We start from the raw sequence: 40,947 nt of genomic DNA, 5'->3' as shown, positions 1-40,947 counted from the left end.
ATCTTGTCCATGTAAATCTTTTAGAAGATTCTGAGAATATAAACATGCCAAGATTTAAAGATTAAAGAAAGAATTTTGTGGGAGGATGATTATTGGTTAATAGTTGTTGTATATGCGCCTGAAGCAGATGGAGAAATAAGAATAATACCAAAACGTCATGTGGCGTCTTTATATGAGCTAAATGACTCTGAAATTGATTCTCTAGCAGCAGCATTAATTTTTAGTAATACAATACAAACAAAGTTTATTAAGAAATGGGGAAAAGAATATTTTCTCCATTTAGATAGAAATATCCTTTTTCGTCAGCTACCTTGGCAAACAAACAATGATTTTCATTTCTTTATTGATATTGTACCAATTCAACAGATCGGAGGTGCAGAAAGATCAGATGATCATAAAATATCTCAAGTCACCCCTGAGGAAATTACTGCAAAAATGAGGTCTTTTATTAACTGATTTGAAATATTAACTTCAGCTTATCACTCAAGATTAAATCTTCTAATATTTAAAGAAAAAGAGAAAAAAAACACCTGTAGAAAGGCTTAAAAACTGATACCCATATTAAATATATGGGTTTATCTAATCTTTAGATAATTTGTTTTAAGAACAAAGAAATCGATTTACTCTAGTTAAAGAAAAAAAGTTGACACAAACGATAATATCCTTTCATGTTTCCCTTTAAAAAGAAAAAAGAAGTGAGAATAGTGATTCATATGCAATTAAATAATGATCAACAACGAATTTTAAGCGCTCTTGATAAGCCATCTCAATTTATTGCTGGTAATGACAATGGTATACCAGGTATTCCTTATAACAAAATTATGAAAGATGCTGATATGAGCTTAGAGAAAACTCTGTTATCGCTTGGTTATTTAGAATCACTTGGACTAGTCAAGCATGAATGCGCTATTGTAAGAGAAAAAATCGATTATCTTGGACAGACAGAAGTAGAGATTGCAGGGCAAAAGCTGATTCGTATGTTTTCACTCACCCCTGAAGGCCAAATAGTTCTTAAAAAGTTATAAAACTTTTATTTTAATTCAATCTTGCTTATATCATAAATTTTAATATTTCATTACATGATAATTCATTTTCTATCCTTCTCTCTTCTTCAAAGGATTCTCTAAGAATAGATTCTACTATTTAAATAAAACCCGTATGAAAAACCCATACCAATATTTTTTTAATTGTAAGCAATTATAATTCTTAGAAATAATTAATCAATTTACAGAAAAAAGAACTGTTATGAATCTTAAATTCTATTATTAATTATGAAGAGTTGGTGAAATAATGAACAAACTCAATCGTGATCAACAACGAGTTATTTTAGCACTTGGTAATCCTAAAGAATTTTTCAAGGGTCATCATTCAGTAGAGGCTATTAGAGGAGTTCCTTATGAAAAGATCATGGAAAAATCAGATTTGTCTCTTGAAAAAACCTTGCTAAGTTTAGGTTGGTTGGAAGCATGTGGATTGGTTGCACATGATATGGCTGTTGTTCGGAGATCATTGGATTATTTGGGACAAACTAATATTGAGATTGCTGGTCAATCAATAGTTCGAATGTTTTATTTAACCGAAGAAGGAGAAAAAGCATTTAGGGAGTTATCAAAAGGAGAAGAAAAATGATGACCAAAAATGCAAAAATTGGTATCATTGGATATGGAATTATAGGTAAAAGAGTGGCAGATGCCGTAGCTGCTCAATCTGATATGAAGCTCATTGGAGTTGCAGATATAATTTCAGATGTTCGATTACAAATTGCTCAGAAACGCAATTATCCTATTTATTGTAGTGTTCCTGATTTTGAACCCCGGATGAGAGAAGCAGGATTTGAAGTAGTTGGCTATCTCGATGACTTATTAGAAGAAGTTGATCTTGTAGTTGACTGTACTCCTTCTGGTGTCCCTGCAAAAAATCTTCCAGTGTATAATAAAGCAAAAGTAAAATGTATAGTTCAAGGTGGGGAAAAACATTCTCTTACTGGAAGGAGTTTTAGCACTTTTGGAAACTACAAATCACATTTAGGAGTTAATCTGACACGTTTAGTTTCTTGTAATACTACTGCTTTAACACGAATCATTTCCACTTTAGAACAGGCTTATGGGGTATTAGATTCGTTTGTGGCTTTAGCTAGAAGAGCGGGAGATCCTTCTAGAACAAACCGTGGGCCCATAAATGCGATAACACCCGTACTTGGAGTATCTCATCACGGCCCTGATCTTATTACTGTCATGCCGAAAATGAACGACCGTATTCACTCGCTCGCAATTGCAGGTAGTTGGACTTTGTCTCATGTTCATATGCTGAAGGTAACTCTTGAAAATGAGGCATCAAGGGAAGATATTATAAATTTATTTAAAAAAACACCCCGAATTTTAATTGAAGAAGGTAAAAACGGATTATTTGATTCTGCTCAACTTGTGGAGTATTTTAGAGACTTGGGTCGTCCAAGATATGATCGACCAGAGGTTTTTATCTGGGAAGAAACTTTAACAATGGATTCTCATAATAATGTGTATATGATATATGATGTCCATATGGAGAGTATTCCTATTCCTGAAAACGTTGATTGTATCCGAGCGATGTTAGAGATGGAAACTAATGCCATGAAATGTGTAGAAACTACCGATAAAGCTTTAAAAATATATAAAGAAGGATCATATTCTGGAACTCTATATGGTGGAGAGGATTATGGAGATCCAGTCCCAATAATTGAAGAAGGAGACAATTAAACCTAGTTCTTCATTCTAACTTCCTTCTATTCTTTATCTTTGACTTTTACCTTTAATATCTGAATTTTAATTTTCTTTTTCTCTGATTTTAGAAATATTAAACTTATTTTATTTCGTCATCTTTTAATAGCTTTTAAGTATAGTTTTACATATTTATAGCAAATATTTGACAGGTTGAGTTTTTATTGAGAGATATTCCTGAAGTAAAAAAATTAATTTCAGAACTCCTAGAAGATGAAAGTATAGCTCAAAGTATAGTTTCTACAATAGATGGATCACCTATTTATGGCTTAAAAAGAGGGGGAAAAGAGATTAAAGAAGAATTACATATAATTCCAGCTGCTATAACCAGTGCTCTTGCTATATCACATAACTTTCTAGAAACAACTCTCAATGACAAAGTAAAAGAATATGTTGTTTTTCAAAAAGATTGTATTATTGTAGCTACTAAAGCTTCTGATGTAGTTCTAATAACAACCATCAATCCGCCCCGATCTTCCTTTGAAAAACGGCCTACTATTGATATTATAATTGAAAGACTAAGAGAAATAACTGCAAAGCTCGATGCTATTGTTAAGACCCTTGATATTGAAGATACAATGATAGAAAAGATTCAACGAGCAATCCCAGAAGCTACCTCAATTCTTCTTTTATCAACGGCAGGAGTCCCTTTAAGCTCTTTATCGAGCTTGGATATTGACTCAGCACAGCTAGCAGCTGTTTCTTCAGCCATCAGTTTACCAACACGTATGTTAGGCCAAGAAGCACAAAGCATAGCAGTAACAGGTAAGAACCACTTGATGTTATTGTACTGTTTGGATAATGAAAGAATTTTAATGGTTTCTTTAACTCCAAAACTGAGTATTGAGTCCTATCTTACCACAATTGCACGTTTAGTTGAGCGTAAGGAATAACAAGAGCTGTTTTCTTCAACGAAGTATATTTAGATATTTAGAATTTATTGACTGTAATTATCAAATTAGATGATATTCTATATCTCCAAGACTTATTTATCTTCTTAGTTTGATTAAAAACAATGAGGAATAGAAATGGATATCGCTCATGCATTAAAGGAAGCAAAAACATTAATAGTAGAAAAAAAAGTTGAACGAGCAACAGATATACTTAATAATGCATTAAATGCACTTAAAACACAACCCCCTTCTGATTTATCACAAAATGAACTGCTATTAATTGAGGGCGAGATACAAGAGGCTTTAGGAGATACAAAATCCGCAATGGGAAAAGATCAAGAAGCTCTGAGTCATCTATTAATGGCTATGACCCAATTAGAAACTTATGAATCTCAAGCAGGTATTGCTCCTAATGAACAACTCTTTAGAGTATTCAGAAAATTATCTGATGCCTTTAATCGTATTGGGCAACAATTTGAAGCTGAAAAATATCTGAGAAAAGCTGGAGAAACAAAATCAGGAATTTTGAAGACCGAAATAGCTAAACGATTGAGACAAGCAGGTTATAAAATTGCAGAAAATATCAAAGCAGTTGAAACAGAGGCCTCTCCTGTTGATATTATGGCAGAAAAAGGTGGCTTGTTAAAAAAGAATCGAATTGCTATTTGGTTTGCAATGGATGAATCTGAAGTTGACACAATCGCTTTTATTACAAAAGGTTATGCAAAATATGCTAAAGATCGGTATATCCTCCTTTTAATGGGACAAGCAACATTCCCGACTTTAGAAGGTGCTCGGATTGTTCACTCAATTGATGATATCAAATTTTAAAATATTAAAAAAGAATTCTTTATTCATTCAAGAGAATAAAGAATAAAGAGAAAAAGAATATTAGCGTGCTTGTTGAGCTTCAACATAGTCTAAATAAACATTTCCAAGCATATCAAAGGCTGCTGACACATTTAATCCAGTTTTTGCTGAAGTAGGCATATATCGAACGGGAAAACCCTGGGCTTCTGTCTTATTTGACAAGTTGGCGGCAAATTCCTCTGCCTGACTATCAGTGACATGATTTGGGAATTGTTCACGCAGATCAACCTTATTACCAAGCAGAACGACTGGTATCAACCCTTTTCCATTATGTTTGAAGATTTCATCAAGCCAATTTTCTAAATTGGTAAATGTATCAGGGCGAGTGACGTCAAAGATTAATAAAGCACCCAAACATCCGTAATAATAAACACTCCTAACAGTACCAAATCGTGGTTGACCTGCCAGATCCCAGATTTGAAATTTAATGTTTTTTTCTCTAATTTGAGCTTCTTTCAAGGCGAAATCAGCGCCTATGGTCATCATGTAGTTACTACTGAATCCTTTGCCCAAATAACGTTCTCGTAATGCTGTTTTACCTACTGCCCCATCGCCTGCAAGGACAATTTTCATAAGGAAACTCATGATACAACCTCATTGTCTTTTCATATGATTTTGGTATTATTCCTTTATATATTAGAATTTCGGTCGTTCTTGCCGTATTATTTACTGATAATGAATTAGTACTAATAAATGTTATTAATCTTTATTGTAAGAATTATGTCTAATAAATGTTTACCATCCATTACTGAAGGAATGACTTTATCTAATTTAAATTTATCAAATATTCCATTAATATTCTCATTGTAAACTATCCTTTGGGTTGACTTTCTTCTCAGAGATTAGATTTGTTTGTGTACAAAAAGTGGATCCTCTTCCCATAATTCTAATGAAAGCTGAGTCCATCGAGTTTGAATCTTTCCCTGTTTCCGTGCAATCTCTGCTCCCATCCATATCCATTTTTTAGTAAGCAAGATAATTCGTGCTACACCCATGAATTCTAAAGGAGGAAGTGAAAGCAACTCGTTTAACAGAGAATTAATAACTCGTTCATCAATTCGTTCTTCTTGAACAATAAACCAGACTAATTCCCCTGTTTTTTCATCAATTCCTATAAGATCAATGGTCCCTGCAATAGGTGAAGGAATGATAGTGCTTAAAAAAGTGCATCCAAAAGCTTCATGATCAATGAGAGCCCTAAGTATAAGATCAACTCTTCTATTCTCTGCTCGTGTTATTAGGGAATTATGGATTGACCTAATTATAGCAGGTTTTCGTGCAAAAAGATCCCATAATAAACGCTTTTTATCAATTATTGCAACTGAAGGTCGATAAACGACATCTGCATGATACAAAAGGTCTACCAACTTCATTACAGTCAATTCTTCTAATTCGATGAGATCATTCACAAAATCTTTTTTTAAAATAACTTCTCCTATTGAATAAAACCATGTTCTTTTGATTTGCTCGACTGGTCTCTTATCAACAGATGTTCGACTTAATTGATAACCAAAAGCCAGTCCTAATTGATTTGCTCGTTCGACAGTCATCTCTGATATAACAGAACCGCATGAAGGACAGGAATATTCACCCTTAATACGTCCAAGTACGTCGTTACATAGATATTTTTGTTGACAAGTCCTACAATAGTATATAATATCTAATGCTTGAGTTAATACGTTTTTCTCACGGATTTTGCTCTTACATAAATGACATGGACCATCACAAACCACTCGAACGCCCCTTTGTGTCGTAATACTCATATGAAATCCCTAGGAGTTTTTACTTTGATTACTATATCTGAGTGAAACCAAACCGAATTTTATATTTAAGAAAATATCCTATTTGAAAAATTTAATGGTTCAAAAGAAAAAAGTTTAGAGTTAATTTTGGATATATTTTCACTGAAATCAAAAATTTTAGGGTGCTTAAAAATAAGAGTGTGAGAGGGATGAATGAAATTGAGATATTGAAGGAATGAAGATGAAGGACAAACAGGATTCAATTCAAGAATTTTTAGATTTAAATCATAAAATATGGATTGTGGAGTTTGATTCAACAGATTTTATCTCATCCCTCCCCCAAATATTGGAAATTCCAAGTAAAATATTCCGACAAAAAGCTATTGAATATTTATGGACATTCTTACAAAAATTCTTACAAAATTCAACAATTGCTTTCATTTTACGTTCGGATGATTCAACAAAGGACAATTTAGCTTCCCAAGTTGACCTAGCTCTAATTGGATATTGGAATAATAAATATTATGGCATCCCATTATGGATTATGCAGGATCTTCTTTTAGGGTTTGAAATTATTGAAGAAGAGAAATTTATTATATTGGATAAGGAATCTTTATTCTTTATTGATTCATCAAACGACTATAAAACTTCTTTTAATGATAATGAAACACTTATTATAGTTGAAGAAAATATCTTTAAGAAGCAAAAAATGTTTCTGGAAATAAATAATAAAAATATCTTAATCACAGAATATTTTAACGAAATAGATTTCTTTGAACGAATTGCTAGTACTGTGATTCCTGAAATCGATAATGATTTAGACCTGTGAGAATTGTTATTAAAAAGTAATTTTAAAATCCTGATATTCCCTTTTACTAATAGTATTCCCCCAAATTTCTTCTGTTCCTGTGATTTGAGAAGCAGGTGATCCTTCCTCCTTTGCCCAACGAGCTAATTTTAAAAGTGATTCTTCAGGTCCTTCAGCAAAAATTTCAACACGACCGTCCCGTCGATTTTTTACATATCCTGTTAAATCAGAAAGTTTTTGAGCATACTCACGGGTATAAACCCTAAAAAACACCCCATGCACACGACCTGAAACTAAAATCTTGACCGTTTTCATTGACTATAGCTCCAAATACAATTGTAGATTTTCAGTTAATCAGCTCTGTCCCCAGAGATAAATTCTTCGAATCTTTTAACAGCTTCTTGCTCACCAATATATACAGGGGGGTATTTAAATCCATAAGCAGAAACAGATAGTAATGGGCCGTCAATTCCACGATTTAATGCAATTTTTGTGGCTCGAATTACATTTACTAGCGTCCCTGCAGCATTAGGTCCATCAGTTGTTTTAATAGTTATATCAATTTTAAAGGGATGACCCAAAAAATAGCTACCATAAATCCAAAAATATCCTGTCCTTTCATTTTTAAGAAAATCAAGATAATCGGTAGTACCTGATGCAATATCATTATCTGTTAAATAAGGTAGTGTTCTTTTTATGCTATCTGTTTTGATTCGTCGTTTTTCCATTCTACGATCGTCGTGAAGTGTATTCATTCCTTCACTTCCACCCGAAACATCCAGTTGATATGTATTGCGAATTTTTGCCCCAAATGAATTTAGCATTTCCAATAGTCCTTTGTGAATTCGTGTACCACCAAGTTGAGACTGTAAATCATCCCCTACTACTGGCAAATTTGCTTTCTTAAATTTTCTTACCCATTGATCATCAGAACAAATTCTAGTTGGTGCAGCTTCAATAAAGGCTAGATCAGATTTAATGGCAGCATTAGCATATGCAAATGTTGCTTCATTTGCTCCTGAAGGTAACAATGATACCATCATATCTGCATCAATTTCTTTAATTTCTTTTACGAGGTTTGAGTCAGGAATCGAAGAAATTTGAACAGTTTCAGCTAATAGATTTGAAATTCCATCAAGAACAGGTCCTTTTAGTACTTTAACACCTAGTTTCTTCTTAAAATCTACCAGACGAGGAGCTACATTAGGTTCAGCGAAAACTGCTTCTGAAAGGTCCTTCCCTACTTTCCCTTCAACTACATCAAATGCACCAACAACTTCAATGTCATTAATTCTCATTCCACCGACTTGTTCATATTTTAAACCAGTTGTCTCATGTTCAGAGTAATATTTCAATGACTGAACAAAGGAAGAAGCGGCATTTCCGATACCAACTAATATAACTCTTGCTTTCGTCATGTTTTTTGCATCCAAATAATATAATAAAATTCACTACAGAAAAAAGCGAATTAAGAAGTGATTAAGAACTTTTTTAGTTTACTTTTTAATCCTGCTTAATGAACATAAAAAATAATATTGTTAAAAATGATTAATTCTAAATGATTATAGCTATTTTATCAACGAAAATAAAAGCAAAACATTTATTTTAAAGATAAATTAATACTAATTAGAAAGAAAAGAATATATCAGGAATTGGGTTCTATTTTTAGCAAGTTTTTAAATTATATTCGGAGTATTTTGTTAGAATAGTTTAATAATATTGGAAGCAAAACTTCAAGTAGAAGCTGGTTCATGGTACATTAAACACAATGAGGAAGGACAACTCAAGTGGTCAGACTTTTCAAAAAGAAAACAGATGAAACAACACGTTCTTTCAAGTTTGAAGCTTCACTAAAACTTAAAGATTTATCTATGGAAGAATATGCTCACATCACTTATGCTTTTCAAGTTGCTATGCTCCGTTTTGAGAGAATGTTAAAAGAATCTCTCCTAGAAAGTTATATAACTTCAACAACATTGGAAAAAATATCCCAAGGCTTAAATTTGAATGAGATTAGAGAACTTAAAGTACCAGAAACTCCTACAATTGAGAAGGTATTCGGAGAAATCTCAGCTGCTAAACTCGCTCGTCATACTGAGCCTGTTCCTAAAGTAGTAACTAAAAAACTAGAAGAAGAAATTCCAGACATTCCAAAGGAGAAACCTCAGGTACATGTTTCTAAATCAGCACCAGTCATTTCAAGTCAAAGTCCTGAACTCAGCACTCCTCCAAAGATAAGCTTCTCTTTTCCCACAGTACCTGATAAATCCGAACCTGCCAACCTTCCTCAATCTGAGCCTGCTTCACTATCTCCCATAAAACCGGAGATCCCTTCAATTCCAAAAATTTCTTTTCCTAGTACAAGTAGTGGGAAACCAACCTCAAATCCCCTTGGAACAGTAGGACGACGTGAAGAAGATAGAGCCACAGGAATAGCAATCTTAAGAAAACAAATGTTAACCGAACTAAAGAAAATACGTTCCGTTGTATCTGAGACAGAGCAGCATTGATTGCTTAGTTCAAATCACAAGATTTAATTTAAACCATCAGTTATTTTCATTCTCTTAAATTCGTTAATATCATGATCTAAAATCAGATTACATATTTAAATCGATTTCTAATAATCTAATGTCTTTTTTATACGAAGTATACAAAAAAATTAATCCTATTTTAATAATCAATTATCCTTTTTTTATTGAGTACAAATATATTCATATCGTTAATTATTCTACTTAGTGTAAATTATACTAATTCTTTCTTAAATAGCCTAAAATTTGTTCCAATCTTAAAAAATATACCAGAGCTTTCTTTAATTTCCTAAAAATATAAAAAAAATATTATTTAATTCTTTTAAATCAGGGTAATTAAATTTAAATTATTTATTCAGCTTGAATTTTTTTAGATTCACCTTATATAAAATAAAACCCTAAAGTTTGTTTAATGCCGTATAAAGAAAGAAAATTGAAATTTGAGGTTAATTTTAGAATCAATACCTACGAAATTACCATATAAATCTGAAGGATTCAAATAAACATCATTTTGATCTTGGAAAAAAAAGAGTGAGAAATTCAGATATTAAAAATTTCATTTTTCAGCTATTTCTAACTTAAACGAGAAAATGGATTTACTTCCCAACCCCGAGAATAGTACTCCAAATTTTTAATATTTCTTATTTTTCTGAATGATTAACGAGACAGAAACTGCAATAATAGCTGAGATGGCTAATAATATCAATATTGAAAAAGTAGGGATGTAAAGATCCTTCAATTCAAGATATCTAGTAATCTCATCACTTACGAATACATTTCCGCTATTATCTATTAATTCAATGTATATCTCACTTTTTCCTTCATTTAGAGAGTAAATGATAGATTTCCATTTATTATTTTGGAAATTACATTCAGAAACAGTCCATTTATCTTGTTTAATAAAGACACGAGCACTTGAAATACCCCAATTGTCGAATGCTTTAATCGAAATGGAAAGTATAGGAATATTCTCTTTTAATTCCTCAGAAATTATTATATCTTCAAGAGTTGGATTTTGGAGATCTTTTTGAATGTCTCCAGTAGTTGGATCCAATTTTAGACGAGTGTCTCCTAAAATTGTGGGAGTACTCAAGACTTCCCAGCTGTCATACATGCTAGAAAGACGAGCAGGTTTAACTAATGACTGTCTAACATTGTATGCCACAATTCCATATTGAACTACTGTCTTTCCTTTATTTAATTCTGGAAAGAAGAATACTACACCAAACGAAGTTTGTTTGAATATTCCTTGGCTGGATTGAACAGTTGTAGGTTCAACTTGGAATCCAGATGGGAGAAAGTCTTCGAGCATAAGGTAATTCTGCGTATCCTGAGTATTTTCAATTGTTAAAGTGACCACTACCATATCACCCTTTTGGTAGGACGATATTTGAGAGTAATCTCTCTCTATAGACAATCCATTAGTATCATTAACTGTTTTTGAACTGAAAAAAACTTGGGGAATTTCTTTTGGTATTGAACCTTTATTTAATGATAACACACCTTCAGTAAACTCTTTGACATCTAGTAAAACTGGCCCATATCTTCGGGAGATTATTGCAGGGGAAAATATTTCCTGATCCTGATTAGATAATCTATATGAGATATCAAATCCAGGTATAAAGTATAACCCTGGAATAGAAGGAGCATTATAATTAAAGTTAATAGTGGTTGAATGAGCAAGGAATGAAATCGTTTGTGGTAGATTAGGAACAGGAACTATATCCCCAGCTATAGGTACAAGCTTTAGATCTACAGAATATATCTTTTCAGAGCTTGGAATAAGAGAAATTGGAATTACAACATCCTGACCTGATTGGGCTGTTATTGTTTCAGGTATTGTAATAATAGGTAACTTTCGAAGAATTTGTACACCTTGGAAATAATATGTAACATTTCCAATTCCACTCTTTAATAATTGGATAGTATTATTACCATTCTGGAATAAATCATCAAGTCGAAGGTAATAATTCGGTTGATTTCCAATCGAAAGGTCAATATTTTGAATTTCATTGCCATTTATAACTAAAGTAACTGTGACATCTTCATTGGAGCTTATACTACTCGATGTGATTGAGAGGATGCTTGAAATTGCTGCTGAAGTATCAGCTGTGTTTCCCCATCCATACCAATTTTGGTACTGAAGAATCCAACCTAATGCACCACGGATAATTGAAACTGATGCAGATAGATCCAATTTAACTAGAGCTTCGAGGGCTAGTGAAGTTACTTCAACATCACCACCCAAAGATCTCCACCAATAATTTTCTTCTGTAGCATAGGTCCAATAATAACCTTCGTTCGAGATTTTTACATTGTTTTTTAAGAAAGTAATTAACTGAGTCTCAAATCCTGTTGTACTATAACCTGTGGACGCTATATTTGTTAAATAAAGGCCTGCCAAGTAATTTGATTGCATTTGTCCTTGATTCCATGTATTTTGGATAAAACTAACCCCATTTTCGATGGTAGTAGAATAATCAGCAATTGAATCCCAATAAACAAAGGCACGAAGAACGAAAGCTGTATAAGATGCCTTGTCAATATTTCTCCAAGAATCTACAGTCCAGCTTCCATCATAATTTTGATGAATTTTTAGAAATTCCAGTGCTGCTTTAATAACAGTTAAGTCCAAATGAAAATCTGAATTATTTACAACTCCTAATCCATAAAGAACGATACTGGTCATATAAATTCGTGAAGTATCATCATGCCACCAACCCCATCCACCATCAGAATGCTGCTGGCTATAGAGACGAGAAATTCCAGATAAAATCATATCATTAATAAGCTCTTCAGTATCATTTGTTAATGATCCAGCTTCTCTTAAATATTGTAATATAAGTGCATTAGGAATTAATCGTGAGATCGTTTGTTCCGTACATCCATATGGGTATCCAATTAACCTCTCCCATGAAGAGAGAGCAATGGAACCAAGTCCAAGATCAAGTTGAAGGAATTCTTTTGAGGAAATTGTTTCTTCATATTTTGAATAAAAAAAGACAGGAGAAGAAGAAATGAATCCACTTTGTTGTACAATTTCTTGAACTCCATTTGGTGTTACTTCATGAGACTTTCGTATAGCATCAAAATGCAAAATGCCATCCAAAGTCGTTGTTTCAGCTGATATAGTGACATTATGATAACCTGGTTCATTTGCAAGACAAGCCCATCCAATAGATCCAAGAAAACCCCCAGGAAGCCTTAAAAGTTGTCTATCCTTACTTAAAACAATTATTCCTTCTCCCACCTCTATTTTGAGATTAATATCAAGGAGCTCATCTAGATAATTATAGACTATACCTCTAATAACGAAAATATCATCCTGAAGGACATATGGGTCTTTATCAATTTCAACGAAAAATGGCAAAAATGTGTTAAATGTATATTTCGCTAATTGACCGTTTCCAGATTGAGTTGTAGCTATGACTCGGACAGTCCATTCTCCAATATTATCAGGGAGAGTAATTGTTTCCGACCATTGACCACTAATTAAAACTATCTGAGGTTTCCAGTAAGCATTTTCTGGTAGATTATCACGAATTTCTTTTCGTGTTTTTGGAGTTTCTTGATCCTGAGTTTTTTCATCAGAACTAGTTGGTGGCATCATATAATCAATATCTGTATATTCAGGACCACCATACCAATATCCACCTCGAATTCCAAGAATATTATAATCCTCATACCACCAGAACCACCAATTTTGCTGGAGATTTTTCCAAGAGACAACAGTCCAAACAGCAGGCCAATATTCTTCTTGCTCAAAATGTGTAAGTTCACTTTCTGGATCTGCCTCTACACCATATACAGAACTATCTACAAAAGATACTGCAAGTATACTTGTTATCGGATTCCCTACAGAGTCTTTCACTGAAATAGTAATTTGAGCAGAGTCCCCAGGCTCATAAATTTGTTTTGAAGAATTTATATCTACAATTAGATTTGAATCAACCTTCACCTCTATATTAGAGGTTATAAGTAATCCATTTGAACTAACCCCGAATGCATCTACCCAAAATTTCGGAGCAAGTGGACCAAGATCAGATATATAAATATTAAATGTCAGAGCTCCATTTAATGAGATGAAATAAGTATTGACAATACCCCGTTTAACAAATTGAATCATTAATGGGGTTGAAAGAGATTGACTCAATTCTCCAGTTAAAGTCATTTTATCCCCTAAGGAATAATTTGATTTATCTGTTGTGAGATTTAAACTGTAAATGGAACCTACTGTAAATTCCACTGTTTTTACATAACGATAATATTGCCAAAAGCCCCAATATGTATCAAATTTTGTTTCTAGATAAATACGAATGTTGTATTTTCCTGTTGGAGCATATGAGGATAATTTAATGTTGATTGTTTCTCCACTCTTTGAAATTAACCTTGTTGTCATACCAATTAATTCATAATCTGCATCGTATATCCTAATTTTGACATTTCCACTAATCGCTCCTTGATCAACTCCATTAATCACTTTAAGAGATAACTCAACAACTTCTCCTGGATCAAAATTATTAGAATTTAATGAAGTGGCCACAATATTACGATCAAGTGTGAAATAAATAGTCGTCGTTCCCTTTCGTCCATCTTCAGCATCAACTTCGATTAATCCCACATAACGTGTAAAGAATTTAGTTATACTTTGTGGAATTTGGAAAGTAATTATTCCTTGTCCTGAACTATCAGTACGACCTGTTAAAGTCATCACTGAAGCATTTTGATTGTCTGATAAAATCCCAAAAAGTATCATTTTAATGGAAGCATCAGCAAGTGGAGTCCAGCTAGCCCAGTAAAAATCATGTGAAGTAAATTGGTAGGCTCCTAGATAAACACTTATGTTCTCATTAATTCTTGGGAACCAAGGATTAACATAAGCCCATGTATACACCTGGTTGGTAACAATTATCGTTGCAGTTCCTGACACTTTCCTCCCTACTGTATCTGTAACAGTAACATTGATAGGAATTGAATCTAATTCAGAACTTAAGGTTTTTGGGAGCGTATACTTAAATTTCCAATATCCTTCTATATCTGTTGTGCCTTGTAATGTTCCTAAGTTTCCAATTATAAGATTAATTGTTCCACCTGATACGGGACGCCCGAAATAGTACTGAGCAGAAATATTCCCTGTAATAGTCTGACCTGGAACTACATATTCTTTATCCAGTCCTATTAAAACTCTAAAAGCAGGTTTTTCATATTTATCAACACGAATTTGTAAAGAACCTATTGCATTATCTTTTTTAGCAATTAAGGTGTATAGTCCTAGTTCACTCTCAACATCAAGCGCAAATGATAGTGTAGTTATACCATATTTATTTGAGGAAACTTTTTTATGGAGCAAAATATGTTGACTAGGTGAAGTAATCTCAATTTCAAATTCAGTTTCAAGAGGATCTTTAGTAACTTTGTAATAATCATTTTTCCAGATTAAAAATCTAACTTTAATGGATTCACCAGGGAAATAAATAGGCTTATCTGTAGTTATTACAAACTCATAGGGTTGATACTCCCAATAACCATCCCATGTCCACATATAACCTCCTCGATAAATATCACGAGAGATGAAAGTTGTTTCCCCTTGATAGCTTGCAGAAAAGTTCAACATCATCCAATAATTCTGAGATAGGAATGTTGAAGGAACAAATTTAGGTTCTATAATCCCACGAACATCTGTAATCCCAGAAAAAACTTTTTCTTCTACATATTCATACTTTGAAGTGTTTGGATTATAGAAATATCGATTACCTGTTAATTCAACTTCAACACCAGACAGAGGGGAAAAGTCTGCAATGTCTAATATATATGCAACAGAATAATACATTTCTCCTTCAACAAACTGGTAAGGAGCTCTCCAGAAGATTCCAATGCTGGAAACAGAAAAAGCACGAGATGTCAAAAATGAATTGGATTGAGAACGAACAACAATTGTAAATCGTCCAGTCTGAGATGAAATAAAGGTAGAACTCCATATTCCTTGAAGATTGGTCGTAATATAATGTGTTTCAATAATACGTGAGGAATAATCATCATAATTATAATAATAAGAATAGTACCAATCCCAATATTCACCTTGAATGATCTCAACAATAAGATTAACTGAAACAGGAGTTGTCCCTTGAGTCGTTTGTAGAAGATAATTAACCGGATCATTTGGTACAACAACTGATTTTTCAAGATCAATGTTAACAATTAATTGATCATTTTCATCATTAACCTTAGTTGTTGGAAGGTAATTTGATGTATAGTTATTTTCAACAATAGGCCCTAAACGATATACAGATGATTCCTTTGCTAACGAATTTTCATCTATAGGATGGATCTCTGAATCCTCAAAGTTATAAACTTCATTGGATTCAAATTGATCTTTATGATTTTGATAAATTTCGGATTGTCCAATAATACCAGTTGTTTGAATCAAACTAAGTGACAATAAAGCCAAAATAATTATCCAATTTAATTTTAATTTCATATTCCTCACGCTTTTGGTAAGCTAACTTATAAAAAAATAATTCATTTTGATTTTATTATACCAAGCATTAGAACACTAAATGTTTGATGTTCTAAAAAGTAGAAGAAAGAAGAAATATTGGAAAAGTTCTCTAAGAATTTCATAAGAATTATTCTTTAGATGAAATATTAGCTAAAAATCATTTCTAAAAACAATTAAAGAATAAGAATTAATATTACAGGAAATTAGTCAATGGAATTATTAATGCATTACTTTTCACTTCGGCTTCACTAATATCAATCCCGAATCTATTACTAGCACCTAATATCTCTCTAATATAATGATTTCTATCAATTTTCTCTTTATTCTTTTGAACAAAATCGGGATGAAAAGCTCGTTGATATTGTGGAACGTTTTCAGAATGTTCAGTAATGATATAGGGGAATCCATCCCATTTTTTATATTCTTCTTCTGGGTCAAGCTTATTAATTTCACAATAATGTAAGAAAGCACCAGTAGCTTGTGTAACTGATCTATAGCTCTTGGGTGATCTTTTAACAGGGCCAAGGATCGTTAATTCAGGAATTAAACGCTCTTGAGGATCATTTAAAATTTTAAAACAAACTTTTAAAATAAGTCGTCTAGCATTAAGTAGTCTTTGATCAGAAAAGTCACGGAGTAGCGTTTCAAGAAGCAAACGTTGAGTTTTTCGAGCTAAAGGCGACCAATCCGATCTTACAGCCTCAAATCCTCTGATGACAACTTTATTGGTCAATAAAGATAAATAGGCATAAGCTTTCTTTCTTCCTTTCTTTAAAATAATTCTTAGGGCGATATCCTCTCTTTTAAGCTCTAGAAATTCTGGTAAGCGTGAGGAAAGAAATGTTTGATAGTCTTTAATCTCAGAATCAAGGAGCTGAATAAATTCCTCTCGATTTGTATTTTCTCGGAACAGAGAGGATAGATCTAGATTATCATCTTCAAATTCAACAAAAATGGAATCTGTATCACCATATCTAACATAAGCCTGATATGGGTGATTTACTGAAAATTCTGCGGTCCAATACTGAAGTTGATCACGTAATAAGGTTCGAGCTATTGCTGTGATGCTATTTGAAATTAGATAATGATAAAACCGGCCACGTGGATAGTTTGCTGCTCCAATTACTGAATTTGCCATTAATTTAAGAGATCGCTGTTGTTTTTGCTGTAATTGTATCTCTTTCTGATTAAATTTCGTTTTATTATTCTTTAATAAATTTATATTATTAATAAGTTGATATCTTGTCTTCAAAACACGATCCATTAATTCAGCGAGTGCCCCATAACGAGGAAGCTGTTTGAATCTCTCTATAGGAGATAATTTTTCGCTATTGGGAATTAGGGTTTCACCAGAAATATTGTGTTGTCTTACAATATTTGGATAAAGCGAAAGAAAGTCGAAAATAGCAACACAAAGAGCTTCATCAACTTCAGGATCTAAGACCCACCCTCCTAAATGTGGATGTTTCTTCTTTAGCTCAGTCCTTATTTTTAATTCAGAAGAATCAGGTACATTAGGAATTAACATGTTTCTTGTGTATAAAATTCGCATTAATTCAAGTTCTCCAATATTTCGATGTGTTGAAAGAAGACCTTCAGGCAGAGGGTATCCAGAGAGACGACATAACTCTATTAGGTCTGCAATCCCAAGCTCAGAAGTCAAACGGAAAGTTAGTAATGAATCTGTTAATGAATAATTGTAAAACACCTGGTATTTCTCTTTATCTCCTTTAATTGCCTCTCGCCATAATTCCCCCAATCTCATATCTGTTTCAACTTTACTTTCTCCTAAAACATGTTTAGCAATAGAATTTAATGTTTTTTTACCGCTGATGGGATGAATTCCCCACGTCTTGGGTAAGAGATCTACTAATGCTCTTCCCTTTAAACGATAACTATCAACTGGAATGTTTGATTTTAAAATATCAGCCTGAAGATCATCGAATATAGCGAGCTTGCCAAAATTTAGATTATATTTTTGAAACCGGGCTTTTAAGTATGGTATATCAAAATTTGTCCCATTAAATGATACTATAACGTCAGGACGAATTTTTAAAATTTTTTGTTGAAATGTTGTTAATAACTTCAATTCCTCTAAATCTGAATCAGCCTCAAGAATTATTACATAGGTCTGTATGTCAGCTGTTCCAATATACCCCCAAGCCAGTGAAATAGCAGTTACTCTTCGATTTTTTGCTGCAAATAGCTCTGTTATTGTTTCGCCCTCTTCAGCAACTTCAATATCAAATGCCATTACAAGAGGTTGATAATTAGATGATATATTTAATTGAGAAATATCGTTGATTGATGCTAGAACGATTATGTCCTCTTTTGTCTCCCTAAGAATAGTTCCAGAAGCCTTAATAGTGTGAAGGGCTTTTAATCCACGATCTATTAGGAGTCTTTTAGTAAATGGGATATCAGCTTCATAAATAGGAATACCTGATTGAAGAAATAGATTTCGTATTTTTGGTACTAAATATGGGACTCTACCTACCACTTTTATAAGGTTCTTTTGTACTCCTCCAAAATATTGCCTTTTTATACATTTTTCTAATTTTAAAATCCAATTAGAAGTTATCAGGTTATTTTTCTTTAATATTGATTTGACTTGCTCAATTGTAGCTTCAACGTAAAAATATGGAAAAAAATCTAGGATACGAACCTCAACTGTGCGTTCTGCCGAACGTCCCCATAAACGAAGGAGAGGAATTTGAATTCCATCTTCTTTGTTCATCTCATAGTCTAGATCTAAGAGAATAAATTCAATACTCCTTATCACTATCTTTTACACCGATAAATAAGATTGAATAACCAATATCCAAATTAACATTACTTTATGCATGATATTTTATACTTAAAATATTTATTACCTCGGCAGCATCTTCTGCTGAATCTGCAGCTTGTTCGATCATATTTACTACATCCTTAATAGCAGAAAAAACACCAAAATGCATTTGAGTTGCTGAAATATACAGTTGTCGATTCATAGCTTGATACAATAAGTCAAGGTCATGTTCTCTTGCCTGAACTGTGTGATAGATCCCTTCAACTGCATCTATTTTTATTTCCAAAACTTTCAAAACATCAACTGTTGATCGAACCATTGAACGTAAAGCAATTGCTGCATTATGAAGTTTTTCTTGAATTAAAGGGGGAATATCATTAATTGATAGCATTTGAATCCGAAATAATGCTCCTAAGGTCAATCCACCAACACGATCAAGTCGACGAGCAATTCGTAGAAAATTTTCAGAATCAGGTGTCTTATGTAAAGTTTTATAAGTTTCTACAACAATTTCTTGTAATTTACGATCAGCTATAATTTCTAATTCTTTAGCTTTCTGTGAATAACGAATTAGTCGGTATTGATAATCTTCATCACTTTCAACCAGTTGTTCTAAATATACCAACAAACCATTCGTTGATTGAACTATACATTCTTCAACTAATTCAGCATGTTCAAGACTAGATCGAAACTGTGACCAACCAGGATGTGTTTCCCGAGCTAGAATAATTATAAAACCACAAATGAATAAAATTACCCCAGAAACTAATATTGGAATTCTTATTACTATATTCAAGCTTAAACCTTCATCAAACCATAATTGGGCAACAAACCCCGCAAAAATCGGCCCCGTGAAATAACCTAAGTCTTTAAAAGATCTATAAAGACCAATTAGTCTGGGTTTATCCACATCAGATGCAATATCTGCAGATATTGTGGGTAAAATAGGGTAATAAAGCCCAATTGCAAATCCAGCTAATGCAATATTGAATAATAGGAAAATTGAAGGAAAATTAGCTAATGAGAAGATAATTAAAAGGAGAGCTTGAAGAATGAGACCAAAAATTACTGGAGTTTTCCGTCCAATCTTATCACTAATCCGACCAGCTAATGGCATTGTAATTGCCCAAAAAAATGTAAAGCTTGCAGTAATCACCCCTGTTTCTTCAAGTGATAACCCATAGCCATAGTATGAACTATTGAGGATTAATGGCAAGTACAAAACTATAATACTGTCTACCATTTTACTTGTGTGACCTGTTAATAGCGTTACAAACACAGTTGGTTTTTGAATTAAGGATCCAATACTTCTAGAAGGTTGAAAATCCTCAATAGGAGTTCTAAGCTTTTCAAATTCAACTTGAGTACTACTTTTTGTTATTGGTTTGATTGTCAATAATGCAAAACCCACAGCAAGTAGAGAAATTAATGCAGAAAATATGAATGAAGCACCAGTTGATCCTGATATCATAGAAATTGTACCAGAGGTTAAAGCACCAAAGGAATATCCACCATATACAGAGAGTTCCATTATTCCAAGCCATTGAGCTCTTCGTGATGGTTTGCTAATTTCAGTTAGATAAGTCATTGCAGCAGCATAAAGAATACCCTCACCTGTTCCTAAAAAGGAATTACCGAGGCTAATTATGATAAAACGTCCTTGGGTTAATAATAAAATAATAGAACCTAAAGCAAAACAGCTAGTACCAAGGATTACTACTTTATTGAGTCCAAGTTTATTTGTAATTTCTCCGGAGAATATACCTGCTGTACCCTTAAATAATCCAAAACTTGAAAGAGTAAACGCAATGCTAATCCAACCCCATCCAGTGAACCATTCGGCAACAGGAAGAGTTTGTTTCGTAAACGCGGAGAGAATTGTGCGTTGGACACCATAAGCAGAAGCAATAAAGAACACAATCATCAAAAGAAGGATTATAAGAAAATTACCAAAGGAATTCATCCCTTTTTCTTGATCATTTCCAATTTGTGACTCGTTCAAATATAACCCTCTAAATAATTATTCTTTTAATCTTTTTAATCCAGTAATACTTATATGAACCAATTTAGCAACTTAAAGTGTTATATTTAACTTTTATTAATAGAATTACATATCCCAATTTGAATTGACCCATAGTCACCGTGCATCCAAGCATCAAGGCTAATTTTTCAATTATCTCTAAGTATAACATCTCTAATAATTTCAATGGAATTTCTAACAAACAATTTTTTGTTTATTTTTGGAAAATTGACTTCAAATTGATGAAGAACCATTCTACATCGATAGAGGAAGATTAACAAAGTAAATAATCAATATTATGCTATAAAATAGATTGATAAAAAAAATATTAGATTTGAATGATAAAGGAATATCTTGCAAAAAATCGAAGGAAAGGAAAAAAATTAGCTTAAGAAACCGTTTCCTTTCCAGAAATATATTTTTTCCGTGAAACAAGGTCTAAAATACGAACTATAAAGAATGTACCTACAATTCCTACTCCAATACCAAACATAAGTAAGATAGTAAAAATAAATCCGATTCCGAGAGGACCTTGAAGTTGATCACCAGCTTCAGTTATTAATACAAAGATTCCTGCAAAGAATACCCAGACTCCTAGACCAAGAGTCATTGAAAGAACCTTTTTGTGAAAACCTAAATTTCTTGCATTTAAACGCTCATGTCCAATAATTAGACCACCTAAAAGGTCATTAAATCGGTTGTAGATTTGATTTAATGCATTATACAATTGACGTGGAATTTTAATGAGATATTTGATGAAATTCAATGCTTTAGAGAAAATTGTTCCTAATACCCCAGTTTCTGAAATAATTATCCAAATTATTGCTAACATAAATCCAATAATACCTATTCCAATGAAAAGCATCAAAGGATCATCAAAAATCTGTTTTATGAACCAGGAAATTCCTGCAAATATTACATCGAAAAATAAATCAAGAAGTCCAAATCTGTCTAATATTACGTTTCCTTGAGCATCCCTTGCGTCAATTCCTATAATCCAAAGAATGATCTCTAAGAAAAATCCTAGAATATCTCCAATAAGTGCAATTATTGAGGTTAATTCAATATTATCGAAAAAAGATCTGATTCCCTCCTGATCGGATAGGAAAACTAGAATTCCAAATAATATTCCACCAAAAAACCCAGAAAGGATGAAAAATCCTGGAATAGTTTCCATAAAATTTCGTTCATCAAGTTCAAGAGCTAAACTAGGATCTTTCTTACTTCTTATAAATCGGATACTACGTCCGAACATACGAAAGATCCATACATACGGATAGAAGATAACCTTAAAGATAAAAGTAATTAGTGACCAAATTCCACCGAATATAGCAGAAATATCCTCTTTTCCGAACCCATCACTAAGATCAAAGCGATTGCGTTTATCTGTTGACAATTAAATACCTCTCTTTTTTTTTTCTTAATTGACTGTTTATTAAATTTTTAATTAAAATTATGGATAAGATATACTCTTAGAGAACTCATATTCGATTTTAAATATTTTTTTATTCTGAAAAGATGTTAAGAATACCAGAAAGAGATAGCACCTTGGATAGAAATTTACTAAGTTCTAATCTTTTAATTATTGCTTTAATTATTATTTTTTATTTATTCAAGGTAATAATATTCTATTAATATCTTTTTTTTGAATAAGAACTTCCCCTTAAAATTAACTAAAAAAATAGTTCTAAAAAATTATATTAATTACTCCTAACTCTATAAAAATGGTCTGAATGAATAAAAGATTGATTATATTGGGGTTTAAGTGGAAGAACTTTTTCACATTTTTATCGCTGCTCTTCGCTTTATATTCATTAACATATTCTCAAAATCTCTAATTTAAGACTTTTAAACGCGCCTCTTAAACTTCAGCAAGACCTATTTTGTCGGGATTTACTGCCAAAATTATACTTTAAAGACAATTTTCAATCAAAAGGATATGTTTATAAAATAACTGAAGAATGTGCTACTTGCAATAAGGCTCTAGGAACTTCTCAGATATTATTTCGTTAAATTGACCGAAACGATATCTGAAGTTTATTTAAATAAATAAGCATATTTCAGAATTTTAAACAGCCTAATAAAAATATCAAATAAGTGAGAAAAAAATGTCAGTAGCAGAAGGAATTACCGGAAAACCCCTTGTTATCGATAATGGTACTGGACTGAGTAAGAATGGATATGCAGGCGAAGATCAACCACGTTCTGTCTTCCCTACCTTGATTGGTTATCCAAAATACCAATCAATTATGTCTGACGTAGATCATTACGTTCGTGAGTATTACGTAGGTGAAGAAGCAATGAACCTGCGGGGTGTACTTAAGCTCATCTATCCCATTGTTCACGGAGTCGTCACAGATTGGGATGCTATGGAAAAAATTTGGCATTACACCTTCCACAATGATTTACGAGTAAATCCAAGTGAACATCCAATACTTCTAACAGAAGCTCCTCTTAACCCAGGAAAAAACCGTGAAAAAATGGCAGAAATCCTGTTCGAAACTTTCAATGTCCCCGCAATGTATGTCTCAATGCAAGCAGTTCTCTCTCTCTATGCCTCTGGTCGAACAACGGGATTAGTTATTGATGCTGGTGATGGTGTCATTCATATCGTTCCTATTTATGAAGGATTCGCAATTTCCCATGCTATCAGTCGTATTGATATAGCTGGACGGGACATTACAGAGTATCTGCGAAGATTACTTCGCACCCGTGGGCGTGCATTAACGTCTTCTGCAGAACGAGAAATCGTTCGTGATATTAAAGAAAGACTATGTTATGTTGCTCTAGATCCAGAAAAAGAATTGAAATTAGCTGAAAAAGTCTCTGGTATGGAAAAGCAATACACACTCCCTGATGGTGAAACTCTTACCATTGGTCCAGAACGTTTCCTTGCCCCTGAAGCTTTCTTCAATCCCAGTGCAATCGGGAAAGAAGAAACTCCTTTGGATGAAGCAATCTATAAATCAGTTCAATTATGCGATATTGACCTTCGTAAAGAGCTCTATCAGAATATCGTCCTCTCTGGTGGAAGTACAATGTTCCCAGGTTTAAAGGAAAGATTACACAAAGAATTAACAGAGTTAGTTCCTGAAAATGTAGAGATAAGAATTGTTGCTCCTCCTGAACGACGATATTCGGTTTGGATCGGTGGATCAATTCTTTCGTCATTGAAAACTTTCCAGCGTCTATGGGTATCCCGAAAAGAGTATCAAGAACAAGGCCCTGGTGTCATTAAAAGGGCTATCTAAACCCTCCTCTCTTTTTTTTAACTTTTTTTCAATTTTTCTTATTCAGCCATAAATTCATTCAAGTATTCCTTATTCCTTTTTCAAGACAAGAACAATGGACACAAATTCTTACCTATGGACTTTTACATCAGAACATCTTTATAATCATGTTTTACGAGATTTTACTAAGTACATTCATTATTATTATTTATTTCTCTTGAAAGTTGGGCAGTATAATGAAATTTAAATATAATTCTATAATTAAGAATATCCTGTTGATTTTTATTTTCCTCTTATCAATTTTTCTACCTTTTTTAAATTTTAATTTTGCAATAAAGATAGTTCAAGCCGAGAATGAAATTTCATATCTACCTACATATCTTTTATCAACAAATATTAAAAATCTTCAGAGTAATGTTTATACATTAGAAGAAGAAGACATTTTTGGGGTTTGGGATTTTGTTAATAATGAAAACAAATATGTTACAGCAACATGCAAAGCTATCAATAGAGAATCTTATATATTTGTTGATAATGCAATTATTGTTGGGGCCAATTTAACTGAAATTGGGAGAATTATAGATGATATAATGATCCCTATTATGGATTCAAATTTTGCCCCTCCAACAGATAGAGACAATAATGGAAAAATTGTAATTCTTCTGACTAGAATTTCAGGTGGAGTAGGAGGATATTTTTCTTCATCTGATTATTGGAATTACGGAGAAATAGTATTTATTGATGCAGAACTAGGTATCAGTGACGATACACTAATTCACGAAATCCAGCATCTAGTTCATTATGGATTGGATTCAAATGAAATGCGTTGGTTTGATGAAGGATGTTCGCGGTTCTCTGAAATCTTATTAAGTCTAGCTTATGGGTACAATCATTCTTTTAGCTTGTATTATCCGCGGGGAACTTCATTACTCTATTGGGATTATGAAATTCCTGGGAACAACTATCAAGCATCTCAAACTTTTATTGCTTATCTCTATGATCAATATGGTTCAGCTAATCTTTCCGCAATATATCGTGCCTCTTCAGGTGGGGTAAATTTGCATAGTTCTGCAGCCATAATGGCTGTAGTAAGTCAGTACTCTCCCTCCTTAACTTTTGAACAATTATATATGAATTGGATCATAGCTAGTTCTATTGATTCTCGTTATTATGGTGATATTCGTGAATATTCATATAATTCATTCAATTGCATGCCAGACTATTATTCGTTCCCAGAGACTGGAGGATTCGCAAAAAAATATCCATATGAAGAAGTAAATCAAATCGATCCTTGGGCAACCAAAATTTACAATTTCCGTGATTTCCCTGATCCTAATCAAATCAATATTTCATTTAACGTTCCCAGTGGATCTCATGATCATCCTTTTGGAGTCAATATTATTAAAGAAACAATCTTTAACTTTACATACTCAGAATTTGATCTTGAATCATATTATTTTGATCCTACTAATATTTCTGAGGGCTTTTTCATTACATTAAACCAAACTGAAGAAGGATTCTCTCGCATTCTTCTTACTGTTAGTCATCTAGATGGTGGTTTAGGTGATTTCGCAAGTAATATACCAGTTTCAGATAAGAATGTTGAATATGAACTACAAGTGATAAGTCAAGCAGAAATTAATGATTCTTCAGATACCAAAACACTTACTACTCCCTCTAAGATTTCTCTTACAATTTCACTATTTACATATCTTATTATTGGAATTGGGATGACAATCTGGAGAAAAAAGAGATAACCCTTCCTTATCCTACACTATTAAGCGTCAATTAATTGAGTCAAAGTTTTACGATACATACCAACCAGTTCTTCTGAGAGTTCATTTTCAAGGATATAATTAATACGGGAAAGAACCTTCTGGATGCGATCGTGATCCCCTGCTTCGAGAATATTGTTTAATAATAGAATTAAAGTTTTCAATCTGACTTCTAGTAGCTTTTGTTCTTCTTTACTGAGCACATTTACGTGATAAGACTGAAGATAATTATCCACAACTCCACGAACTTTTTCACCAGCCATGTTAACATTTATTTTCTCAAGAAGAAGCCCATCCGCTGCCTCAGTAATATCTCCAAGTACTCCTCGCTTATTAAAAACTGGTTCTCCTCCATAAGCCTCAAAAAAGCGTTGAAAGATTCCTTGGATCTGTCTTAAGTCAATCCAAGCACTTTCCATAAGAAACGAAGGTATTAATAATGAAATAAGATTAATCATCTGACCTCCTCGATTTTTTTCTGAGACTTCATACAAAACAGTTGAAACAGAAAACATCTCATATTCTGGAAAAGGAATTGTAGCAAGCATTTTCGAGTAGGAAATATTAGTGGGTCGACTGGCAAAGACAGACATTCCTCTCAGTGAAACAGAAAACATAATTTCGTCAGATAAAGTCTCTGGTGTCCAAGCAATGGGAACAGCACCTTTATCTTCATCAAATTCAGTCCATAAAGCACCCATTAATATTTTATACGTTGTCATTCGTACATAACACACCATTGAAATGATGGACAGCTAAATTGCAATTCATATCCCATGAATTTATTTATAATAAAAGAACTTCGTTGAGAATTACCAAAATATTAGTAAAACTAAAGTTCGTTTAGATTATCTTACGAAGCTACCTATCATATAAATAATTAATAAAAACCTCTTTTATTCTGATTCGATCACATGCTGTTCTTTGATCATTTCCTCGACAATCCTACAAATTTTGAGGATTTTAAGGTCAGCTAAAGAATAATATACTTCGTTATGCTCGCGTCTTGTATTTACAACACCTTTATCCCTTAAAACCTTTAAATGTTGGGATATAAAAGGCTGACGCTCCTTAGTTAATTCCTGAATTGTATTAACATTCTTTTCTCCATCCTTAAGGAGATAAAGTAACTTTAATCGAAATGGATGCGTTAAAGACTGGCAAAGATTGGCCTGTAATTCTAAAAGACTATCTTCTCCACCGTTCAAGTCCATTTCTGTCAATTCAAAGCTCATATTACCACTAATTAGCATATTGTAAAAAAGCTATATAACGTTTCTTGTAATATTCAAAAAGAGGAATACTTTTAAATACACAATCAAAATTCTAATCAAGATTCTTGGAGAACTTATTATGTCTGAAGAAGTAGTACGCATTGAAGAAAAAATTTTAAATGAAGTTAGAGAAATGTTTAATGACTTAACCTCTGAAGTAACACTACATATGTTCACAAAGAGTGGTCACTGTTTATTATGTAATGAAACCCTATCATTAGTAAAACAAGTGGCAAAACAATCAGATAAAATAAAACTTGAACACTGTGAATGTGATATAACAAGCGAAAAAGCTCAGGAATGGAAGATAAAACGACATCCCGCTGTTGCTGTTGAAGGAAAAGGAAAAGGGTTAGTTCGCTTTTATGGTATACCATCAGGATATGAATTTGGTACTTTAATAGAAACAATTCTGTTAGCTGGACAAGAAGATCGTATAAAACTTGATCCGACTGTAATAGAAGAAGTAGAAAATCTTGATAAACCTGTTCATCTCCAAGTATTTGTAACACCAACATGTCCATACTGTCCACGGGCTGTATTAACGGCATTTCAATTTGCGATGCTCAATGAAAATATTATTGCTGATATGATCGAAGCTACTGAATTTCAAGAACTTTCCATGAAATACAGAGTACAGGGTGTTCCAAAGACTATTGTAAATGATGAATGGGATATTGTAGGAGCTGTACCAGAAAGAATGTTATTGGAAAAAATAAAAGAGGCAGTTTCATAAACCTCTTCCCTTTATATTCTAAAAGTGATTGCCCATGATTGAAAGAATTACCAAGGAATTCTATGAAACAGGACTTACATTTGAAGAGTTCGTTAGAGAAGGAACAACTGATGAAAAAGATCGAATGATGTTATATTATCGAAAAAGCGAGAGGAAATTTGAAAAGCATGAATTTCAAATTGATAACAAGAACCAAATCAATTTATTAGTTGTTGCAGCAACTTGGTGTTGGGATACTCAAACAAATATTCCAATTCTCGCAAAAATTGCTGAAAATAGTCCAAATATTTCGATGAAGATTTTTAATAAAAATAAATATCCATTTCTCATTACTCAGGTTAATGGAGGAGAAAAAGTGCCTCAAGTATTAGTATTTACCAAGGATTTCTACTATATAGATCGTTGGGTTGAACGAACTACAAAAGCATATCAATTATATGGACAACTTCGAGAGGAACTAGGATGGAAAATTGACAAGAGTGATTTTTCAAAAGAATTTAGAAAAAAATACCTGAAAATCCAAAAAGAAATAGAAGAGTCTTTTATTGAAGAAATTCGTCGAATCTTAATACGAGCAGATGCTATACAAATGTCTACTTTAAGATTTGCAGAAGAAATTTGTTAGACTCTCCCTCATATATTAATCAATAAAACATCTTATTTTCAGGGAGAAGAGTGTTTTTCCTTGAATTCTCATAATTTGGGTTGATAAAAAAAAATTATCCCCATTCCATAAGGTAAAACATCTTTCTATTGAGTTGCTGTTGTAATTCGACAATTTTTTACCCTTATAGTTGGAATAAATGTAGGGACTTCGACTTCCCACCATTTCACTTGAACACGATCCTTTCCCATTGCATCGATATTTGCAAATTGACGCAATAGATTATCGCTAATTCTAAAATTTTTAATAGGAACCCCGAGTTCGCCATTCTCGACTAAAAACGAGGCATCACGAGGGATTGTACTATAATCAGTCGAAATTCTACTTGTATAGCGTGTATACCAATTACAGCTTACAAAAACTGTAGGATTCTCACTTTGAAGAAGTTCCTCCAAAGAATGATCTCCATTATTGAATATTCTGTTTGTAGGAGTTGGAGCCAGAAATTTACTTCCAATACCAATATCCAACAAATTACTGTTACCTGTAGTTTGTCCACCCATTATTTTTGATGTTGAAGTATTATGTATTAAATTAACTAGTACTCCATCTTTTATTATAGGGGTATTTTGATGAGGTGTACCTTCAATATCAAATTGTTCTGAAGCTAATCCGTCCTTAAACAAGCCGTTATCATCTACATTAACAAATTCTGGTGCTAATTTTTCGCCCATTTTGTCTCCCAATGCACTCAATCCCATCATAATTGCAACAGGATTAGCCATATCTGGGATTATTCCAAGAAGATTAGCAGCAACAGTAGGAGTCATAACTATGTCATAGATTCCCGGTTTAGCCTGAACTGCATTCTTATGTAATTTGGAAAAAGTTCCAGCGCGAGTCGCAGCCATTAAAAGTTCTTTTTCTGCCATACTGGGGATTCGACCACAGGATAAACCCTGACCAGAAGCATCTAATTCATCTTGAAACGCTCGTACAGTTAAATTAAAAAAAGTTGTTTCATCCTGTCCATATGGACCCAATGAACTCTTTAAAATGCTGTATGTCTCCCCAAACAAGTATGAACCAGCTACACGTGTGGCACCTGCTTCACAGGCAGCATTAATACATGCAATGATATGTTCAGGTGCTTTTTCACGATATTGATCAATAGTTGAATCATAACCTTCTATTATTACTGGATAGCTTGGAACTGTGTTTTCCTCTACTCCTTGAAAAAACGGACTTGGAGACATCTTACGAGCAAATTCTGCCAACGATTTAATTTGATTTTTAATATAAGCTTCATTGGAAGGAGAAAATTCACCTGTCGCAACAAAATTTTTATCAACAACAAGAAAGACTTCGAGAACATTTGTATGCCACTGTTTGTTAATATCAATATTATTCTGAGAAAAACGAATCTGGTTATGTATTTTCTCCAATCCACGAACAATAACCACATCAAGTCCTAGTTTTTCCCCAAATTCCACAGCTTTTTCAACATAAGAATGTAGTGATTCACTCATGATTTTTCACCTATCCTAACCTGATCCCTCGCATACGTATCATTCCACCCCCTGCATGAACTGGAACTCCTTGGCCAGGGTCACTCTTGCCACAAATTCCAGGAAAATCAAAGTTTAAATCCTTCGATACGCCATCAATGGATGAAAAAAGTCCGATTGAAGTAAGCTCCATGACAGGTCTTCTTATCATTTTCTCAGTGATTTCTCCTTTTTTAATTTCATAACATTCAAAGCCTACATATTTTGATTGGTATCTTCTATCATCTATATTCCATTCCGTGAATGATAACATATAGACCCCAGAGGACACGTCCTCTATTAATTCTTCAGGAGTGAAATTGCCAGGTTTCATAAAAGTATTTGCCATTCGAATAATTGGTTCACGGTTATAATCAGCTGCCCGAGCTGCTGCATTAGAAGCTAATCCAAATTTCACACCAAATTCTCGATTTAATAGGGGTTCATTTATAACCCCTTTCTTGACCAAAACTCTTTCTCGCGCTTTAACACCCTCATCATCATATAAATAATAACCGCCTGTTTCAGGAATGGTAGGATCTTCAAGAATAGTCACATATTCAGATCCTACTCGAGATTCTCTAAGTTTTAAATCACGCCAGAAACTCTCTCCAGCCTGAGCCCCCTCACGACCTTTAATTCGATCTCCTTCGGATGGATGTCCACAATTCTCATGACATATAATACCGACAACCTCAGGTCCTACAACGAAGTCGGTTTTTCCTGTTAATTTATGGTCTGATTGAGCTGCAACTTTAGCAATACGTGTACAATAATTTTCATATTCTTTTAACCAAGTTTTAGTTCCTTCCCAGCCTGTACTTCGTGTTAAGTCAACCATCTTCTGTTCAGAGTCTAACAATCCTTTAGCTGTTAATATTCCGAAGAATTTCAACATAGATAAGGATGCATCAATTTTTGTACCCTCAGAAGTAATAATATATTTATTTAATTCCTGAGCTTCGAAAATATTTGCCCTAGTGCTAATATTTTGGCTTTCGGCTACTTTATCCATCTCAACAAGAAGGTCTAGCATTCTATCAGTAGTTACATCAGAAATTTTCTCTTTTACTGGAATCCCCCATTTTGCTACATTCGATACTGGACTCCCAAAATTGATTTTATCTTTTGGATTAGATGTTCGCGCCATTTTAATGCCTGTGTCAATAGCTTTCTTGATAGTCTTACGGTTGAATATATCATCAACTGAAACAAAAGCTAATCCTCCGTTAACTAGGACACGAAAACCAATACCTTGCCAAGGAAGAGTAGAACCACTTAGAATATTCCCATTTTGAAGGAAAAAAACGGTTTTTGTGCCATCAATTAATCTTGCTTCAGCATATTGAACATCATTCTGCTGTGCATATTCTAATCCAAAATCTGCTTGATCTATGCTAGCTTCGGTCATATTCATCATCTTATTTAATGAAATTTAGCATAAAATTAAATATGGTTTTTTAAAAAATGTTTCAATAAATATATGTTGAGATCAAATTATTTGAAATTAGAGCTAAGAGCTTTGTTAGAAACCTATAATGAATTTATAAAATAGAAATTGGTGTCAAAATGTCTTTATTTCTATTCGATATATTATTAGCGATCTTGATTGGCATATTTACGGGAATCGTTCTCCAAAGGGGTCGAGTATGTTCAAATACTGCCTTTCGTAATTTACTCATAATCAATAATAAAGAAATAGCATTTGTATTCCTTATTGCTGTTTTAATTGAAATTATTGGTTATCAAATTTTAGTATTTATTCCTAATTTTTCTTTCCAGTCAAATCCAATCCCTTTTTCTATTCTCTTAGTACCAATTGGAGGATTCATCTTTGGATTGGGTACAGTTTTTGCTGGAGGATGTGCAGGAGGTACATGTTATAGAATAGGAGAAGGATCCATAAAATCATTCTTAGCTTTCATTGGTTTTGCCTTTGGAATTGGATTAAGCATTATCGATCCTTTTAATTCTATAATTACTGATATTCGGATAAAATCAATTTGGATAAATAATGAAGGTGTTCCAAGCCTTGAAAACTTTTTCCCTAGGGAAATCTGGACATTCACTGCAATTTTAATTCTTTTAGGGATTTTTTTGTACATAAGACAAACAAAAAGTCAACTAAATCATCTACTTCCTAAATGGAGTCCAATTATGTCTGGTACGCTTCTTGGTATCCTTGGAACAGCTGCACGTGCTTCATCCACTCTTGCGAATAGAAATTTTGGATTTTCAACAACAGATGGAATTGGAGAAGTTGTCAAATTCAGCTTTGGAATTATTAATCTTTTACCCCTTGAAGGCCTTGGATGGGCAGGAATATTCGTAATTGGTTTAATACTAGGATCCTTTATTTCTTCTGTTGAATTAAAAGAATTTAGGTTAAAAATTCCAAATCTTATAGAAATTGGACGATATTTGGGAGGAGGATTCCTTCTAGGTTTAGGTGCAATATTGGCATTAGGATGCAATTTCGGTCATATTTTAGGAGGTATTCCAGAATTAGGTATATCTTCAATAGTCGCACTTATATTTATGATACTAGGTAATTGGAGCGGATCCTATCTTATTTATATACGATTTAAACAAATGCTTCCACAATCAACTCCACAAATATCTAAAAATTAATAATGGTAATAAATCGTGATAAAACCTCTTTCTAATCTTCATATAATTATTCCTGCTAGAAATGAGGAGCATTCACTACCCAAATTAATTCCTCAATTGAAAAAGACTATAAAAAATATCTTAATAGTTGATAATAATTCGATAGATGATACTTTCAGAATCGCTAAAGAAGCAGGAGTAGATGTAATCAGAGAAACTAAAGTGGGTTATGGATCAGCATGTCTAGCAGGCATAAGATACCTTAATCAACTTAGTCAAAAACCAAAGTTTGTTTGCTTCTTTGATGGAGATGGTCAAAGCCATATAAACGACATAAAAAGGGTAGCGACACCTGTTTTATCAAATGTAACCGTATACTGTCAAGGGTCAAGGATGATTCCATTGAAATCTAAAAAATCGCTTACTCCTCTTGCACAAGTTGCTAATAAGATTTTTTCTATTATTTTATTATTATCCTTTCAACAAAAAATAACTGATTTAGGTCCATTGAGAGTAATGACTTGGGAATTCTTGAAATCATTAGAAATGAAATCGAAAGGGTATGGGTGGACAATTGAAATGTCATCTAAACTTCTCAAGATGAGAGTTCCTCATCTAGAAATTCCTGTTCAATATCACCAACGCAAAGAAGGGAAAAGTAAGATATCTGGTCAAATGAGCACATCAATAAAGGCTGCTATTGCTATGCTATTAACTTATTTAAAAGTTATATTTTTTTGGAAACCAAACAAAATTAAATAATATAGGGAATTTTAGCAGGTTCAACATCAAGAAGTCGCAAATAAACAAGCAATTGGCCCCGATGTTGAATACTATGTTCAAGCATCTCAAGTAGGATTTCAAATCCCGAAGCAGGTCTATTAAATTCACTGAAGTGTTCTTCAAGGAGTGAAGGAGATAAATCATTTAAGTAACTTCTTACACGGCTTGAAACGGATCTATATAACTCTTGAATGTCTTTAGATGAGGGATAAGAATCTAAATCATATGGTAAAACTTCCCAGACCTTGCTAGTTAAACCTCTAGAGTAGTACTCTAAGGATCGGATCATATGCAAGACAATTTCTCCGAATTTTCTTCCATTTTCAACAGGTTGGCTTGTAATATCAATTGTTGTTAATTGATCTATTATTAATGCCGTTTCATCAAGATGTCTGTTAATCGCTGATTTTAAAAATGAAAGCATTGGTTTAGAATCTCCGTCTTTAGATTAAATTCTATATATAATTCTTAAAAATCTTTACTTATAGAAATCATAACAAATCTATTTACCAATTTAGGTGTTAATATTGAAAAGTGGAAAAACTCTAGGGATTATAATCTTTACAAAAGTTCCTCAACCTGGATTTGTAAAAACAAGACTTGTACATAAAGATTTAAACTCCCAATTCAATTCAAAACTTCAAGAAGCCATGTTAAAAGATACTCTTCTTAACATACATTCATTTGTAAACGAAACAGTTGTAATCCTAGCATTTTATCCTCGTGAAAAAAGGAAAATCCTTCAGGAAAGAATTATTAAGCCTCTTAATCAAATTTATCCTGAATTCATTAATAGAATCAAAATTATTCCACAAGAAGGGGAGGATATTGGATCTCGTTTCGCATTTTCTTTTAATTATGCATTCAAATGTTTAAAACTTAGATCAGCTATAATAATAGGATCAGATACTCCACATCTTCAACCTAACATTATTTCTTCTGCTTTCAAAATTTTACAAGAAAATTTCAAGAATTCGGTAATTGGTCCTTCTCAAAACGGAGGATTTTACCTTCTAGGGATTAATGAAAGTAATTCTCTTTCATTAGATAAAATTTTTACGTATTACACAACATATAACGAGCTAGGGAATGCTATAGATCTTTTAATTCGAGAAACAGAAGTTTATATTCTCCCTGAGGTAACAGATATTGATTGTTTTGAGAATCTGAAATCCGTAAGAGAATTGATCCATCTTTATTCAATTGCGTCAAGCGTAAGGAAGAATTATTATTTTCCTAGTTACACGTACGAAGTGATCAACTCACTTCCTTTAAAAATTTGGAGAGAAGGTATGGAATAATGTCATTGATTCTCTTGATTGAGGAGATTGGATGTTAAATCATCTAGGACTTACACTTTGGATAATTAGTGGTATTTTTTTCTTTTTTAGCACATTATACTATTTTTTAGAACTGATACCTGCTTATATTAAACACCGAAAAGTCTACCTTAATCCAATAATATTAACAGATCATGAATTAAAAGATCGGTTTAAAAATACTCATCATAAATTTCCCAGAATAAAATTTCAAATCACAACCAGAGGAAATGAAGTACATGTAGTTAAGAGAGGAATTAAGAGTATTTTTGAAGTTTCAAAATCAAATCTTCTATTTAAAAACCACTTTGAACTACTCATTGTTACTGAAGAATATTCAGAAAAGGAGATTTTTTGTCGATACTTTGATGAACTTGGTATCGAATTTCCATCTGAAACAATCATTGTCCCTTCTAATTATAAAACAAAAAATAATACTTATTATAAGGCTCGTAGTCTTCAATATTCTATTGAGTATCGAAAATCGAAAAAATCATCTATTAATAACCATCCAACTTATATCTTTTATTTTGACGCGGAATCGACGATAGATGATATTGAATTTAGGCGAGTATTACAAACTGTAATAAATAGTCCAAATAAACGAATTCTTGAAGGACCCATTGTTTATCCACATCGATATTTTGAATCAAATCTAATAAGTCGTCAAATGGAAGCATCTAGACCCTTCAATTGTCATCATTGTGTTCAGGTCATGAATTACCCCCCGCCACTGCATTTACATGGATCTAATCTACTTATAGAGGAGAAAGTTATAGAAGAAATCGGTTGGGATTATGGAACGATAGCAAACAAACCTTTACTTGCTGAAGACCTAATATTTGGATTAATTGCTTATTCTAAGTACGGGGGAGAGGTATTTGGTTGGCATGGGGGTAGATTATTAGAACAACCACCACTTACCATAAAGTCTTCAGTGAAAGCAAGAATAAGATGGATAACGGGAACTTGGCAAGCATTAAAACTTCTGAGAACTCGAGAAGAATACATATCCTTAATATGGAAAAAAAAGATGAAAATTCAATTTCGTATCCGATTAAGGATCATTACTCATTCATTAAGTTTTTTTGCCGCTATTTTTGTCATATTCAATGGAGTGGTATTTTTATTTCCTTCCTTCTTTGCTTTTCTAAGTGTAGATCAAATTATGTCCTCCTCCTCCTTTCAAGTCTTCCAGTTTTTTTTAACAAGGTTCATTTTTCTACCTGGTACATTATTCTGGATCTTTGGGATCATTATTGGCTCATCAAAAAACCTTGAGGTCATTCCGAATTTAAGTAGGTCAGCTAAATTTTTTGAACAAATAAAACTTCTTTTGGTAACCCCATTGGCGGGAACCATTGAATCATTTTCGGCCCTCTATGCAACAATTAGATGGATTATTGGCAAACCACACATTTCGTGGGCTGTAACGAAAAAGTAGGAATGAAGCATGATAGAAATCGCTAGTAGTGAAAAAAAAGCTATAAATCTTCTAATCATTGGAATTTCATTTCTCTTCTCGTTTCTCTTACTTATCAGTCTTACTCATCTAAATCGAAGCTCCAATAAATTACAGTCTTTATTCTTAATACCATTTGGATTCTACTTATTAGGAATTTATGTCTCTAAAACTGTTCAGATTGAACAGAGAAAATACCTATTTACTATTATTTTAATTGCTCTGCTAGTTCAAATTTCCTTACTTCTCACAGAAATCTCACTATCAGATGATATATATCGTTTTTTTCTTGAAGGATGGGCGGTTAATCAAGGATTAAATCCCTATCACACACCAATAGGGAATCTAAGCTCAATTTTGCCAAATCCTGAATTATTGGAGAAAGCAAATCATATTAATGTTACTTCTCCATATCCTCCTTTAGCATTACTTATTTTTGCGATTTTATCTTTTTTCACCGAATCTATCAATATTTTCCGATTAACCTTCTCAGGAGCTTTTCTCCTATCAATTATTGCCATGTATAAAATTCTCCCTCTTAATCATCAATGGAAAATAATAATCTACGCATGGAATCCACTTCTTCATATGGAAACTGCAAATGGAGTACACTTTGAACCATTAATTATTTTACCAATTATAGTTGCTGTATGGGCTTTAGAAAGAGAACATAAGTCATTTGCATCTATTCTTTTTTTACTAGCGTTTCTATTAAAATATTTTGCCATCTTCTTATTTCCAATCTTCTGGAAAAGATTAGACAATGTTGGGAGGGGGATAATCATAATAGGAAGTATTTTTTACATTTTATGGGCTTTAATTGATCCTCAGCTTTATACTGGACTACTTGTCTATGCCACAGATTGGTATTTCAATGCAAGCATTTTCTGGATTATTTTTCAATTGAATATGGATATTCAAACCTCAAAAATTATTGCAGGACTTATATTTTTAATATTAATCGTTCTCCTAACAAAACAAGCAAATAAAAGTACGATATTACCTTATAAACAGGCTTATTTAATAATTGGTGCATTTATTTTACTGCAACCAACATTTCATCCTTGGTATATTTTTTGGATTTTTCCTTTCATTCTTTTAGATAATGAAAAGATTAATTTGAGTTGGATAATCCTTACAGGGTCGCTTATCCTATCCTACCATGTTTATATCCAATTTGATTCTCTTAATATATGGTTAGAAAATGATTGGATTCGTATTCTAGAATTTGTACCATTCTATGTTATATTAATTGGGGAACATTGGAGATGGTTTACTAATAAAATACATTTAATCTTTCGGAAATTTAATCAAAGTCCTTATTTAATGGGAAATTAAGATGAAATACTTGAGAATAAAACTAATTAAAAAAATGGGAAAATGTCCACATAATGTTGGTGATGAATGGACCCTCCCATATGCTTTGATGAGACCAGAAGGTTTATGTAATGACGCGCATTATGCTATGACCCCTTATCTTTCAATGGCAGCATCTGGAGGACAATCTTGGGAAGAAGATGGTGTTTGGAGGATACATTGCCCCTCTAAGACAGGAGTGATCTTCGAAATTACTCCAATTAATGAGAAGAATCATAAATGGCCAGAGGATTCCTCTTGGGCAAAGAAAAGATAATAGGAAGTAAAAAAATCTCATTGAAGTTTAAATCACGAAAAGCATGACTTTTTGAGGTATCTTTTCTTTCAACCAAAAATCAATTCCGTACCACTTTCCTGCACTGACTAATGCACATGTAATAAATCCAATAAACAATAATCCATATGTCCAAGGCCAATCCACTCCCAAAGCACCTAGTGCAAGAATTATGGTTGATCCAGCACCAATAAGAGAGCCTAAACGAGTAAAAATCCCAAACATTAAGCTGAGAGAAATAAATAGTTCTAAAAAAAACCAAGTTAGACCAAAAAGCGATGCATTGGGAAAGACAATATTCCTGATTACTGAATCAAAGGGAGTGATTACATGATCAGGATGATCAATAAAGTAACTAACCGTATCAATAAAGCCTGAACGAGAAAATGCTCCTTTCGCTAAGTTACTTAACCATGTTGTAAAAAATGACATACCTAGAGTAAAACGAATTAAAACTAAATATCCTCCAGAGATTTTTTCTTCATGCATTTCATGTATTATTTTTCTTGACATTTTGATTCCTCAAACGATATCCATTTTTATTCTTTTATATCGAAAAAAACTCTTAAAACTTTTCTTTCTGGTTCCTAATACTCCTATATTAATTTCTTTAATAAATTTGGCAGATTTTTATCTATTAACTTACTATCTACCCCAAAATAAATTCCAGGATGTGTAAAAAGCAGAAGAAATAGCGTAACAAGAGCCACAGACCATGGAATAACTAAATCTATCAGAGAGATTCCTACACCGGCCATACCAATTGCAAATCCAATAAATGTGGCCAAAAATGCTCCACCACGAGCTAATGTTCCTGTTAACAGACTAATAGAAGCTAAAAACTCAATAATGACTATGAATAAGAAAACCAAAAACCAATTTGTAACAGCTATCTGCATTATTATATCAGGGATTAATGGGAGACCCTGTGACATCTCAGTAACTCGTGCTTCAAAATTTCCGAAGTTAGGTAATAAAATCCTCCTCAATACTGTCCCAAACCAGATAATTCCTGTAATGCTTCTTAAAAGCACGATTAACTTCATGTTTTTACTTATTCTTGAGTTTATGAGAGGCATTTCTATCACGCTTAACATAATTCGAAGATGAAGCTTTTAAAAATCTATCATTCTGAACTAACTTAATCTTACATTTGGTTAAAAAGTCGGAAGTATCTAGTCAATGAGTTATAATTATGATTTCACAGTAAAAGATGTATCCGACGCATATGATGGAGCAGTTGGTACTTTATGGGAGTTTCTAATGGGAGAACACATCCATGTGGGAGGGGAAAAGGAAACAATTAGGCTAGCTGATAAACTTGGCATTAGAGAGAACAATTATGTTTTGGATGTATGTTCAGCTTTAGGTGGACCAGCAAGATATTTAGCAAAGAGGTATAAAGCGAAAGTATTAGGTATAGATATTACTGGTACAATGTTGAAAAAAGCAATAGAACGAACAGCTATTGCTGGTCTTGCTGATAGGATTGAATATCGAAGAGGAAATGCTCTTGATCTTCCTGTAAAAAGTAATTTAATGGACTTTGTTTGGGGCCAGGATGCTTGGTGTTATGTTACTAGTAAACCTCGTTTAATTTCTGAAGTAGCTCGAGTCTGTAAAAGAGGGGGAAAAATTGGATTTACCGATTGGATTTTGGGAAAAACTTCCTTTAGTACAAAGAGCGAAGCTGATTCCTTATTTGAGTTTATGATCTTTCCAAATCTTGAGACAATGCAAGGTTATAGTAATTTATTAGAGATTAATGGGTGTAAGCTAATTGAGGCTGAAGATTTACAAAATGATTTTGCTAGTCATCTGAAGTTTTATTTAAAAAAGATTGATGACTTAAAAGATACAATATTAAAGATGTTTGGAGAAGAAATGTATAATATTACTAGAACAGGAGTAAAAGGTTGGGCTCAAGCAGCTAAGGAAGGAAAAGTAAGTCGGGGACTTTGGATAGCAAAAAAACTCTAACGGTGAAAAAATGCTGGGTGATGAACCTAATTCGGCCTTTTTACATGGAGGGATGGCAAGTGAGGCAAAAATTCAGAAAGAATACTTCGAAAAAGGACTTATCTATACTCTTCAAATAGAATCAACTTTAAAATGCTCCCAAGGATGTTCTTATTGCTATGCTCGATCGACTCCAGAAAGTCCAGAACTTCTTCCAACCAAAGACATTAAAAAAATTTTACAAGATGCTGCACAAATAAAAGTTCGATGCATTGATTGGTTAGGCGGTGATCCTTTAGTTAGAGTAGATTGGGACGACTTAATGCACTATGCCCAGAATTTAGGCTTAATCAACAATATTTGGTCTTCTGGTATTCCCTTAAAAGACATTAAAACGGCTAAAAAAGCCATTGAAGTGACCCAGAATGGAGGTTTTATCTCTATTCATCTTGACTCATTAGATACAGAGGTTTATCAGAGGTTACATCGGTATCAAGTAAAAGAAAACATTGAAGCAATTCTTACTGGATTAGAGAATTTAATTTCTTTAGGAAAATCATCAGATGAACTGTGGAATTGTATTACTTTGACACAACCCGTTGCATCAACTGACGTTTACAAGACAATGGAGTGGTTTTGGAAAGAAAAAGGTATCCGTACAGTCTTAACTCTCTACAATCCTGTCGCAAGCTCTGATCCGAGAAATTTAGTACCCTCAAATGAGCTCATTCAAAAAGCCTACAAGGGACGGGATGAAATTCTTTATAATGATAATCTCTCTTTCTCAACAATGGATGTTTCGAAATTTTATTGTGGTAGTATGATCTGTATCACTAATGATGGATATTATACACCATGTAGTGTTATAAGAACACAAGAATTTGGTAATTATAAAACTATTAATTTAATTCAACTGTTAGCACAAAATCCTGGGGATATTTTGATGATGAAATTACGTGACCCATCGAATTTACCAGGTGCTTGTTCAAATTGTTCCAATAATGATATTTGCTTTGGATGCCGATCAAATGCTCATTATTATAATAATGACATGTTTGGTTGTGATCCAATGTGTCAAAAATGCATTGATGGT

The 40,947-nt window shown here is 33.0% G+C and carries 35 protein-coding genes; 20 read left to right on the top strand and 15 right to left on the bottom strand.

The window, feature by feature from the left end:
• Positions 1 to 60: 60 nt before the first annotated feature.
• The 6 genes from ACWVCY_RS08095 (at position 61) to ACWVCY_RS08070 (ending at position 4,480) form a co-directional block, all read left to right on the top strand.
• A complete protein-coding gene (locus ACWVCY_RS08095) occupies positions 61 to 456 on the top strand; it encodes a hypothetical protein (RefSeq protein WP_455141896.1) in 396 nt (131 codons plus the stop codon).
• Between the two features lie 248 nt (positions 457 to 704).
• Positions 705 to 1,025: a hypothetical protein gene (locus ACWVCY_RS08090; protein WP_455141895.1), complete on the top strand. Its 321-nt coding sequence runs from the start codon at positions 705 to 707 to the stop codon at positions 1,023 to 1,025.
• 265 nt (positions 1,026 to 1,290) lie between these two features.
• Entirely contained in the window at positions 1,291 to 1,629 is a 339-nt protein-coding gene (locus ACWVCY_RS08085; protein WP_455141893.1) for a hypothetical protein, read from the top strand.
• Positions 1,626 to 2,735 (top strand): type II glyceraldehyde-3-phosphate dehydrogenase, encoded by a 1,110-nt coding sequence (locus ACWVCY_RS08080; protein ID WP_455141891.1) that lies wholly within the window; start codon positions 1,626 to 1,628, stop codon positions 2,733 to 2,735. Before ACWVCY_RS08085 ends, ACWVCY_RS08080 begins: the two co-directional genes overlap by 4 nt.
• A 185-nt stretch (positions 2,736 to 2,920) precedes the next feature.
• Positions 2,921 to 3,649, top strand: a complete 729-nt coding sequence (locus tag ACWVCY_RS08075; RefSeq protein WP_455141889.1) for a hypothetical protein — start codon at positions 2,921 to 2,923, stop codon at positions 3,647 to 3,649.
• A 135-nt stretch (positions 3,650 to 3,784) separates the two neighbouring features.
• A complete protein-coding gene (locus tag ACWVCY_RS08070) occupies positions 3,785 to 4,480 on the top strand; it encodes a hypothetical protein (RefSeq protein ID WP_455141887.1) in 696 nt (231 codons plus the stop codon).
• Positions 4,481 to 4,540: 60 nt separating this feature from the next.
• Here ACWVCY_RS08070 and ACWVCY_RS08065 read toward each other — a convergent pair whose 3' ends face one another.
• Together ACWVCY_RS08065 and ACWVCY_RS08060 are read right to left on the bottom strand one after the other, a co-directional pair.
• Positions 4,541 to 5,092, bottom strand: coding sequence for a GTP-binding protein (locus tag ACWVCY_RS08065; RefSeq protein ID WP_455141885.1), 552 nt, complete (start codon positions 5,090 to 5,092; stop codon positions 4,541 to 4,543).
• A gap of 269 nt (positions 5,093 to 5,361) precedes the next feature.
• Complete coding sequence (locus ACWVCY_RS08060) at positions 5,362 to 6,282, bottom strand: hypothetical protein (protein ID WP_455141883.1); 921 nt, start codon at positions 6,280 to 6,282, stop codon at positions 5,362 to 5,364.
• Between the two features lie 220 nt (positions 6,283 to 6,502).
• Between ACWVCY_RS08060 and ACWVCY_RS08055 the strand changes: the two genes are divergently transcribed.
• The gene (locus ACWVCY_RS08055) at positions 6,503 to 7,090 is read left to right on the top strand and encodes a hypothetical protein (protein ID WP_455141881.1); all 588 of its coding nucleotides are present in this window, start codon (positions 6,503 to 6,505) and stop codon (positions 7,088 to 7,090) included.
• Positions 7,091 to 7,099: 9 nt separating this feature from the next.
• On the opposite strand, the gene ACWVCY_RS08050 is transcribed toward ACWVCY_RS08055, so the two are convergent.
• Both ACWVCY_RS08050 and ACWVCY_RS08045 read right to left on the bottom strand, forming a co-directional pair.
• Entirely contained in the window at positions 7,100 to 7,384 is a 285-nt protein-coding gene (locus ACWVCY_RS08050) for an acylphosphatase (protein ID WP_455141879.1), read from the bottom strand.
• Between the two features lie 35 nt (positions 7,385 to 7,419).
• Complete coding sequence (locus ACWVCY_RS08045; protein ID WP_455141877.1) at positions 7,420 to 8,487, bottom strand: inositol-3-phosphate synthase; 1,068 nt, start codon at positions 8,485 to 8,487, stop codon at positions 7,420 to 7,422.
• A gap of 369 nt (positions 8,488 to 8,856) precedes the next feature.
• On the opposite strand from ACWVCY_RS08045, the gene ACWVCY_RS08040 reads away from it, so the two are divergent.
• Positions 8,857 to 9,579, top strand: a complete 723-nt coding sequence (locus tag ACWVCY_RS08040; protein WP_455141875.1) for a hypothetical protein — start codon at positions 8,857 to 8,859, stop codon at positions 9,577 to 9,579.
• 649 nt (positions 9,580 to 10,228) lie between these two features.
• On the opposite strand, the gene ACWVCY_RS08035 is transcribed toward ACWVCY_RS08040, so the two are convergent.
• The 4 genes from ACWVCY_RS08035 to ACWVCY_RS08020 all read right to left on the bottom strand — a co-directional run bounded on the left by ACWVCY_RS08035 (position 10,229) and on the right by ACWVCY_RS08020 (position 22,300).
• Positions 10,229 to 16,045 carry an MG2 domain-containing protein gene (locus ACWVCY_RS08035; protein WP_455141873.1) on the bottom strand — a complete coding sequence of 1,939 codons (5,817 nt, stop codon included), beginning with the start codon at positions 16,043 to 16,045 and terminating at the stop codon, positions 10,229 to 10,231.
• Positions 16,046 to 16,289: 244 nt separating this feature from the next.
• Positions 16,290 to 18,878 (bottom strand): DNA polymerase domain-containing protein, encoded by a 2,589-nt coding sequence (locus tag ACWVCY_RS08030; RefSeq protein ID WP_455141871.1) that lies wholly within the window; start codon positions 18,876 to 18,878, stop codon positions 16,290 to 16,292.
• Between the two features lie 55 nt (positions 18,879 to 18,933).
• Positions 18,934 to 20,886, bottom strand: a complete 1,953-nt coding sequence (locus ACWVCY_RS08025; protein ID WP_455141869.1) for an MFS transporter — start codon at positions 20,884 to 20,886, stop codon at positions 18,934 to 18,936.
• 406 nt (positions 20,887 to 21,292) lie between these two features.
• On the bottom strand, positions 21,293 to 22,300 hold the full coding sequence (locus tag ACWVCY_RS08020) for a hypothetical protein (RefSeq protein ID WP_455141867.1): 1,008 nt from the start codon (positions 22,298 to 22,300) through the stop codon (positions 21,293 to 21,295).
• A gap of 712 nt (positions 22,301 to 23,012) precedes the next feature.
• Here ACWVCY_RS08020 and ACWVCY_RS08015 point away from each other — a divergent pair.
• Together ACWVCY_RS08015 and ACWVCY_RS08010 are read left to right on the top strand one after the other, a co-directional pair.
• On the top strand, positions 23,013 to 24,155 hold the full coding sequence (locus ACWVCY_RS08015; RefSeq protein ID WP_455141865.1) for an actin, cytoplasmic 2: 1,143 nt from the start codon (positions 23,013 to 23,015) through the stop codon (positions 24,153 to 24,155).
• 215 nt (positions 24,156 to 24,370) lie between these two features.
• Positions 24,371 to 25,891: a hypothetical protein gene (locus ACWVCY_RS08010; RefSeq protein ID WP_455141863.1), complete on the top strand. Its 1,521-nt coding sequence runs from the start codon at positions 24,371 to 24,373 to the stop codon at positions 25,889 to 25,891.
• Between the two features lie 20 nt (positions 25,892 to 25,911).
• Here ACWVCY_RS08010 and ACWVCY_RS08005 read toward each other — a convergent pair whose 3' ends face one another.
• A complete protein-coding gene (locus ACWVCY_RS08005) occupies positions 25,912 to 26,631 on the bottom strand; it encodes a hypothetical protein (RefSeq protein ID WP_455141861.1) in 720 nt (239 codons plus the stop codon).
• A gap of 174 nt (positions 26,632 to 26,805) precedes the next feature.
• Positions 26,806 to 27,144, bottom strand: a complete 339-nt coding sequence (locus ACWVCY_RS08000) for an ArsR/SmtB family transcription factor (RefSeq protein ID WP_455141859.1) — start codon at positions 27,142 to 27,144, stop codon at positions 26,806 to 26,808.
• Positions 27,145 to 27,262: 118 nt separating this feature from the next.
• Between ACWVCY_RS08000 and pdo the strand changes: the two genes are divergently transcribed.
• Positions 27,263 to 27,919, top strand: coding sequence for a protein disulfide oxidoreductase (pdo, locus tag ACWVCY_RS07995; protein WP_455141857.1), 657 nt, complete (start codon positions 27,263 to 27,265; stop codon positions 27,917 to 27,919).
• A gap of 34 nt (positions 27,920 to 27,953) precedes the next feature.
• Positions 27,954 to 28,544, top strand: a complete 591-nt coding sequence (locus ACWVCY_RS07990; RefSeq protein WP_455141855.1) for a thioredoxin family protein — start codon at positions 27,954 to 27,956, stop codon at positions 28,542 to 28,544.
• Positions 28,545 to 28,669: 125 nt separating this feature from the next.
• On the opposite strand, the gene ACWVCY_RS07985 is transcribed toward ACWVCY_RS07990, so the two are convergent.
• Both ACWVCY_RS07985 and ACWVCY_RS07980 read right to left on the bottom strand, forming a co-directional pair.
• On the bottom strand, positions 28,670 to 30,052 hold the full coding sequence (locus ACWVCY_RS07985; protein WP_455141854.1) for a TldD/PmbA family protein: 1,383 nt from the start codon (positions 30,050 to 30,052) through the stop codon (positions 28,670 to 28,672).
• A 10-nt stretch (positions 30,053 to 30,062) separates the two neighbouring features.
• Positions 30,063 to 31,481 carry a TldD/PmbA family protein gene (locus ACWVCY_RS07980; protein ID WP_455141852.1) on the bottom strand — a complete coding sequence of 473 codons (1,419 nt, stop codon included), beginning with the start codon at positions 31,479 to 31,481 and terminating at the stop codon, positions 30,063 to 30,065.
• A 158-nt stretch (positions 31,482 to 31,639) separates the two neighbouring features.
• Between ACWVCY_RS07980 and ACWVCY_RS07975 the strand changes: the two genes are divergently transcribed.
• Both ACWVCY_RS07975 and ACWVCY_RS07970 read left to right on the top strand, forming a co-directional pair.
• Entirely contained in the window at positions 31,640 to 32,701 is a 1,062-nt protein-coding gene (locus tag ACWVCY_RS07975; RefSeq protein ID WP_455141850.1) for a YeeE/YedE family protein, read from the top strand.
• Positions 32,702 to 32,716: 15 nt separating this feature from the next.
• Positions 32,717 to 33,442 carry a glycosyltransferase family 2 protein gene (locus ACWVCY_RS07970; protein ID WP_455141848.1) on the top strand — a complete coding sequence of 242 codons (726 nt, stop codon included), beginning with the start codon at positions 32,717 to 32,719 and terminating at the stop codon, positions 33,440 to 33,442.
• On the opposite strand, the gene ACWVCY_RS07965 is transcribed toward ACWVCY_RS07970, so the two are convergent.
• Positions 33,435 to 33,887, bottom strand: coding sequence for a DinB family protein (locus tag ACWVCY_RS07965; RefSeq protein WP_455141846.1), 453 nt, complete (start codon positions 33,885 to 33,887; stop codon positions 33,435 to 33,437). The two genes, ACWVCY_RS07970 and ACWVCY_RS07965, sit on opposite strands and share 8 nt — an antisense overlap.
• Before the next feature lie 103 nt (positions 33,888 to 33,990).
• On the opposite strand from ACWVCY_RS07965, the gene ACWVCY_RS07960 reads away from it, so the two are divergent.
• From ACWVCY_RS07960 to ACWVCY_RS07945, 4 genes are read left to right on the top strand one after another with little or no spacing between them, the layout of a single operon-like run.
• Positions 33,991 to 34,764: a TIGR04282 family arsenosugar biosynthesis glycosyltransferase gene (locus tag ACWVCY_RS07960; protein ID WP_455141844.1), complete on the top strand. Its 774-nt coding sequence runs from the start codon at positions 33,991 to 33,993 to the stop codon at positions 34,762 to 34,764.
• 31 nt (positions 34,765 to 34,795) lie between these two features.
• On the top strand, positions 34,796 to 36,226 hold the full coding sequence (locus ACWVCY_RS07955; protein WP_455141843.1) for a glycosyltransferase family 2 protein: 1,431 nt from the start codon (positions 34,796 to 34,798) through the stop codon (positions 36,224 to 36,226).
• Between the two features lie 9 nt (positions 36,227 to 36,235).
• Positions 36,236 to 37,582, top strand: a complete 1,347-nt coding sequence (locus ACWVCY_RS07950; RefSeq protein ID WP_455141841.1) for a hypothetical protein — start codon at positions 36,236 to 36,238, stop codon at positions 37,580 to 37,582.
• A gap of 1 nt (position 37,583) precedes the next feature.
• Positions 37,584 to 37,877 (top strand): TIGR04076 family protein, encoded by a 294-nt coding sequence (locus tag ACWVCY_RS07945; protein WP_455141839.1) that lies wholly within the window; start codon positions 37,584 to 37,586, stop codon positions 37,875 to 37,877.
• Positions 37,878 to 37,904: 27 nt separating this feature from the next.
• Here the strand turns inward: ACWVCY_RS07945 and ACWVCY_RS07940 are convergent, their stop codons facing one another.
• The gene (locus ACWVCY_RS07940) at positions 37,905 to 38,408 is read right to left on the bottom strand and encodes a TQO small subunit DoxD (protein WP_455141837.1); all 504 of its coding nucleotides are present in this window, start codon (positions 38,406 to 38,408) and stop codon (positions 37,905 to 37,907) included.
• An 83-nt stretch (positions 38,409 to 38,491) separates the two neighbouring features.
• On the bottom strand, positions 38,492 to 38,974 hold the full coding sequence (locus ACWVCY_RS07935) for a hypothetical protein (RefSeq protein ID WP_455141835.1): 483 nt from the start codon (positions 38,972 to 38,974) through the stop codon (positions 38,492 to 38,494).
• Between the two features lie 103 nt (positions 38,975 to 39,077).
• On the opposite strand from ACWVCY_RS07935, the gene ACWVCY_RS07930 reads away from it, so the two are divergent.
• Both ACWVCY_RS07930 and ACWVCY_RS07925 read left to right on the top strand, forming a co-directional pair.
• A complete protein-coding gene (locus ACWVCY_RS07930; protein ID WP_455141833.1) occupies positions 39,078 to 39,875 on the top strand; it encodes a class I SAM-dependent methyltransferase in 798 nt (265 codons plus the stop codon).
• Positions 39,876 to 39,885: 10 nt separating this feature from the next.
• Positions 39,886 to 40,947, top strand: a 1,062-nt coding sequence (locus tag ACWVCY_RS07925; protein WP_455141831.1) for a radical SAM/SPASM domain-containing protein, incomplete at its 3' end; no start/stop codon positions are given.

The organism is Candidatus Hodarchaeum mangrovi, from assembly GCF_975850365.1.
This window is presented reverse-complemented; position numbering and strand designations above follow the sequence as displayed.

What these genes read in the sequence shown, in the direction of transcription:
- ACWVCY_RS08085 (WP_455141893.1), top strand. Translation starts at nt 1,291, where the DNA reads ATGAACAAACTCAATCGTGATCAACAACGAGTTATTTTAGCACTTGGT.
- ACWVCY_RS08080 (WP_455141891.1), top strand. Translation starts at nt 1,626, where the DNA reads ATGATGACCAAAAATGCAAAAATTGGTATCATTGGATATGGAATTATA.
- ACWVCY_RS08070 (WP_455141887.1), top strand. Translation starts at nt 3,785, where the DNA reads ATGGATATCGCTCATGCATTAAAGGAAGCAAAAACATTAATAGTAGAA.
- ACWVCY_RS08065 (WP_455141885.1), bottom strand. Translation starts at nt 5,092, where the DNA reads ATGAAAATTGTCCTTGCAGGCGATGGGGCAGTAGGTAAAACAGCATTA.
- ACWVCY_RS08060 (WP_455141883.1), bottom strand. Translation starts at nt 6,282, where the DNA reads ATGAGTATTACGACACAAAGGGGCGTTCGAGTGGTTTGTGATGGTCCA.
- ACWVCY_RS08055 (WP_455141881.1), top strand. Translation starts at nt 6,503, where the DNA reads ATGAAGGACAAACAGGATTCAATTCAAGAATTTTTAGATTTAAATCAT.
- ACWVCY_RS08050 (WP_455141879.1), bottom strand. Translation starts at nt 7,384, where the DNA reads ATGAAAACGGTCAAGATTTTAGTTTCAGGTCGTGTGCATGGGGTGTTT.
- ACWVCY_RS08045 (WP_455141877.1), bottom strand. Translation starts at nt 8,487, where the DNA reads ATGACGAAAGCAAGAGTTATATTAGTTGGTATCGGAAATGCCGCTTCT.
- ACWVCY_RS08015 (WP_455141865.1), top strand. Translation starts at nt 23,013, where the DNA reads ATGTCAGTAGCAGAAGGAATTACCGGAAAACCCCTTGTTATCGATAAT.
- ACWVCY_RS08010 (WP_455141863.1), top strand. Translation starts at nt 24,371, where the DNA reads ATGAAATTTAAATATAATTCTATAATTAAGAATATCCTGTTGATTTTT.
- ACWVCY_RS08005 (WP_455141861.1), bottom strand. Translation starts at nt 26,631, where the DNA reads ATGACAACGTATAAAATATTAATGGGTGCTTTATGGACTGAATTTGAT.
- ACWVCY_RS08000 (WP_455141859.1), bottom strand. Translation starts at nt 27,144, where the DNA reads ATGAGCTTTGAATTGACAGAAATGGACTTGAACGGTGGAGAAGATAGT.
- pdo (WP_455141857.1), top strand. Translation starts at nt 27,263, where the DNA reads ATGTCTGAAGAAGTAGTACGCATTGAAGAAAAAATTTTAAATGAAGTT.
- ACWVCY_RS07990 (WP_455141855.1), top strand. Translation starts at nt 27,954, where the DNA reads ATGATTGAAAGAATTACCAAGGAATTCTATGAAACAGGACTTACATTT.
- ACWVCY_RS07985 (WP_455141854.1), bottom strand. Translation starts at nt 30,052, where the DNA reads ATGAGTGAATCACTACATTCTTATGTTGAAAAAGCTGTGGAATTTGGG.
- ACWVCY_RS07980 (WP_455141852.1), bottom strand. Translation starts at nt 31,481, where the DNA reads ATGACCGAAGCTAGCATAGATCAAGCAGATTTTGGATTAGAATATGCA.
- ACWVCY_RS07975 (WP_455141850.1), top strand. Translation starts at nt 31,640, where the DNA reads ATGTCTTTATTTCTATTCGATATATTATTAGCGATCTTGATTGGCATA.
- ACWVCY_RS07965 (WP_455141846.1), bottom strand. Translation starts at nt 33,887, where the DNA reads ATGCTTTCATTTTTAAAATCAGCGATTAACAGACATCTTGATGAAACG.
- ACWVCY_RS07955 (WP_455141843.1), top strand. Translation starts at nt 34,796, where the DNA reads ATGTTAAATCATCTAGGACTTACACTTTGGATAATTAGTGGTATTTTT.
- ACWVCY_RS07950 (WP_455141841.1), top strand. Translation starts at nt 36,236, where the DNA reads ATGATAGAAATCGCTAGTAGTGAAAAAAAAGCTATAAATCTTCTAATC.
- ACWVCY_RS07945 (WP_455141839.1), top strand. Translation starts at nt 37,584, where the DNA reads ATGAAATACTTGAGAATAAAACTAATTAAAAAAATGGGAAAATGTCCA.
- ACWVCY_RS07940 (WP_455141837.1), bottom strand. Translation starts at nt 38,408, where the DNA reads ATGTCAAGAAAAATAATACATGAAATGCATGAAGAAAAAATCTCTGGA.
- ACWVCY_RS07935 (WP_455141835.1), bottom strand. Translation starts at nt 38,974, where the DNA reads ATGCCTCTCATAAACTCAAGAATAAGTAAAAACATGAAGTTAATCGTG.
- ACWVCY_RS07930 (WP_455141833.1), top strand. Translation starts at nt 39,078, where the DNA reads ATGAGTTATAATTATGATTTCACAGTAAAAGATGTATCCGACGCATAT.